Consider the following 42,828-nt stretch of genomic DNA (forward strand, 5'->3'; position numbering starts at 1 on the left):
GCGTCAGCGTGGGCATGGCACCGATCAGCCGGCGGGTGTAGTCGTGGCGCGGGCGGTCGAGCAGTTCGGCGACCGGTCCGCTCTCGACCGCGAGGCCGTGCTGCATCACCACCACCTCGTCGGCGATCTGACCGACCACGCCCAAGTCGTGGGTGATGAACAGCACGGCAGTGCCCAGCCGCCGCTGCAGCCCGGCGATCAACTCGAGCACCTGGCGCTGGTTGCCGACATCCAGTGCGGTGGTAGGTTCGTCCGCGATCAGCACTGCCGGTTCCAGCGCGATCGCCATGGCGATGGCCACCCTCTGGCACTGACCGCCCGACAACTGGTGCGGATAGGCGCGCGCCAGCCGCTCGGGGTCGGGCAGGCCGACGTCGTCGAGCAGCCGCAGCACCCGCACCCGCACCTCGGCCCGCGGCAGATCGGTGTGCAGTCGGAACACCTCGGCCACTTGCGTGCCGATCCGCTGCGCCGGATTGAGCGACGCCATCGGCTCCTGGAAGATCATGGCGATGCGCCGGCCCGACAGGCGGCGCCGCGCCCGCTCGGGCAGGGCCAGCAGATCCTGCTGTTCGAACAGGGCCTGGCCGGTCTCGACCCGCAGGGCCGGGTCCAGCAGGCCCATCAGGGCCAGCGCCGTCATCGACTTGCCGGAGCCGGACTCGCCCACCAGGCACAGTGTCTGGCCGCGCCACAATTCGAAGGACAGGTCGCGTACCGCGTGCGAACGGTCGGCGGCACCTGGCAGGGCGATGCCCAGGCCGCGCACGGACAGCACTGCTTCGGAGCAGGTCTGCACCGGGGTGATTTCCGGGATCTGGTTTTTTGTCATGTGTGCAGGTATCCGCCGTACAACCGCATTTCGAACTCGGGCACGGGGGTCCACCGGAAACGCCCCGCGTGGGCCCAGCTGGCGACGGAGCGCCACAGATAGAGGCCCGGCATTTCCTGCTCCCAGCGCCGTGCCAGCGCCTGGGCTTCGCGCTGCCGGTCCGCAAGGGCCACGGCCGCTGCATAGGCGCGACCTCGTTCGACGAAGTCGCGCGGCGGGTCCCAGAGCCGCCAGGCCGCGGTCGAATGCAGGCCTTCAGGGCCCCAGTCGAGCCAGAGCGGCTGATAGGGGTCGCCGGGAATGAAGCTGGTGCCGCCGGAAATCGACAGCAGATGAAAAGGGCGCTTGTAGCTGAGCTGGAAGTTGTCGAGGAACTGCACCTGGACATTCAGCCCGACGTCCTGCCACATGGCGGCCATGATCTCGGCCGCGGCGTCGTAGTTGGGCCAGAAATTGCGCGTCACGTGCCAGATCAGCGGCTCGCCGCGGTAGGCCGTCTGCGCAATCAGGCGGCGCGCGGCCTGCGGATCGTACGGGTTCATGCCCCGCGCCTTCGGGTCGTAGAAGTCGCCGTACTCGGGGAAGTTGAAAGGGGGATCGGGGAAAAACGTTTCGTCGTGGAACAATGATCGGGCGATGGCCGGCATGTCCACCGAACACGCCAGCGCGCGGCGCAGGCGCACGTCCACCAGCGGGTTGTCGGCCGGGTCCGGCCGGCAGTTGAAGGCCACCGCGGGATAGTTGTTGATCTGCCGCGCGAGCAGCGTGGTGCCGGCCAGTGCCCGCACCTGGTTCTCGGCATCCGTCGGGATCGAGGTGATGAAATCGAACTCGCCGGTCGCCAGTCCCGCCAGCCGCCCGGCGTATTCGGGCACCAGGCGAAAGTGCAGGCTTTTTGCCGGTGGCGGCCCGCTCCAGTGCCGGTCGAAAGCCTCCAGCACCGCGCCCTCGCTGCTCTTGTATGCGCGGACGCGGTAGCTGCCGGTACCGATGGGCGCCTGGCCGAACGCATCCACGCCGCGCCGCAGGTAGTCGGCCTTGGGCACCACATAGCCGATATAACCGGCCAGCTTGCCGGGCAGGTGAATGTCGGGTTCACGCGTGGTGACCTGCACCGCGTACCTGCCCACCGGCCGCACGTCCACGAAACCGGCGGCGTAGGTGCGGCCGCGCGGCTCGTGGGCATGCGCGCCCCAGAGCCGCTCGGCGGACAGGGTGAAGGCGACATCCTCGGCGGTCATGGGGCTGCCGTCATGGAAGAGCACGTCTTCGCGCAGCGTCAGGGTCCAGGTGCGGTCCTGGCGTGTCCAGGTGGTCGCCAGCCGCGGAGCCAGGGTGCGGCCGCTCGGGTCGCGGAGGTAGTCGACCTCGATCAGCCGGTCGTACACATTCGGAAAGATGCGGATGCTCGGGTTCGAGATGCCGCTGACCGGCGCGATGTTGCGCCACAGCGCCTCGACCGCGATGGTGATGCCGGGGCGGGCGCCTCTGGCCTCCGGAGCCGTGCCGCCTGTTGTGGCCGTGCCGGCCCTGGCGGCCCGGCAGTCCGCCGAGAGCCCGCCCAGGGCAGCGGCGGTCGCGGCGATCAGTGTGCGTCGTGTCAGGTTCATGTCGGTTCAGCCGCCTTGCGCGGGTCGCGGTGTGGCGGCCTGGGAAGAACGCAGCGTCGGGTCGAGCCGGTCGCGCAGCCAGTCGCCGACGATGCTGATGGCCAGGGTCATCGCCAAAATCAGGGTGCCGGGCACCACGCAGATCCACCAGGCGGTCGACAGGGAATCGCGGCCGTCACCCATGATCTGGCCGAGGCTCACCAGCGGCGGCTGGATGCCCAGTCCCAGGAAACTCAGGGCGGATTCCAGCAGGATGATCTGCGGGAAAGTGAGCGTCAGCTGCACGATGAGCGCACTGGCAATGTTCGGGAACACATGGCGACGGTACAGCCACCAGGGCGAGGCGCCCAACGTGACCACCGCCTCGGCATAGGGCTGCGCCCGTGCCGACAGCACGATGCCGCGGGTGATCCGCGCATAGTGTTCCCAGCCATAGAGCGACATCAGGCCGACGGCGAGCAGCATCGAATTGCCGAAGAAGGCCAGCAGCGTCAGCGCGATCAGGATGAAAGGCAGGGACGACTGGATGTCGACCAGCATCATCAGCAGTTGGTCGACCCATCCGCGCAGGTGTGCCGCCGCCAGGCCGACCAGGATGCCGGCGATGGCGCCGACCAGTGTGCCGGCCAGCGCGACCAGCAGGGACACCCTCACGCCCGATGCCAGGCGGGCGACCAGGTCGCGCCCCAGCACGTCGGTGCCGAGGAAATGCCCGGTTTCGCCGCCGAACCCGACCGGTGGCAGCAGGCGGGCCTCCAGGTTGAAATGCCCTCCGCCGGCGGGCGCCAGGGCGGCGCCGAACAGCGCGAACAGCAGCAGGGCGGCAAGCAGGGCCAGGGCCGCCGCCACCGGCAGGGGAAACGCGCTCGACCGTTTCATCGCTGCACCCGCACGCGGGGGTCGAGCACCGCATACAGCAGATCGACCAGCAGGTTGGCGCCGACCATGATGCAGGCCAGCATCAGCACCAGCAGTTGAACCAGCGACAGGTCGCGGGCCGACACGGCGGCCACCAGCAGCCGGCCGATGCCGGGCCAGCCGAAGACCGTCTCGACGACCACCGCACCGCCGACGATGGCGCCGACGTTCAGGCCGATGACGGTGACTATCGGAATCGCCGCGTTGGGCAGGGCGTGCACGAAGATGCAGCGCAGTGGGCTGGCACCCTTGGCGCGCGCCGTGCGCACGTAAGGCCTCCCCAGCACTTCGAGCATCGCGGATCGGGTGAAGCGCGCCAGCGTGCCGGCGATGTACAGGCCGAGGGTGGCGGCCGGCATCAGCAGGTGCTGCCAGCCGCCGGCGCCCGAACTGGGCAGCCAGCGCAGGGTGAAGGAAAACAGCAGGATCAGCAGCACGCCGAGGAAGAAGCTCGGCATGGCGAACCCGAGGACCGACAGAGACATCACGATGCGGTCGATCCAGCCGTTACGGTGGACCGCGGCCACGATGCCGGCCGGAATGCCGACCAGGATGGCGATGAGGTATGAGGCGCCCGCGAGCGTCACGCTGTTGGGCAGCTTTTCGCGGACGCTGGCCCAGGCGGGCCGGCCGTCCTGGTAGGAAATGCCGAAATCACCCTGCGCCAGGTGCGACAGGTAACTCATGTATTGCTCACCGAGCGGGTCGTCGAGATGCCAGGTCTTGCGGAACTGTGCGATCTCGTCGGCCCGCGCATCCGGGCTGAGCATGGCCACCGCCGGGTCGCCTGACAGGCGCAGCACGACGAAGGTCAGCGTGACCACGCACCAGAAGGTCAGCAGCGCGCGGGCAAGGCGCACCATCCATTGTCGGCGGCTCACGGCAGTGCTCCCGGTGCGACGGCCGGCACCTGGATATGGCGGATTTCGCCCAGGGTCCGGCCGCGCGCCAGGCTGGGCAGGCGCACGCGGGTCTGCCGTACCCGCTCGGGGTCGATGTCGGCATAGATGATGGCCGGTGTGTCGCCGGCCGCGGCGATGACCTCGCCAAAGGGCGAGATGACGCGGCTGTGGCCGTACACCCGCACGCCGTCGCGTTCGCCGCACTGTGCCGCCGCCACGACGTAGCTGCCGGTCTCGATGGCGCGCGCCTTGAGCAGGATTTCCCAGTGCAGCGGGCCGGTGACCACCGAGAAGGAAGAGGGCGCCATCAGCACGCTGGCGCCCGCCTGTGCCAGGGCGCGGTAGAGATGGGGAAACCGCAGGTCGTAGCAGATGCTCATGCCCAGCGTCAGCCCGAGTGCGTCGATGCTCGCCAGCGTCGGGCCGTTTTCGCCCGGACGCACCGCGGCCGACTCCTGGAAGGTACCGACGCCGCCCAGTTCGACGTCGAAGGTGTGCAGCTTGTCGTAGCGCGCGACGACCTCTCCTTCCGGCGAGACGAGGTGGCTGCGGTTCCACACGCGCTGGCCGTCCTCGGTGCGCACCAGCAAAGAGCCGGTGTGCACCCAGACCTTCGCCCGGCGTGCGGCCGAGCGGCACAGCGCCAGTGTGGTGTCATCCGCTTCCGGCACGCAGATCGCGGGATACCGCAGGTTATCGCGCAGCAGCAGGTTGGCGGCCTCTGGAAAACACACCAGCCGCGCGCCGTTCGCGGCGCCTTCGGCGATCGCCTCGGCGATGGCGGCATTGTTCGCGGAAACATCGGCGGTGCTGCAAAGCTGCACCACGGCGAAACAGGTGGAAATCATCGCGGTTGTCCCGTTCAGGATTCGTGCTGCGCCAGAAAGCTCGCCACCGCGTGCATGGTGGGACCGCGTTCTTCCAGGTGGCACATATGGGATGAATCGGGCATGACGACGGCACGTGCGCCGGGAATCAGCGCCGCATAAGGCGCTATGCAGGCCTGAGTGGCTTCGTCGTAATGGCCCGAGATAATCAGGGTGGGCGCCAAGACATTATTCAGCCGATCGTCGATCTGCCAGTCCTTCAGGCTGCCGATGACGTGGAATTCGGTGGGGCCGTTCATGGTGTGATAGACGGTCGGGTCGGATTCGATGGCGGCAAAGGTATGTTTTACCTCATCGGGCCACTCGGGCAGGCGGCAGACGTGGCGCCGATAAAAAGCCTCGGTGGCCTTCAGATAATCGGGGTGGTCGAATCTCCCGGATATTTCGTGTTGTTCCAGGGCGAGGCGCTCCGGCGCCGGCAGGTGGGCGCGCAGCCGCAGCGCCTCGGCCACCCAGACCGGGAAGGAGGAGGGCGAGGACACGATGACCAGCGCCCGCAGGCCGGCCGGCTGCCGCACTGCGTGTTCTGCCGCCAGCATGCCTCCCCACGAGTGACCGAGCAGGTGGTAGGAATCGGATATTCCGAGGTGCGACAACAGGTTGTCGAGCTCTTCGAGAAACAGCTCGACCGTCCAGAAATCGGCGGGCGCCTTGGGAAGGTGGCTGGACCGGCCGTTGCCCAGCTGGTCGTAATGGACGACGAGGCGCCCGTCGTCCGCCAGGTCCTGGAATGCCAGCAGGTAGTCGTGGGTGCAACCGGGGCCGCCGTGTGCGATCACCAACGGTGTTTTATCCGAAGCGGGATTCCCGGTAATTCGATACCAGGTGCGATGTTCCCCGTAGGGCGCATAACCCTCCCGACTGCTGTGGCTCGCCGACATTCATTTCCTCCTGATGCACGAGGCTTCCAATGATTGCGGAATTCTGTTCGGCCCGGCGGCGGGACACAACTATAAGAACTGACAGTTTTTTATGGCACCCGCATGGCTTCAAATCCGATGACCTTTGGTTCGAGCCACTTTTGGAGAATCGACGTGAAAAAGTCTTTCATGGTCCTGGCGGTCATTTCGGCATCGGGCGGCGCCGCGGCGCAGTCCTCGGTCTCGATTTACGGCACTATCGATGCCGGCGCAGGCTATATCAAGTCCACCGGCGCCGGCCATATGACCGGCCTGGTGACCGGCGGCAATACTACCAGCCGCCTTGGTTTTCGAGGCACCGAAGACCTGGGGGGCGGATGGACGGCAAGCTTCCGGTTGGAAGGCGCGGTGCAGAACGATACCGGCGGCGGCGCCAGTGCGGCCACGGGGTTCGATTTCCAGCGCCGCTCGACCATCAGCCTGAGCGGCCGGTTCGGTGAATTGCGCATGGGCCGCGACTTCGCCGCGCACTTCGTCAACCAGTACACCTTCGACGTCACCGGCTCGCGCGGTGTCGGCCAGATGGAAACCCCAGGCGTCTCGACCGCCGGTGCCAACCAGAATGCTTTCCGCGTCAATAACGCGGTGGCGTATTTCCTGCCAGGCACCCTGGGCGGCTTCTACGGCCATGTGCAATATGCTTTCGGCGAACGCCCGTCGAGCACCGCGCCGACAGCCAATGCCAGCGGCATCAGCAACAGCGCGGCCAATGCGGCTACCAGCAAGAGCGGCAATTACCTGGGCCTGCGCGGCGGGTTTGCCGGCGGTCCCCTGAACGTCTCGGTTTCCTACGGCCAGCAGATGGACGCTATCCGTACCGTAGGCACTTCCTTCTATGCTGCCAATTACAGGACCGCCAATATCGGTGCAGCCTACGACCTCGGTTTCATCAGGCCTTTGGCATTCTTCCAGCGCGAGCAGATGGCCGGGCGCGGCGCGATTCCAGGTTTCCGTTTCGACACCTTCAATATCGGGGCGACCGCGCCGTTCGGCCCGCATACGGTGCGGGTCCAGGCTTCGTACTACGAGGTGAAGAACACCAGCCGCGAGGCCAGCAAGATTTCTGCGGGCTATATGTACAACCTGTCGAAACGTACGTTCCTCTATGGCGAGGTCGGCCGCATCAACAACAAGGGCGGCAACACCATGACCTTCGCGGGCATCGGCGGGCTGTCGTCGCCGGTGCCGACGCCGGGAGGAAGCTCGACCGCGTTCACCGTCGGCCTGACCCACTCCTTCTGAGGCGGCAGGCCGGCATGCGCTGGTCTCGGCGGGGCAGCGATTGAGCTACATCGTGGTGCTGCTCGCGCCGGGCACCAGCGCCCCTTGCGACACGAAGTCGCAGTATGAACTGTATGTCAGCTGCGGAGAGACCAGGAGCCCTGGCGAATCATGCTGGAGCCTTGGTGCGCCGGTAGCGGCATCGTCGTTCTGCAGGATCTGCTGGTTACCACAGGTCCTGCCGCCACTGGCCGGATGGGGCCGGTCACCAGCCGATTACATCCGCTGGCACGCAGCGGGCTGTCCCCCTTGCGCCGCCGCATGCCAGCTCTTGCCCTTGGACTTGTCCTTGCAGTTGTGGGCATCGCGATTGCTGAGCACTTTCCCCTGGCATTTGGCGGCAGAGCAGCACTGCTGGACGGTCGCATTGACGTCGCATTCCGCATTGGCCGCCTGTTCCGTGTCTTTGCGCGAGGCCCCATCCTGCTTGCCCGCGACGGCTGCGGGAGCATCGCCGGATGACGGTGCCTGGGCGAACACATTCGCACCGGAAATGGAGACGAGCAACGAGGCGATGAGCAACAGCTTTTTCATGAAAAACTCCTCCTTGAATGCCGGATTGGCATGGGCATGATAGGGAATGCCAGTGGTTTTCCATGCGTCAGGTAATAACGTGTAATCCCTTTGCGATCCTTGAGCGGATGGCCTGAAGTGGAAGAGGGCGGACGCGCCCGCTGGATATTTTTTATATTAAGTCTTATAAATAAAAATTATGCGAAAAATGCCGCGCACGACGACCCATTGGCAGCATTTATCGAATGCGCAGTCCGGTAGAGAAACTGCAGGCCTCCACGGGTATTGAGTGCAGTGGCCAATGCCAGAATTCGCCCGCCCCGGTCGAATCGGGCCCCGCGACTTCCACAATCATTCCAACAAGGGAATCCATGTTTCAAAAAAACCGCACCGCTGCCGTGTCCGTCGTGCTGTGCTCATTCCTGCTCGCGGGGTGTGGCGGAGGGCAGGGCGGCTCCGGTTCGGCCAGCGCTGAAGCCGCCATTGCCGGAGTTCCCGCCATCACGGAGGGCACGGCGAAGAATGTCCAGGCCAGCCAGGCCGTCCAGGCCCGCGTCTTCGCCCACCCCGGTGCGCCGCTCACCCGCTCGGACCTCGAAACGCTCAAGTCATACGTCGATCAGGGCCGGCAACCCTGGAAATCCGCCTTCGACCTCTTGTCGAAAGACGGCAAGGCCCAGCTGACCTACCGCATGCAAGGCCCGTTCGCCAAGGTGAGCCGCGCCCCGGACGAGAATCTCTGGCCCTGGCGCAACGACATGGTCGCGATCTGGAACCTGTCGCGGATGTGGTATTTCACCCGCAACGAAGACTATGCGAGGAAGGCCCGCGAGATCCTGCTGGCCTGGGCCACCCAGCACACCGAGTTCTCGGGCCGCGAGTCGATGCTCGACCTGGGCGACTATGCCTACATGTTCGTGGGGGGTGCAGACATCCTGCGCGGCACCTGGTCGGGATGGAAGGAAGCCGATACCGCCACGGTGAAGAAATACTTCAAGGATGTCCTGATACCGGCCTCCAACCCCTATGGCGAGAACCAGTTCGGGGCGGCCAACAAGGGCGCGCTGGCCCTCGTTTCCCTGGGGCTGCTGTCCATCTTCAACGACGACGCGGAAACCCTGGACAAGGTGGTCCAACTGGTCCGCACGCTCGCACATATCGGCCTGCGCAATTCCAACGACATCGGGATGCTCGGCGACTCGCTCCGTGACCAGGGCCACGCCTACGGGCAGCTGCGGTCGCTGGCCATGCTCGCCGAGGCGCTGTGGAAGCAGGGCATCGACATCTATTCCGACCTGGATGACCGCCTCCTGGCCGCGGGGGAATATTTCGCACGGGTGAACGAGCTCGTCCCGACGGCGGCGCTGCCCTTCGGCACCACGGACCGCTACTACGCCTCCGACGTCACGGGCCATGGCTGGCGCGGCGCCAACGGGGGCAACATCGCGCTCGAGCAGATCCATGCCGCCTACGTGCTGCGCAAGGGACTGCAGGCGCCGTTCATCGCCCGCAGGCGCCTGTGGATGCCGGTGGACGGCAGCAGCTTCATGTTCCTCAAGGACACCGACACCTCCAGGGCGGCGCCTGCACCGGCGCTTGCCCTGCCTGCCACGGCATCCATCACGTCAGGATTCAGCAACATCGACATCGGTGGCGCCACGCCCCCGGGCTCGGCCACCTACGCCAGCGGGACATGGACCATCCAGGGGGCGGGCTCCGACATCTGGGCAACGGGTGACAGCGCCCACTTCACCTACAAGGCCATCGACGGCGACGGCGCCATCATCGCGAAGGTCGAGTCGGTCCAGAACACCAGCGCTGCCGCCAAGGCGGGCGTGATGATGCGCACCAGCCTCGAGTCCGGCGCGCCGCGTGCCTGGATGGCGCTCACCAGCCGCAGGCAGGTTGAACAGAACATGGCGAAGCTCGCCGTCTATGGCGGGCTGAACTATGCGAACAAGGCCCACGACCTTCCCGAAGGGGCGTCGTCGTACTGGGTGAAGCTCGAGCGCATCGGCAACATGATCACCGGCTATGTCTCGCCCGACGGCACCAACTGGGCTGCCACTGATGTCGGCCGCATGGATGCGCCGGTACCCGGCACGATCTATGTCGGCCTGGTGGTGTCCTCGAATGCCAACGGCACGCTGAACCGTTCCACCTTCAGCCACGTCGAGGTCACCGGCGGCGACGGCGGCGCAGCCGCGACCGTCCCAGAGGCTCCCGCCATGCTGCTCGCCTCGCCGGGCGACGGCGCCGTGCCGCTGCGCTGGCAGGCATCCTTCGGGGCCACACGCTATGCGGTCCAGCGCGCCACCTCCAGCAGCGGCCCCTACCAGGTCATCGCGCCGAGCGTCGCGAGTACCCGCTACACGGACACCTCCGTGAGCAATGGCGTGACCTACTACTACACCGTCACCGCAACCAACTCCGCCGGCACGAGCGGCAACTCGTCCCAGGACAGTGCCACTCCGGTAAATCTTCAGTCCGTGGTGAACATCGCCGTGGGCGGCACCGCATCGGACAGCGCGGGCAATGCGGCCAACGCCGGAAGCGCGTTCGACCAGAACTCCGCGACGCAGTGGTTCCACCCGGGCACCACCGGCTGGCTGCGGTACGACCTCGGCAGCGCTCGCACCGTGGAGCGCTACACGGTGACCAGCTCCTTCGACAAGGTGCCCCGCGATCCGAAGGACTGGCAGTTCCAGGGCTCGAACGACGGAGCGGCCTGGACGACGCTGGACGTGCAGGGCGCCCAGCAGTTCGCCGAACGCTATGAGATCAAGACCTATGCGGTCGCGCAGCCGGCGGCCTATCGGTACTACCGGCTCAACATCACGGCCAACAATGGGGACGCCACCTTCACGGATCTTGCGGAGCTGGGGTTGATGGCATCTGGCAAGCAGTGACGGGAAGAGGGCAGAGGGCAGGGGGGCCGGCAACTGCGAAGAACAAGCGCGAGAACGCGGCGATGTCCTGCTCTTCGCGAAAGCAGGCATGGCTTCGCATGTGCGACGGCGTCTCGACTGCCTGTGGAGGAGAGTATCGGCTTCCATTCAAGGAGTCGGACATGGGGGGCTGCATTTCAGGGCTGGGCGGAAGCTCAGGTAGGCCACGGCACGCTACGGAAGCGGCGGGGTCACAAGCAACCCGGCCTGGTCATGCAGGGCCGGTCTATGGGGCAGGCACCGCCGGCGGGCACCTCGAAGAACTTGGGGGCCTGAATCCCGGTCGTTCAGCACGGCCCAATGCAGAGACCGGTTCGCTCGCACCGAGGCGGCCATTGGCGGACGATCTCGACAATATCAAATCCATCCTGGGCGATTTCCGGTCCATGGGCGCCATGCTCGACCACGTCGACATCCTCCAGTTGGACGCGGCCGTGCTGCCGATCGCTGTCAGGGCTGAAAATGCACGCTCGGCGCGGAAGGCTGCGATGGCGGGCAATCCGCACTTGCCATTGCACCATTTTCCCGACCTGCATGCGTTCTGCGACGCCATCCGTCGCGGCGAATTGACCGATGGACGCGCCATATTCCGGCTACGGCCGGACCGAGACCATGTGGTGGCGGCAGATATCAAAACACTCGGGCCGACGATTTCGATACTTATCCCTGAGCCCGTGGACCATTCTTCAACGAGGGAGCTGTTGCGGACGAGCCTCGCAGAAATGGCAAGGCACCTGCCGCTCCATGCATCGATCAAGGTGCTCGTTCACGATTCCCAGAAGAACAAGGTCGACTGCCCCATATTCGCGTTGCATGCGGCTTCCAAGATGATTGGCGAGCGTGGGTTTCTCGACGCGCACCATTGGGACAACGCAAGCGCCCCGGGGTCCCAACGCATCGTCGATGCCCATGCCATCATGCCTCCCGGTTTCTTCAAGCATGCCCAGTCGATAAGCGCTGTCAAGCAAGCTTTCGCGGGCAGGCCTGCGGAACTGCACCAGTCGATCGGCAAGCGCAGTGATGAAAGTCTGCTTCAACGATTGGAAAGGAACCGCGCATACCGAATGGACATCAAGCGGGAGATCAATACCTCCAGCGAAGAAAAGCGGATGACTTACCTGGACCGCGCGCGCCAATATGTCGAGGACGCACCGGACCACGAAGTGGATACGCTGACAGCGGCATGCGCCGAAGCCGCCCCGGACTGGTTCCAATCATCGCGGGCGGCAGCCGCAGGCGAGTGAACAGTCTCGGCGACGTCCGGGAGTACCGGAGACGCGCTGGGCGCTGGTGTCCGGGTCGAACCGCCGGTGCCGACCACGCTATCTTACAAGATACGATGTATATTATCTGACGATTACGTCAACTTGCGGCCATATGCGATCTGATGGCCGCAGTTGTCGAATTTTGCAGCATTGGGATCCCTGGAGCTTCGTTGTTTGGTTAACCAAGCAACGAGGATCAAATGCTCACCATCACCGTCGTGTCCACCAAGGGTGGAGTAGGTAAGACAACTCTCGCCGCCAACCTCGGCGGCCTTCTCCGCGATATCGGCCTCCGCGTCCTTCTCGTCGATGCGGACATCCAGCCCTCCCTGACGAAGTATTTCCACCTGGCCGAAGAGGCACCCAAGGGCTTGACCAGCCTGGTGCAAACGGGTGTGCTGACACCGGACTGCATCTCCAAAGTCCAGCTGCCCCCGCCCGGGTACGGCATGGCTGCCGACAAGATCCCGCAGACCGAGGAGGGGTCATTGCACCTGGTCAAATCGGATACGAGAGATGGACGACTCCAAGATTGGATCGCGCAGCGTCTCGACCGGTTGGTGCGTCTGTCAATGCCGCTTCGTCAGGCGGCCGTGGCAAACGCCTATGACGTGGTTCTTATCGACACCCAGGGCGCGGTAGGGCACCTGCAGGACGCGGCCGTGAACGCTGCTGATCTGCTGCTCGTTCCGACGTCTCCCGACATTGTCTCGGCCCGCGAGTTTCTTGACGGCACGCGCGAACTGCTCGATCGCCACGAATCCACCGCAAATCTCGGCTTCAAAGTACCGCAGATGAAGGCTGTGATCAACCGCACCGAGAACACGCGGAACAGCCGGCTGATGGCGGATCTCATCCGCGAGAACTTCATTGCGATGCGCGGACGCGTGGATGTGCTGCAGACAGTCATTCCATCCGCGGTGGCCTACCGCAACGCGGCTACGGCCCAAGTGCCGGTGCATTGGGCTGACCCAGCGAAAGCGGCGTTGTACATGCACGAATTGATGTGGGAACTTATTCCCAACGTCGCAGGCTTCCGGGCCTCTACTTTCAAGACCTCCGCCGACCAAGCCACTGCCGCCTGAAATGGAGGCAGTAATGCGAACGCCCGAAACGCTCACGGCGGTGGAGCGTGCTGCGCAACTGCGCCAGCGAGGATCCACCAGCGCCACGGGGGAGTCGACGGGCTCCCCCGCTTCTGCACCAATCCAAGGTGCCAAACCTATGACAGCCCAAGAGAAAATGCGCGAATCTGCGCGCGCAGCGCTTAATAAAGGTTCCGCGAATGCGACTGCGAACCTAGATCCATTGGAAGAGGTTGACGGATCGCTGACGATATTGAGCATTAACGAGATTGATCCTTACAAGTACAACCCCCGGACCAAGCCGAACCCTGCCAGGGCGAATCTCAAGGCCAGCATCAAGGCCGAGGGAATTACGAATGTAATCACGGTGACGCGCCGCTCCCCGAAAGAGAAGTATTTCCCTTATGGCGGGGGGAACACGCGGATCGAGCTCGCCAAAGAGCTTTACGCTGAAGGCGAGGATCGCTTCGCAACCCTCGCCGTCGTAACGAAGAAGTGGCCCGGAGAGGCGGCAGTCATTACGGCCCATCTCAGCGAAAACGACAATCGTGGCGACATCTCTTTTTGGGAGCGTGCACAGGGTGTCGCAGCGTTTAAGCGAGAGTTCGAGCGAGAATCTGGCCGCATTCTGACTGCTGCCGAAATTAATAAGGAACTGAAAGAGCGCGGTCTCAATTACGGGCTCAAGACCATTCAGAACTTCGCATTTGCCACGGAGCATCTATATCCAGTAGGACCGTGGTTGCAGACGAAGGAAGTCAACGAAATAATTCGACCACTGATCGGTGCTATACAGGAGCTTTCGCGCAAGGGAGACGCTGCGGGACAAGTGAAGGCCGCGATCGACGAAATTCTGCTGATGCACGGCCAGGATCTTGAATCGCTGGAACTTAGCAACAAGGACACCGAGCCAGGTTCTCGAACCGATGTGCGTCTCGACGTGCAAAGTCTTATTACGGACTTGCAGAGTGTCTCGGCGAAAGTTTTGAAGCTGGATGCGGAACGGATGCCTCAGATTCTGAAGGAGGTTATCGGGAATCCGAAGGCTTCGTTCGCTGATCTGACGAGCACTCGGAAGGAACCACCAGATAAGTCGTTAGAGGCAGACGGAAAGGGTCGCCAGATGCCGCTTGGACCAATGCTCGGCAGCGTTCCAACCGGAAAGACACCCGCGCCGTCAACGGAGCGCGAGCGAAGCGCTAACGCGCCGGGGAGCCAGACGCAGGAAGAGCGTCTGGCGGTGTTCAGCCAACAACTCACCAACGATTTTCTCGCGCTGAACGATGTGGTGCCGATTTCGGATTTCATACGTGTCGAGCCCGCTCTGCCGTTCGGATTCCTTGTGGACTTCCCTCAGGCCAGCGATGCCATCGCGGGCCAGTCGCTCACCGAGGAGCAGGCGGGAATGCGAGAAGCCATCTGGCCCATCCTGGCTGCTCTTTCGGGCCAATGCAGCCAACCTCTGATCGAACGATGCAACCCTGAAAGTGGCTGGGCCGAGGCGGTAGCTCGGGGGCCTGCAGAACTCGAAGCGCGATGCGCTGCGATACGAGCGCCGTTTCGCAACGGCCTCATGTACGTCACCTCTTTTCACTTCCTCTTTGCTTTAAGCACGCCTCGTGTGGGCCCAGTGCTGTCGGCCGTCCTAAAAACCATCTTTGAATTTAGCAAAGATCATCCTGAACTGACCAAAGCGCCATTTAAACACATTTTTGCAAATTGATTTTTCGGTGTTCATATGATTAATCGCAGATTGCCTATTGAGTTTCGGGCGAACGACCAGCTCAATTATCTACTGCTGACTGAGTTGGTCCGCCTGATCGAGACAGAAGATGGCTTGGTGCAACTCCTCGAGCACGGTTGCGATGCTGAACTCATTGATGGACTAAGGCGTCGTTCCTCTCGCGATCTTCTTGATTTGGCGGCTCGCATGCGGGAGTGGCGAGTCAGCTTCTCGCCCATTGAGATGCGTCAGCATCTCAACGGAATCGATCGTCAGCGCCGTGATAGCGAACTCTGCGAATATTTCATTAAAAATGGTGCTTCGCAGCCTTTGGTAGCGCGACTCTTTAGCAAATCCGCGACAGAGATTCGGAAGCTTCGAGACATATTGGTCGGCGGAGGTGCCGGTGGACGGACTAGGCTCCCACGGGATCTGAGTGTCCGGGATGAGATCCACCGCGAGTGGTACGAGATATCGCGCGCCGGCTCTGGCATGACATCTCTCCGCGATCGACTATACAAGCTTCATTTGAAATTTTCGGAATACTCGATTGATACGCTGTACTCGACAATCCGCGAATTTGAACGAGGCGACGTAGTTTCGTGCCGAGCCAGGCGCCAAGGCGAGTCCCAAACCGCGGCGTAACCGATTTATGGCAGTCGATTATTTCCTCATTGATGCACCTGAAAGCGTACCGGATGAATTTAACGCTTGGGTGGTGGCAAAAAATCGCCATTTCTCGCTATTCGATGAGTATATGAGTGCAGGCAGCGATCGAAGGTGCGAAGTTTTGGTGATTGTCTGCGCGGCGAAGGTCGAGGCCGACCGCCTGGAGGGCATTGCCCGCCGCGCTTGGTTTGCGCTCCATAGACAGAATCTTGATGAGCTCAGCCGCGAACTTGCTGAAAGGCAGCGCAATGAAAATCGGGAATAGCAATAATGCGCGGTGGCCCGCGGAAGCACTGGGTGCCTTTGTCATCGCGGCGACGATGTCTATTGGGCTATGCGTGGCTTACTTCGCTTCCATTTATGTGGAGCGGGGTGAGTTGCCCGCAGATAGTTTGCCTGCCATCAGGTTCGTTGCCCTCGCAATATTTATTCTCGGAACGACTGCGCTGCTCGCATGTCTGGTCTACGTTTGTAAGAAATATCGCAAGTAGGTTCGGCGGATAAATCTCTGACAGTCCCCGCCCAAATTCGATCCTTTGAAAAGAATCGCCATGCACACGAACCATAATCTGGCCAGGCCACACAATGAAATGCTTTCCGCAATGCTACTCGAATGGGTTGGGCAAGCGCCGGTGACCATACATCGGGCATTTATCGATTTAACCGGAAATGTTCTGTGTGCGCTTTGGCTGACCTATGCCTTGGAAAAAGCCAAGGCATGGGAACAGGGCGCTTCCAAGAATGGCCTGGTGGCCATCGACATGACGTCGGCCGAATGCGAGCGCGACACAGGCATCACCCGCGCGCAGCAGCAGACCTGTCGCAAGGTGCTGGTGCAGATGGAGATCCTTTCAGAGGTGGGGGGCCAGGGCAGGGCGATCCAGTACACGCTGAATACGGGCCGCTTGCTCGATCTGCTCATGCGACAAGCGCAGCCGCTCGCGGACGCATTGCGTGTGAGCCGAAGCGATGCTTCCGCGAGCGATGCCGAGGCAGCGACAACGGCAAATCGGCCGTGACGGGCGAGGTGCGACCTGGTGCGAGCTACTCCATCACTTCAACCGCCCGCGGCAACGAGCCCTCCGCGCGAGGACGCCGGGCCCTCTGTCCAGGAGCAAATCCTTCTTCACCTGGACGAGCGCGGCTACGTCCCGTTCCATCCGACGCTGGCCGAAAAGTTCGGCCATAAGGCCGCTGTCTTCGTCGGGATGGCGCTGTACTGGACACGGCACAGCCTACGCAATCACCCGCAGCGTAGTGGCTGGTTCAACATGTCGATCCAGCAGTGGCAGGCTGCCATCGGCATCAGCAGAACAGAGCAGACCACGGTTCGACAGTCGCTGACCGAGTCGGGCGTGCTGGAAGAAATGCTGGTTGGCCGGCCCGCGGTCATGCACTTCCGCCTCAACGTCTCAGCCCTGGCCAAGGCGCTGGCGCGCTCTGGAGACGACGGCGTTCCAACATGGGACACCGTCGCAAGCTGGTTTCGCGGATACCACAACTACTACAAGCCGCTTGCTGACATCGCTGGCAGTGTCGGGGCAGGGCTGTACCTGTCTCTTCTGCTGCAATGGCATCGCGCGGCAGTCCTCCGTGGCCAACTGAGCAACGGATGCGTCGAAGCGGGTCAGGACGACATCAGCCGCGCATTGTGCCTCGGTCCAAAGGTCCAGCGGAACGCGCGACTGCGGCTAAAAAAGGCCGGGTTCATCCAGGAAACAGGTCCAGCCGGCGGCCTTGTCCGCGTCAATCTCGACGCGGTGCTCATGTGTCTTCGCGGCCAGAGCATCAAGCCTCTCAAAGGACTAGCGCGACCGGCCGAGCCTCCAAGCCCGGGCGCGGACGTTACGCAGCCTTTGGCCAAGGACAGAGGTGTTCGGGCCACACAGGAGCCACACGCGCGAATCGACCTGTCCGGGTTGGCTGCGACTTTTAGGCAGCTTCCCCTTGGCCTACAAGAATGCAATCGGCCCGTTCCGGCCGCGCGTCCCCGAGATTTGCTGATGTCGATCATGGCGGCCGGCGATCTGCCCGAGGTTGTCGGATTTCGACAAGTTGCGCCGCCTGTTGCAGGTGGAGTCCCCGCGATCAACGCTAGCGAAAAACCCAAAAGCGACAAGCACTTACGGCGGGAATTCTGGCCGGCACTGGAGGTACCGCCGGTACGGGCAAGGAATGCCGTTTCCTGCAAACTTGAGGCTCGCGAGAGTGCCGAAACCTGCATCCAAGTTTTGCCCTTTCCTGCAACCTATATACAAGGGGATTCATTACAAACTACTACTACCGGTAGTAGTAGTGGACCGGAAAGCACTGCAGCCGAAGGAACGAACCCGGACGGCCTGGTTTTCCCGGAAGCGCTCTCCCTTGCGCAGGTGGAGGGCATCCAGCAACTGCTCGCCCGTGTGGAAGTCGAACATCGCCAGTTGGTGCTGGATGAGCTCGCCGGCCGGATGAGCGGCCATACGCCGATCAAGAGCCCCGTTGGATGGGTCAGCGGCCTGGTGCAACGCATGGCCGAAGGGCCTGTTGTCTTCGCCCACGCCGACCAGGTCGCGACAGACCGCCGCATGCGTGTCAAGCTGAGGGAAAGGGCCGAGAGGCCGGCCCCCGGTCCTGCGTCCTTGGCATCCCGCCAAGTGACCGTTGACCCCGGCGCCGCGGCGCGCGCTGCCGCCGAGCGCGAAAAGATTCGACTGCTGACCGAAGAAATGCGCGGCGGCCGGTTCAGGAGAGCCAAGTGACGCGCTCATCCGCAGATATCACCCGTTGTAGGGCTGCTGGAGCTTTGCGCCGATACCAGGAGGGTCAAGTCGCGCCGGTTGGCGACCGTCGCAGCGCATCCCAAGCCGCATCGCGCGTTGTCGGGCACAAAGGATGTCAGAACGTCACGCACGGTACTCGTCATCACGCAAGCCAAAAAGACTCACGTCGTAACCGTGACCCCGTGACCCAAAACGGGTTACACGGTAAGGCTTACCGCGTGACCCAAAACGGGTTACCTGGTACCCGTTACCACGTGACCCAAAACGGGTTACACGGTGCCCTGCACCACGTATGTCGGAAAGACACACATGCCATTCGAGGCTATGTGTTCTTGAGGCAATCAATGACTGCCCGCCCACAGTCCAATTTAAAAGATCCCCCGAGCGGAGGATCGCGACCGGTTTGCCAAGCCGGATTTTCATTGCAATAGAACTGATCAGGAAACCCTATGACAGGTACTCAACTCTTCGCACAGCTCGTCCAGCGATTCCAAAACTACACGGATGCAGCCGTGTTATGGGTTTTACTGAAGGAGGAAGCGGATGTTCGTGAGCACAGCACGACAGCCGGTTCAATGGCGCACGAGCAACTGTGCGGCACCGCTCGCCCTACTACCGTTCAGCGGTCATTTCAGCGGCTTGAACTGATGCGGTTCATTTCCGTACGTACTCATAAAAATACGAAGACGCTCATCACTGTTGACCGGGAGGCCGTTCTCGAATTTCTTAGGCAGCCATTGGCAGAGCGCTTGCCTGCGCTCAGTGATAAACAGTTTTCTTTCCTTGAGGCTTGGAATGGTGAAGCCGTTTCACCCAACAGCCAGAACGAAGCCATTCCTACGGTGGCCAGTGATAACGCATTGATCTCACATTCGGCGCCGTCCTCGTCCGAGCCAATCACACACTGAACGCCAAACCAAAGGAGAACCTGCATGGCAACTACAAAAAAAAGCGTCGAGGCTGTAGCCCCGAACTTTGCGCCGGAAGGCTTGGCCGCGTTACTGAAACCCACGCTGGCATTTGAAAAAGAGCCCGACTCACCATTTTCTGACGGCTATTCGATCCGCCGCGAAGAGCAGGTGCTGGCCGAGTACATCGCGGCTGGGGCATCGCCAGACGACCCTCTGTTCGATCGATACGCCGAACTGGAGGACCGTCGGGAGCGGCTGCAGCAGATGCAGAGCGAGCGAGATGCCCAGCGCGGTGCAGACGTCGTGGCCACCCGATCGGAGGCTGCGGGACTTGATGCCATCGGTGGCCTGGTAGATGACGGGCTGGACCAGATGACGATCCACACGATTGAGGCGTACCGGATGTTCCTCGGTCGTAGCAGGGATGCCGCCAATCGGATCAACCCCATCATCGGCGGCAAGCGGGTCGCCTCGTGCCTTCGCAACCTGTGGATGCTGACGGGCAACGACAACCCCTACGCGGAGTGGGCGCTGCTGCGGCATGAGCACGGGATCAACGAGGTCCACAAGCATCTCCAGGCCGCGATAGTCAAGGCCGAGGACATGCTGGATCAGCAGCGCAAGCGTGGCCTGGTGCTTGCCGTCCTTTCGTCGTCCAGCCCGATGACTGTGAACCTGGGTTTTCGCAGTCCTTATGGCTACGCCATTTCGATGCTGATGGTGGACTACGACCACTACGTACGGCTGCAGAAGACGCTGCAGCGCAAGAACCTGCTCTCCGACGACGAGGTCCGCGAAATCCTCCGGAAAGCCCAGCGGGCGATCCTGAACGTCTTCTACGGAACCGCGCGCTTCGATCGCTGGCTCAGCCGCCCGGAGATTCGTGCGCTGAACCGCAGCGACTGGGTCAGCAGTGACGAGGATGCGGCAAAGCGACTGCAGTTCGCGGTGTCCACCTTCGGCCCCGTCCCCGCGGCGGTCTACAAGGCCACCATCTCCCCGTCGCATTCCCGTCGTCGCTACTCGCTGAGCGAAGCAGAGCAGGCGGTGCTGAAGCAAGTCGGCGAGCAACTTGAAGCTGCTGAACAGGCCGAGCTCGAAGCTGGGGCAACGTCTGCTCCGGCCGAGGATGCCGCAGTCACCTCTTGAAGCATCGCGCATGAGCATGGTGCAGCGGTCATGAAAGGGGAGCGAATGAAAGGATCGGTTGGGAAAGGGCAGACGGATCTCATCGGATCCGAGCATGCCGTCAACCACGTGCTGTGGGCAAGACGAGCCGCAGAGGACCAGACCTGTCAAAACCCGATTGACGCAAAGGCCCTTACGGGTAGGGGCACCCTTGCCCACCTGCGCCAGCAAGTTGCCACCCTCGACGCTGCCGTGCTGGACATGCGCGAACTGGCCGCGAAGTCCAAGAGTGTCATCGGCCTGCGCGCATACCTGGTCGTCCACCAACGGTCGCACAGCGGCTACATGTTCCTGCGGTGGCGCGAACGATCGTCCAGTCGCCACCTGCCGTGGGAGGAGGCCGAGCGTCTGGACCATGGCTCACGCCAACTCAACGAGTGGTGCCGGACCGCGTCTCGGCTCGCACAGGAAATCAACGCGCGTCACCTCAGCGCACGCGAGGCGATCAAGCGCATCCGTGACCAGGTGGAACAGTCCGAACCGTTCATGTTTCCGAGATCACCAATCTCGGTGTAAGTCTCATCGCGAGTACGGACCTGGTGCAGCCGTGCCCGCGAATCTCAACGCACCGTGGAGCAACGCAATGCAGAACCTTTTCATCGGCAAGGGCAACCTGGCCAACTCGCCCGAACTTCGACAGCTCACGGGCAGGAACGGCGACTTCGAGGTGGCATCAATGCGCGTCTACTTCGGTCGGTATGGGCAGACGGAGGACGGCGAGGTGGAGCAGGTCGGCGGCTTCTGGCGCGAAGTCGAGATCTACGGCCAGAAGGCTCGCGACGTCGCTCGCCACCTGCGGAGGGGAGCCCGCGTCCTGGTCATCGGCGAGGAACGGGAATTCACTGCCCGTGGCGACAACGGCGAGGTAGAGGTCATCAAGGTGGTGGCCGAGGACGTGGCACTCCAGCTCACGCGCATCGAGCAGATCGTGTTCAAGGCACGGCGCGATGCAACGGAGCCGGAAGGTGAAGTTCCTGCCTGAGGGGCGTCCTGCGCCAGAACACCGAGCCCCAACGCATCAGCGTTGGGCATCCGAACATCCACTGGAGCAAGTGATGAGTGAGCAAGATTTCCAACAGCGGGTTGATGCATGTCTGCGCGACCCGCTTGCCAGTACCGATCGCCTCACCGCCATTGCCGCGCTCGCGAATGCGAGGCCATCTCTCCGGCAGGACGCGGAACATGCAGCAAGGCCGATCGTGATTGGCGAGTCCACCCCTCTCACGCGCACCTTTCTCGCTCGGGTTTGGAGCGCAATGCAGTCGCTGCTGCAAAAGCGCGCCGCTGCCCGCGCGATCAAATGCTGAGGCATCTCATGAAATTTCATCGAACGCTGTTGCAGGCACTCGCCTGCGTCGCCGCCGCCACGACATCCACCTGGGCCGGCCCAATCGTGGTCACACCAGGCTCGCTCTCCAGCTACGTGTACTACCCGCCAGTTGCCGGGGCCGGAGGTTCAGCGACAGGAGGAACAGGGGAGGACGTGTCTACGCTCCAGAGGTGCGTCTGGACGCCTTCCCAGGGCGATCAGACCGTCACGGTCAATCCCGGGTATGACTACAAGAAGGACATCACCGTGTACTACCGGCTCGCCGGGGGTGACGGTGGCGCAGGCTACACCGGGGGTGGGGGCGGCTCGTCCGCGATCATCTTGAACGGCGCGAAGGTAGCTGTCGGCCCAGGCGGGGCGGGCGGATCGCGCGCCCCTGAGGTGACCGGCGTGTTCAAGGTGAAGGTTGGCGACACCCTGCGCTTCGTCACTGGGGGCGGGGGAGGCGCAGGGCTGACGAAGTCTGGCTTCGCGATCGGTGGTGGGGGAGGAGCGGGCTACACAGGGGGCGGCGGTGGCGGATCACTCGGTTCGCGGTCCGTGTCTGCCTCGGACTACCCGGCGATCGCAGGGAAGGGCGGCGGCGATGGCCCAGGTGCTGGTGGTTACGCGTCTGGCGCCATGGCGGGCACGCCTGGCCTCAACATGCAAGGCGGCGTAGGGACCTATCCGGACGGCAGTTCTGCACCCTACGGCTCGCAGGCAGATAACTACAGCGGAAGCCTCTCCTATTACAGCGACTTCTACAAATACTTCTCCGGACTCAAGTTTCCCGCTACGCCCGCCACGATGGGAGCGCCCGTAGGGAGTGCAGATTCGAATTTCACTACATTTGGCGGGGGAGGCGGCCGGCTGGCATCCGGCGGATCTGTTGCTATTCAATTCAATTTTGTCTACTGCCAGAATGCTGCCAGTAGCTTTCAAGCGACTCGCGATTCGGTTGAAATAAGCGACAACGGGCAATGCTATTCAAATTTCAATCGCTATAGCTACGTATTGGCGAAAACGGAGCAGTTTCCGCAACCCACCTCATCCCTTGCGCTCACAAGGAAATATCCGGATGTAAACAATAATAGTAATCAACCGATTATTGTTGCATCTGGATCTCTGCCAGGCCAAATCGTCACCATGTACCAAGCACCCGTATGCGGTGTCTTCAATTAAAGTGAGGTGAGCCGGATGGATCAAAAATTTACCATCAACCTGCTGATTCGGCAGGTCGAAGAATACGCCGCAGGCAAAATCGGCGACGTGGCGCGCGGTTCAGAGACCCCACGTCTTGCCGCACTGCTGATGCAGAAATATGGGCGTGGCATCGTGGACGCGGTGGCCGTGGTCTTCGACGATCCGCGCATTGCTGACCCTATCTCGACGGCCGTGGACGAAGCCACATCGGAGATCGACCCGGCATGGCGCGAACATGATCGCGAGCGTTGGGCAGGTTTCCGATCCGACGTCACCTGCATCGGACGGACTGCAGGGTGAGCGCGCAGTGGACCGCTATGGCGCGCTCGCAGGGGGCCAAGTGACGAGCAAACCAAGCTCGGCCAGCCTCCCGGCGCCCGTCAACCTGTCGCCGCCCGACCTGGTCGTAAAGGCATGCTTCGACGGAATGCGTTTCGGCCTGCAACTCGCCCATGTGCCCGGGCTGAGCAAACCTCTGGAGCGGCATGGGGCATGGTGGAGCGCTGCGCGGCGCATGTGGCTGGTGCGGGCTACCGGGGCGGCCGACGTCGAGAGCATGCTCCTCGATGCCTACAGCGGGCAGCACGTTTCCTTCGACGCTCTTGCGGCTGCGCTGCGGGCCTCGGCCGCGGCGCCCGAGCCCGACTTCTACACCCAACTGCTCGACGTCCAAGTTTTCCCGCTCGCCAAGGGCGACGGAGGCCGCGGAAAGTGGGCTGTGAGCTTCGTCTATGACCCGCCGTGCGTGGCGGCGATGCGAGCGATGCGTGGCCTGTTTCACAAGCACGCCGCCGCTTGGCAAGTGCATTGCGATCCCGCTGAAATCCAGGAGCATCTGGTGCGGCATGCCGGCGTCAAGGCGGAGTTCGTGTTTGTTCATGAACAGGCCGTCGTGCTCGAGGAGCTCGCCACCGCAAGTGCTTCGTCTTCGCCCATCGTCGTCCCTGCGGCACCACCTCCCCAGCGAGGTGGCGGCGGGGGAGACGATTCTGCGGGCACGGGGTTCTTCTCAACGGATGTGCAGCGATCCGGAGACCTGCCATTCGATGCGTCCGCCGTTGCTTCGCTAGTGGCCACAGGTGTTCTTAGGGACTACCAGGCGATCGGCGTTCAACACATGCTGCGATCCGCCGGCGCGTGCATGGGTGACGACATGGGCCTTGGGAAGAGCCGCCAGACGGTCGTGGCCAGCCGGCTTGCCGCCGGCAAGGGGAGGGTGCTGATCGTGTGCCCGGCGTCCCTGCGCCTCAACTGGGAGCGGGAGATCCGGATGGTCTACCCGGAGGCGACTGTGGGCATGGTGGGCGAAGATCGCATCGCGACGCTGCAGGCGTGCGATTGGGTGATCGGCAACTACGAGCGCATGGGCGGCCTGGTGCGTGCGACCGAGCTCGCGTTCGAAGTGATGGCCGTGGATGAGGCCCACTACCTGAAGGAGTACCAGAGCGGCCGCACGCGCAATGTGTTTCTGCTGGCCGCGCGGATCCCTCGCTGCTACGTCGTCACTGGGACGCCGCTCTTGAACCGCGAGGTCGAGATGCACACGCTGCTGCGAATTACCGGGCATGCCCTGGGCCAGCTGCCGCTCGGCGATTTCCGGAAAGGTTTTGCTGGAACGGCTGAGAAGCGCGCCAAGCTCGCGGATGCCATCAAGGGGTGGATGATTCGGCGCAGCAAGGCGGTGCTCTCCGATCTGGGCAAGAAAGACCGCCAGCTCCGATATCTCTCGCCAGAAGGACTCGGCACTTACCGCGAGATCTATCGCGACATGAGCCTTCAGGCCATGCCGAAGATCGTGCAGCTGCGAAGGACGCTCGAATCGCTGAAGGTGCCCTTCCTGCTGGACACCGTGCAGTCGATGGGCGACGACGACAAGATCATCATATTCTGCGAGTACATGTCCACCGTGGACGCCCTCAAGCAGGCGCTCGCTGGGCTCGGGATCGGATGTGTCTCGCTCGTCGGCGCTGATTCCGCGAAGAAGCGCCAGGCCGCCGTAGACGCTTTCCAGCAGGTTCCGTCGAACAAGGTCTTCATCGGCACTACGAGTGCTGCAGGCGTCGGCATCACGCTCACCGCGGCCAACCTGGTCGCGTTCGCCTCGATGCCATGGACTCCGGCCTTGATGCGCCAGGCCGAGGACCGGGCCTATCGGCTCGGGCAGTTGCGCGACGTCCTGGTCATCGTCCCGATCGTGCCCGGCACGATCGACGAGGGCGTACTGAAGCTCCAAGACGCGAAGCGAACCACGGAGGTGGAAGTGGTCGAAGCCGCGAAAGCGGCCCTACCAGACGCGCAGCAGCTGGAGCTTGTGGAACTGCCTGCCGCGGCGCGAGAAGAGCGTGCGGTGTTGGAGTTCGCGTGATGCCTGCCTACAATGGACTCGTGACCGCTCGTTAGAGCACCACCACGCGACTGAGCCTTTGAAAGTCGTCGCCTCATGCCAATGGGGTAGGGCATTTTTTCATCCACCCAGCGGGACCAACGCAGTCCCGGTGGGGATGTCGTTGCCCGCGCCACAGAGGAGCAGCGACATGATCCAACGAACCATCGATGAGAAGAAGGCCCGTTTCTTCGCGATCGCGAAGGAACTGGGCTATCGACCTCACGACATCGCCGGAGCAATGGTCCGGCGTTACGAGCAGACCTCTTATGGCCGGCATCACACCTGCTTTACCGCGAGCGTGGTGACCGGGGTGCCAGAAACGCGCATCCAGGAGGTCGATTACGCCGTGGAAAATCGCATTGAGCGATTACACGGTGCCGCTGCAGTCCACGGGCATGTCTAGGTCTGCAGCATAAAAAGAAGGATGGCCACCGGTTCAGGCATTGCCGGTCGGTGGACCATTTCAGGTGCGCCAAGCAGGTGCGAGCTGTACTTGGAAACTCCAACCGGGGTCAATAGAATCGCTGCGTGACCGCTCATCATGAGCAACCTCGAAGCGACTGAGCCTTTGAAAGTCGTGCCCCTCGTACACACGAGGGCAAGGTAGTTCTTTTCCATCAACCCTACGGGACCAACGCAGTCCCGGGAGGGCCGTCGTTGCCCGTTTTTACACAGGAGCAACGTCATGTCCCAAACCACCAAGGCCGGTTCAAACGGTCCATCGTTCGCAAGCGCACGCCAGGTCGAAGCCAAGCATTTGGCGGACATGCTGACCAGGCTGGACGACCCCGTCGTAGCAGAGCTCTTCATCGCAGTCGTGGACGACAGTCCCGAACTGCGCCAAGAGTACCTGGGAGCGTGCCTGAAGGCCGCTGAAACCGTACGTCGGCAGCAGATGCGCTTCGAGCGAGCTCGCGCCGCGGGGCGGGCGTATGCCCGGGCCCGCGGGCAAATCTCGTTCGTAGCGCGTGCTCTCCTGATCGCAGCGCGGTACGTCGCGGCAGCGATTCGCCGTGCCCGCGTCGAGCGCCATCACACCGCGAGCCCGGCCCGTGCCGAGGCCGCCAACGTGGTAGCGCTTTCCTCTGTGCGTCGCACTGCTGCAGGCAAGTAGCAGCTGCATCCGCATCGTCCGAACCCATCTCCAGGCAGTGCCCGGAGGTGGGTTTTTTCTTTATGAGAGAGGAGAGAACCATGTTCAACGAGAAGGAACTCGCTGCGCGGTCACTGGGTACGAGTCGCGACATGGCAGCGCATGTCGCCCGGTTCAGGCGGCTCGCCACGGGGATCCGCAACATCCAACCAGGCCTGCTCGATCTCACCGGCGACGACAGGACGGCACTGGCCGAAGCTGTGGCAGTGCTGGACCGGGCAGCGAGCGTCTGCGGTAAGGCAGCAAAGCTCAAGGCGTTGGGCGAGAAGCAGCATGAAAAGCGCGTGGCCGATGCGCGGGAGTTGGTGCTGGCCAGCAACTTCGCGAAGCTGCGGGCCGTGGACGACGTCGTAGCCTTCGTAGCCACGCAAGCGTCCTACCAGATCACGCAGAGTCCTCGCATCGACAACGTGTACGCCGCTCGCTACTTCGTCAGGGACCTGTTCGGGATCTGCCTGACCACGAGCCTCGCTTCGGAGATCGCGCGCCAGCCTGCTCCGCTGCACGTCACACTGGAGCTCCGCTGGGCGGAGTTTCTATGTGAAGCGCCAGCGCTCAAGGATCGGTACGCCGTCACCATCAGCGATCTGCTCCGCTTCCTGGCGAGCGATCCAGGGGCATCTGTCAACCGCGTTTGACGGCACGAGGATCAAAGCGCTAGTCTTGCAACCGTGAACCGCCCAACAGGGCACCACGCAGCGGCTGAGCTCTTGGAAGCCGCACACATGACGCCCTCCCGGGCACCATGCAGAGCACCTGTCTTTCGTAACCCGGATGGGGACACAGCCGCCCCATCCGAGCCTTACGGCCCGGTTGTGTGCGTCTGCGCTCCTCGTCCATTCTTTTGGAACTTTGGAGCAACACCATGCAAACTGCACAACAGCAACCCCGTGAGTTTTTCAACCTGCACACCAGCGGTATCGGTTACCTCAACCGTATTCGCTGGGTGGAAACCAAAGGTCGTGGACGTAAGGCGGAATCGTTCCTCGCGTGCAGTATTTCTGCATTGCGTGGCTCTTCGGATGCTGCCGACTACACGTATTTCGATCTTCGGGTCAGCGGTGAGGAAGCGATTGGATTGATCGACGGTCTCCAGCAAGAAGTGCACGATCGCTGCAAGGTGCTCGTGAGCTTCAAGATCGGCGACATCTATCCGCATCTTTACGAGCGTGACGTGCGTGACCAGCAGTCCGGCCGCCCTACCGGGCGGAAGGAAATGGCCACGCTGATCAAGGGCCGGCTCATCCTGATCAACTCCATTTCGGTGGACGGCGAGAAGGTGTACAGCAGGCCTTCTGAAGAAAGCGCGGGACATGAAGGTGAACAGTCGCAGGGCGGCGATCACCCCATGGACAGCGACGCTCCCGACTCCACGCAATTCGTGCGCTCCGCGCGCGAAGAGATGGACCAGGAAGCGCCTCCCCCGCGTCGTTCGGTCGCACCGCAACCGCGGGCGATCGTGACGCCGATGCCGCAGCGCCGCGCAGCAGCACCGCAACCGCGGGCTGAAGCACCGGCGCCGCAACGTCGGCAGCCTCTTCGCTCCATCGCGGGCAGGCAACCACGTGCTGAGCACCGCGAACCCGCGGAAGCCTGAGCACTGATGTGAGAACCCCGGACCGCTTGCGGTCCCGGGGGTATCATCAAATCCAAAGGAGAGATTTCATGTCGCTAGATTCAACCCTGGCGGGCTGGGTCGATGGTGCGCCTCCTACTCGGGACGACGGTGGCCTGGCCATCGTGGTGCTGAAGTCAGGCGTACGCATCGACGGCCAGGATCCTGGTGGTCTGCCCGTCATCGTCTCGCGCTGGAGCGAGAAGCTGAAGACCACGGCCGGCGCTCACCGCCTGTCGTACGACGACGTCTTCCGACACATCGACATCGCAGCCGGGGAAAGTCCGGCGTGATTGAGACGACGCGAGCAGAGCAAGTTGTCACGGCTGCCTTCTCGCTTCGTTCCACTGCCGAGAGGCGTTTCCCCCGACCTTTTGCGCTATGCTCACGGCTCCAAGTGTTTGCCGGTGTCACACAAGCCGGCGGCCAGTTTTCTGGCGCGGCACGTGAGCCTCTGAGACGCGCACGCCCTTCGGGCTGAGGCATATTTTGTAGACCAATCCCCTCCCTCGTTGACGCACACCTCGATAGGGTAGGTCGGATTTCCGGCGGCCTGGAAAACCTCCGGCGACTTCAAACCAACACCCCTTGCGCGTTCGCGTGCACGGGGTGTTTTTCATTCATCACCTGCGGGGCCGCGCCTCGCACGGCGAGTGCCCCCGTTGCGAGGAGCACTACCCATGATCAAGTTGTCCGGCGTGACCTTGAGAGTCAAAAAAATGACCGGCCGCAACGGCGACTTTTGTGTCGCCGACCTGCAATCGGACATCGGCGAATTCAAGGTCAAGGACGCGCTGCTCGATCAGTTTGACGACGGCGAATACACCGGCACGGCGTGGATCAACGAGATCTACCTGGCCCAGTACATATCCTTCGGCAAGGGCGTGACGGAGATCCGCGCCAGGTTGCACGATCTGCAACTGGACGGAGCACGGGAACGCCCACGCGACACTGAACCACAAGAACCGGATCCTGCGGACGAGTTGGTGGCCCAGGCAGCGCCAGCTGCGGCGCACGTCGCATCGCCTTCACCCGCACCGGCCTCGAGTCGGCTGAGCAAGCTCCGCGACCGTCTCTCGGCAGTGGGGAAGAAAGCCTCTACACCGGCACCCGAGCCCACCGAGGGTCGCGACGACGGCCGCGAACGCGAGATGGAGGCCTTGTTCGGCGAGTTGTGGGCAAGCATCAAAGCGCGAGAGCCGGTCAAGCTCGACCCCACCGTTGAACGCTCGGTCATACGCGCCCAATCCGCGGCCATTCGCCAACTGGGCTACTACATGGATCCCATCAAGCAGATGTTCGTGCCGGACACGGTGTGACGACGAGAACCAGCCCGCCAGCAGCGGGCTGTCCATTGCGCCCGCGCGGGCGCACCGGACAGCGCGCAGCGCGCAGCGATGCGTACGGCGGCATGAGAACTAGGGTGGCTGCGACCCGGTGCGCAGCGGCTTTGCGATGAGGCGGAACACGGCAAGAGCGAAGCCGACCCGACCCACGCGCCTTTCCTTGGCCATCTGAGCTCCTTGCGATGGCTGGCCTGCTCAATGCGGCCGGGAGCACGGTGAAAAGGGAGCCCGATGGGTTCCCAGAGAGACTGCCGACGGCAGCGGTTTCTCTGGGAAACCATCTGACCATTTAGGAATGGTTTCGAGCACATTGAGCCCTGCAAATGTGCATAGCGGTCTTCCGCTAGGGCATGACCTTTTCAACCGTGTACGTCGTGCAGCGCCTTGCGTGCAGCGCGCTTTTGTAACCCTCGGGGACCTCGTTCCTCAGGGGACGGTGGCCTCCGAAACCTTGGAGACCACCATGAGCTCACCGCACCCGTCGACGGACTGGAGCACAGAGCAGCGAGCCAGCGTGCACGCTGCATTCAACGACTGGATCCTCATCTGCACGGAAGAGGACTACCAGAAGGTCAGCGACCTTTATGAGCGAGTCGCTTCGGGCGAGATCGGATCGATGGTCAAGCTGATTCAGGCGTGCTATGCGCGCTCGGATCTGCTGGCGGATCTGCCGGACAGCCTGTTGCAACAACTGATAGCGCGGAATTTGCCGCCGCCTTCCTTCGACGCGAAAGCTGCCGAAGGATAGGCAGCGCATCCCGCGCGTCGAGCTCTTCGAGGAGATGGACCATGTCCGGATCCTCTTGGGGCATGCCTTCAATCACCCTGAATGTGCTTCGCTGATCGGTCATCCGAAAAGTGTCGCACGAATCCTTACCTCAACCCGGATGGGCCGTGTCCCATCAGGGGCGCGCTTGTCCACTTTTTTCACCTTTGGAGAAATCTCATGCGCGCACAAGCAATGGAATCGATGGAAGTGGCACAGCAGCAATCCGCCTTCCTCTGGAACGATCTGATGACTCAATCTCAAGCACTGGCAACGACGGAAGTGACGCAGCAGCAATTCGGCCTGATGGCTGAGCAGTACGGCGAGCGCTTTCCGCTCGAAGTCTGCCGTTCGCAGGCAGGTTTCTACCTGGGCACGTATTCCGACAGCGGCCCGTTCACGCGGGAGTCGGTTGAATACTGGCGCAAGAGGGAACAAGCCGAGAAGGCCCTGGCGACCGGCAACTGGACGCAACGCTACGACATGTGAAACCCTCGCGACGCTTCGGCGTCGCCCCTTTCAAACAAGCCAGTCCCGAGTTCTCTCGGGCTGGCTTTTCTCTTTCATGGACAAGACATGGCTCTGATGTTCGCGCGCCTGGCGCACAACTTCGTGAAGGCGGGGTATTTCCCCACCGATGAGGCAACGATCGAGCGCGTGGCCAACCTCCTCCGATTGCCGGAGCAGGACGTGCGCATGCTGGATCCATGCTGCGGCGAGGGCACGGCTTTGGCCGACCTCCGCCAGCTGCTGCAGGAGCGCTCCGGTGCAGACAACCAGGTCGCAGAGACCTATGGCATCGAGCTTGATCCCGAGCGTGCGCGGCACGCGAAGGGCATCCTCGATCGTGTGGTCCAGGCGGACATGCACGATGTGATCGTGCGCCCCCGGAGCATGGGCCTGCTGTTTCTCAACCCTCCGTACGGTTATGGCGTCACGGACGCCGCCTCGCAGCGACAGCTGCTGGCCGAACCCGAGAAGGCCGAGAGGCTCGAGCGGACCTTCCTTCGGAAGACTGTCCCATACCTCGCATACGGTGGCGTGCTGGTCTACATCGTGCCGCACTACGCCTTGGATGACGAGATCCGAGCCTACCTGGCCAGGAATTTCACCCACCTGCGCGTGTTCTCTGCGCCTGAGCGGAGGTTCAAGCAATGCGTGGTCATCGGAAGCCGATGCCGGCCAGGCTACGCCAGCAAGGCGGCCCTGCAGATGCTCGTCGACGCGCAGGCCTCGGAGGAGGGCGCGCCCATGCTTCCCGATGGCTGGGAGCTCGAACCCTATGCCGTTCCGCCGGCGCCGCCAGAGCAGGACCAGGTCTTTCACGCGGTGCGAATTGACGAAGAGCAGCTGCAAGACGAGCTTGCGCGCTACCGGTCAAGCCTGCTTTGGGAAGGGCTCAACCAGCACTTCACCCAGCGCTACGGCGCATGTCGACCACCCCTGCGCGACCTGACGCCTTGGCATCTCGCGCTGGCCCTTGCGGCCGGCCAGGTCGTCGGGCGAATTGAAGCTGCAGATGGCCGCGTGTTCCTGATCAAGGGCGACACCTTCAAGCGCAAAGAGCGCACGAGCACCGTGGAGTTCGACAGCGACGGGAACGCATCGCAGACCGTGGTGCTTCTCGACCGCTTCGTGCCCGTCATCACCGCGATCGAGTTCACGCCCGATTCGCGTCTCGGCCAGGTGGTGAAGATCGCCTGAGACATCGTTTTTTCAACCCCCGGGGGCAGCACGCCCTGGGGGGTGGCTGTCCCGCCAACCCAAGGAGATAGCCATGAACCTACAAAGCAATATCGAGTTCGTAACCGACCTCATGCAGTTCAGCCCGAAGGGGCCGCTCGTGCAGGTCTTCATCGTCAATGCCATCCATTCCGCCGCGAAGCAAGTCGCGGAGGAGCCCGATCCCATGGTGTTCGATTCGCCAGCCATCGACGGAAAGGTCTGGCAGGACGTTGCCAAGGAGATCCTGCAGCGCATGGATGAAAAGTACGGCCCGCTGCCACCCGATGTGGTGCTGCCGGACTGACGACGGCCTCACCAGGCACCTCTGCTGCCACCCTGCAGCCCAAAGAACCCATCCAGATGGGTTCCCTTGTCCGCCCGGCGCGCCAGGCCGACAAGGGAAGCCATTTGAACCTAGACCATTGGTTTCAGCACGTTGAGCTCTGGAAACGTGCGGCGCGGCGCGAGCTGCAGGAGCAATCTTCAACCACTACTTCATCAACCCAGCAGGGCTACTCCCGCTGGGGTGGCGCTGCACCCTTTGAAAGGCACTGCCACCATGAATACTCGTTTGACCAAAGACCGCGGCGGCTGGACCGCCTTCACCGAGCTCGAACTCGGGAACGCGCAGATGCTGCATTTGCGTACCTGCCGGAACAGCATCTCCGGTCGGCTGACCACCAACGCCACGGTGCACGAGATCACGGGCGATCGCTCGCTCGTACACCGGATGGGCCTCGGCACCGGCGGCGGAGACTTCTCCGCCCTGGTTTTCGCATCGAAACCGGCGCGCTGCACGGAGTCGATCGTGCGGATCCAGCATGAGCAGGCTTTGCTGCGGCTCGATGCCATCAAGCGCGACGTGCGCGAGCACTACGCGCGCCTCGAGGCCTCCGCCGCCAAGTCGGACGCTCCTCAGCCAGGGCAGCAGCCGGCCTAACCGACAGGCCGAATGCACGCCATTTACTAACCCTGTGGGGACACGCCCCACAGGGGGCATGCCCTTCGTACTGGAGCAATCTATGAATCTCATCGAAGCAGCGCCGTCCGCCGGCGGCGCACCCTCGGCCTCGGCGCCAACGACCGAGCTCTTCCCTCTCGGCGAGCTCACGGTGACGCAGGGCGCCGCGCCGTACCTGTTCAGTGGAGTCATCAGCGCACTCAGAATCGTTTCGCGCCACCAAAGTGGCGACTGGGGTGATCTTTGCGACGAGGACAAGCGCTGCAACGATAAGGCCGTGCGCTCGGGCGGACGGATTCTTTCGACATATCGCGTCGATGCTGCAACCCGTCTATGGGTCATCACCGAAAGCGATAGGAGCGTGACCACGATCTTGTTGCCGAGCGAATACTAAAGAACACCTGGCGCGGCTCCGCGCCTCGATCACCATCCAGACGGGCCGCCGCGCGCGGCCCATCCTGGCCAACCACAAGAAGAACTATGGAACCTACCCCATCTGAACCCTCACCGAACGCGACCATTGCTCCCGCGGTGGGCGATCCATACGTCAACGTCAACGCGGAGCTCGATCTCGACCATTGCAGCCGGGAGCGGACCACAGCGCCGGGTCACGAATGGCGCGTCGCGGATGTCCAGAGCGACTACGTGACCATCGTTTGCGATGCCACGGGCGCGGCAATCAATCCGACCTATGCCGAGCTCTCCGCCGGCGTCGAGTTCGTAAAGCTGCGGCCGTCTTCGGTAGTTTCGATTTCACCTCCGCCAACTTCCACTCCGACGGTCTGAACGTCAGCGGCCTCGTCGATTTCTTCGCTCCGCCACACGTGCACCGCTCACGGCGGACCTTCCGCGCAATGAGCGACGTCTTTAAACCGGCACCAGCCGGTTTTCCATAGCGACGGCTACCCCGCTATGGAAAACCGCTTGAACCCATCTCCAAGCCGGTTTTGGAGCGCACTGAAGCCATTCAAGTGCGCGGACCTTCCGAGGTCCTGGCTTTCTCACTTTTATCCACCCCTGCGGGCACGTCCCGTAGGGGGCATGTCTCGCGCCCATCCACAAGGAGCGAACCATGACGAACGACACCATCTACTTTCCGGCCGAAGACGGCCCACGCGCGCTCACGATCGTCCAGCTGGATGATGCGATGGAAGTGCATCTTTCAACCGGCAGGCAATCCCTCGGTTGCCTGGCCACGCGTGCCCTGACGTACCGCAAGCACGGCATGACGCTCGTGCATTCCTCCAGCAACGGCGGTGGTTGCGGCGACTTCCGGGAGACGATCGCGGCCCTGCCAGTCACCGACGTCACCGAGGCGGCCGTGAGGGATTTCCACGAGCGGGCGCTGATCCAGCTTCCGCTCGTGCGAATAGCCATCGATCTGCACTATGCCAAGCAGCGCTCCATCGACCTCGCTTTGGCGAACGAGGAGAGCGGCCATGCATGAATTGGAAGCTCGCACCCGGGCGGTCGTATGCAACTGGGAGCTCGGAAATCGCGCCAACGCGTTGAACGAGTTGGACCAATGCATACGACGGCTCGATCACGACCGCGAGTGCGCAGCGCCCGAGATCGCCCGTGCCCACGAGGTGTACGCATCTGACACTTGCGAGATCTGCGATGCGCCTCTGGTCTGCCGAGGCGAGGGCGGCGTCTGGATCTCGGCTTGGGTGTTCGTTCCCTCCGGGGAATGAAGCTCTTCTTTCTCCAACCCTCTGCGGGGCACGCCCCGCAGGGCGGCTCCGCATCTTTCCGGAGCCATCCATGAACGACACCACCCTGTACCGCATCGAGGGCTTCGCCGATCTCTGGGTCGATGCTTGCCTTCGCGACGATGACGGAGACCTGATGTTTCTCTCGTTCTACGGCCGTGACGCATCTGCCATGCAGTTCGTTGCGGCCGTGGAACTGGGGAGCAGAGCCGAGGCAGGTATCACCAGCTTCAATCTCGTGAACGGAGCCGGCCGTCGCCACCAGGTCGGAATCGGCCCGACAGAACGACTGGCCAAGCACAGCGGGCGATTGCCGCGGCAGAACCTGTTCGGACCGCTGTCGCAAACCTGGATCTACGACAAGCGGATGCGAGAGGTCGACAAGGCCAACCGCATCGGTTGGATCGTGAGCCACGCGGATCAGCCGATCGATGCTGCGGCCTGGGAGCTGCTCAAGGAGCTTTCACCAGTCGCATTGCTCGACACCTGGCAGCGGCCGCTGATGGCGTGGGCCCGGGAGAAGGGCGCCATGGCGGCGCTCGGCACCGGGCTCTACGAGCCCATCGGTCGGGCGACTGCCGTGCGCGTCAGCGTGACCGACCATTTCGTACGGCACGTCAGTGCGTGTGTGCGGTCAGGCGTTCTCACCGCCTGACCACCTACCGTACAGGCCCTGCAGCAGCAGGGCCACCATTTCTTCAACCGCATGAGCGATCTCCCGATCTCGGGCGATCGCTCTTTTTATTTCTGGAGCAGTACATGAATGACGTCACTTTTTTCGACACCTCGGAAGCGATCGCAGCGCCGGCGGAGAACATCGCCGCGCCGGCGGCTGCTGACGCGCCGTCCGAGCCGCGGCGCGCTGGCGTGGCCACGGATCCGCACAGTGGCACCGTAGCCGACGTCTTCGATGAAACCATCGCCCTGGGCGACTTCATTCGGAGCTTCGGCCAAGGCCTGCTACAGCAGGTGCGATCGCAACACCCACCCGTGTACGTACCCGACCGGGACCAGGCCACGGAGGCCTGGCAGGCACGCAAGAGCATCCTCGGAACGCTCAAGCGCAAGCCCTTCGAGCCACAGGCAGAGGCAGTGCAGGCCATCGTGAAACTGCTCGTCGACCAAGACGAACCCGCCGCCGTGCTCAACGCGGAGATGGGGACAGGCAAGACGATGATGGCGATCTGCGCAGCTGCGCTCATGCAGGAGAGCCATCCCCGCACCCTCGTTATCTCTCCGCCCCACCTGGTCTACAAGTGGCGGCGCGAGATCATGGAAACCGTGCCGAACGCGCGTGTATGGGTGCTCAACGGTCCGGACACCCTTCGCAAGCTGCTCACCCTGCGTGCCCGTCTCGGTCTGGAGAGCTCGCAACCCGAGTTTTTCGTGCTGGGCCGTGTACGCATGCGGATGGGTTTTCACTGGCGTCCGTCGCTGATTGAACGGCGCATCGTGGTCGACGGCGACCGCATGTCGGTGGCATGTTGCCCCGACTGCATGCGGCCCATCGAATCGAAGGCGGGCGATGGCGAGAGGATGCCGATGTCCATGGAGCTCGCCAAGGCGGTCTTCGGGGATAGGCGCATGCACTGCGAGCACTGTGGATCCACGCTGTGGACGCTGATCCGGGCAGGACGCCCCATCGAATCGATGCACGACCTGGTTCATGGCGCGCTGCAGCAACTGCCAACCATCGGGCCCGCGTCGGCGACGAGGCTCCTGAAGGCCTTCGGCGATCAAACGCTGGCCTCGATGCTCGAAGACAACGTGTACGAGTTCGTGAACCTGATGGACGAGAACGGAGATCTCGTCTTCAGCGATCGCCAGGCCAAGCGCATGGAACGCTCGCTCGCGAACTTCGAGTTTTCGATCGGGCAGGGCGGCTACCAGCCGACCGAGTTCATCAAGCGCTATTTGCCGCGGGACTATTTCGGGCTCCTGGTGGTCGACGAGGGGCACGAGTACAAGAACGAAGGCTCGGCCCAGGGTCAGGCCATGGGCGTGTTGGCCAGCCAGTGCCGTAAGGTGCTGCTGCTGACCGGCACGCTGATGGGTGGCTATGCGGACGACCTGTTTCACCTGCTCTGGCGCGTGAACCCACGGGCCCTGCTCGCGGACGGGTTCCGGCCTTCCAAGTCCGGATCCATGGCTTCCGCCACGATGGGCTTCATGAGGGCGCACGGCGTGCTCAAGGACGTCTACAAGGAGTCGGCGGCATCGTCGCATCGCACCGCGAAGGCGAGAAGCCTCACGGTCCGCACCAGCAAGGCGCCAGGCTTCGGCCCCGTCGGCCTGATGCGCTACGTGCTGCCGATGACCGTGTTCCTCAAGCTGCGCGACATCGGCCAGAAGGTGCTCCCGGACTACACCGAGAGCTTCATCGACGTCGACATGTCACCGGAGCAGGCAGAAGCCTACGCGGTAATGAGTGCCAAGCTGGTCGCGATCCTGCGGCAGGCCCTGGCTGTTGGAGACAGCACGCTGCTGGGCGTGGTGATGAACGTGCTGCTCGCGTGGCCCGAATGCGCCTTCCGAACGGAGACCGTGCGCCATCCGAGAACGAAGAGCTTGCTGCACCTGCAGCCAGCCGTGTTCGAGGAGACGGCCTGCATGCCGAAGGAGGCGAAGCTCATCGAGCTCTGTGCGCAAGCGAAGGCACGCGGCCGCAAAGTGCTCGTGTACTCGATCTACTCGGGTACGCGGGACACCACGGCCAGGCTGAGGTTGCTCCTGGAAGCCCGAGGGTTCAAGGTCGGCGTTCTGCGCGCCAGCGTGGATGCGTCGAAGCGGGAAGACTGGGTCGCTGACCAGGTCGAGCGTGGCATCGATGTGCTGATCACCAATCCCGAGCTCGTCAAGACCGGTCTGGACCTGCTCGACTTTCCGACGATCGTTTTCCTGCAGTCGGGCTTCAACGTCTACACGGTACAGCAGGCTGCCAGGCGCTCATGGCGGATTGGACAGCAGCACGACGTCAGCGTCTTCTTCCTCGGATACGCCGGCACCACGCAAATGGACTGCTTGCGACTCATGGGCAAGAAGATCGCTGTGTCGCAGTCGACGTCCGGAGAGATGCCCGAAAGCGGCCTCGACGTGCTCAACGAATCGGAAGGCGAAAGCATCGAGGTGGCCCTGGCCAGAGAGCTTCTTTCCGCCTGACGCACCCCGGGGGATTCGTCCCCAACTTCCGCCGCTCCGCCGGCGGTTTCCTGCGCCTCCCCCCTGTTTCACGCGACTCATTCGGCTTCGGCCGAGGGGGAGGGGCGCGCTTTATTCACCTGTAAGTAGAGGACCATGATGAAAGAAGTTGACGCATCCGAGGCCAGGTACGGTTATCTGCTGCAACTGAACGCTGCGAGAGGCTCAGGAGACGTTGCCGCGGCTCGGCTCGCAGAGCTTGCGCTGCAGGCGCTTTGTCCGGAGCTTGTTGGGCTCGACCTCTGGAGCTGCTCGGGGTGGACCGAAGGCGCGAAGGCGTTGCTGAGCCAATCTCCGCCAGGCACCGCACTGGTGGACGAGGCTTGCGACGGGCTCGTCGTTCTCGTTCAGGGACAGGTCGTCGGTTTGCCGCGGCTTACTCGTGCGGGTGGGTGCTATCTCACCGAAGGAGGGCTCCCGTTGTTGGGCCGCGAGGCCGGCCCGGAACATTGGGACTATGAAAGAAGTTGCTGGGAGGCTCATGAGCCCATGCACGCGAGGGACGTTCTTCTGTTCCCGCACCGGACCACGGTGCGATTTGTCGAGGTCGCATGACTTTCGCCCAGGGATGCCGCAAGGCGCCCCTGGGCTTTTTTTCGTCGATCGACGCGCGAGGCCGCACCTCAAATAGGCGCTTGCGTTCTGTATTGTTATGTAATACACTACATACAACAAACAACCGCACCCCCGGAGATTTATATGTCCAGTGAAGCAACTATCACCGAGAAACTCATCATCGAAGCGTGTGAGGCTCTTGCAGCTGAGGGGACTCGGTCAACGAATGAGTCTGTGAGAACCCGTCTCGCACTGATGACCGGAACCAAGGGCGGCTCTTACGCGACGATCGGCCCGGTCGTGAGGGCGTGGAACGAGGCCCGCAAATCAGCTGCGACGGCGGGCAGCGCACGCGAGCCGGCTCCACAAATCGTGATGGACAAGCTTCAGGCGTGGTCGGCGGACCTATGGGCGGCCGCGCTCAAGCTTGCGGACGACCGGCTCGCGGCGGAGCGCGCGGGACTCGAACGCGCCCGGGCCGAGCTCGAGAGCGAAGCGGCCGAAGCCCTGGACTTGGCAGAGCGACGCGAAGCCGAGCGCGATGAGGCGCGCCGGGCTGCTGCCACCGAATCGGAGCAACTGCGCGGCGCCCTGGCGGAGGCGCAAGCAGAGGCGGGCGCTCAGGCCGCACGCGCAGCCGCCGCCGAGGCGAGGGCAACGGAAATCGCAGTCCGTGCGGAGGATCTGCAGGAGCGCTTGCAGAATGAGGAGGGGCGCCACAAGACGGCGAGCGAGGAGCTCACCCGTATGCGATCCGTGGTCGCCCGGCTGGAGCAGCAAGCCAGCGATCAAGCGCGGCAGTTAGCTGCTGCCCTCGAAGAGATCAAGCAGGCGCGCAACGCGCTGGAGGCCGAGCGAGATCGAGCCCGAGCAGAGCTTGCGGAGGAGCGCCGCCGACTCGAGGGAAGCGTGGACGAAGTGAAGCGCGAACTGGCGTCGGCACGAAAGGAAGCCCTGGACGCGACCACCCAGCTGGCTCGTGCCGGAGGCCGCATCGAGGCCCTTGAAGCGCAGTTGGCCAAGGTGCAGCCGGCGAAGCAGAAATAGTGGGGGCAGGCGGCATCCGCCAGTTCCGAAATCCATCACTTCAACCCCGGAGGGAATATGAATCAAACACGCTCCAGACGGATACCGTCCGCAGAGAAGGACGCGGCGGTCATGGCGGTCCTTCGCTCGGCCGAGGCGCCCCTAACGACGGCGGACATCGCTCGGCGCGTCAACGACGCCTGGTGCTACCCCGACCTGGTGCCAAAGACCTCGCCCGTGTCCCACGCACTGGCGCGCATCGGGGCGATGCGAGACGATCGCAACCGCTATTGGCTGGGCGATACCAAGTGTTCGCCCGGGCCGAAGCCGCCGGCGGCGACGGAGCGGATGCTGTACAGGACCACGCTGGTCTGCCGCGCCCCTGCCAACGGGCGATGGTTGGCGCGCGTGTTGGCGGGTGCGGGAGGGCAATTGCTGTGAGCCCATCAGACGCAGTTGCGAAACTCGAGCAGGACGCCGTGACCGGGCAGGCGCTCGATCTTCTGCGCAGGGCGGCCAGCTACCTCGAACGTTTACCCGCTGTGCCGGCAACTCGCGAACTGGCCAAGGAGCTCTCCGACTTCGTGGAATCCCCGAAGACACGGGCCAGCGCGCGAGCGACACGTGCGCGCGCTGATGCCGCATCGGCGAAGTACGCCCATGTCGCGGCACCCACCGGGCTGACGCTATTCCAAGCCGTGGTGGAGGGCGACGTGCTCTATGTCAAAGCTCCGCCGATCGGCGGGTATCTCGATGATCTTGGGCGCATGCGAAAGCTTCACGGGGGCGTCCGCTTCCACCTGGAAACACCTCCCAGCGACTTCGTTCCGTGGCACCTCGACCTGCGAACGCGATGATAAATTCAATGCAGCCTGGTCTTCGGCCATACGCACCCAGCGGTGGTGAGAGCGGCACTGCGAGAGCGATGTCTATCGAGCAGAGCCAATGTCAATGATGCAAATTGAAGGACAGTTGGTCAGAGGTCGCACTTCATCAAGAACATATTAACATGTTCAATCTTCGTGGCGATTAGGGTGAAATTATCGTCAGCAGTACTCCCGCCCCAGAGTAAAGCACAAGCCCTTGCCATCGATGGGTGCCAGGGAATTTGTTTATCGACGCATGCGATGAATTTTGTATCCCATATGATTGATCCACTCATTCCTTTGGGACAGGGGTGAGGGACAGAAGATCCGAACTTATTAATTCCTGACTTCGGGTAAGATATGACTGCGTGATATTCTGGATCGAAACCGACAAAATCATTCGAATGCCGTGGTGGCGAGGCTTCCTGGGTGAGTAGTGGCTTTCCTAATAGAGTCAAGTGTTTCGAGTCGGCAACTTTTAAATGTTCAACGGAAAAGTTACCTTTTCGAATTAACTCATATCCAGGATAGCCCACAAGAAAAAGAAATTCTTCCTTCACCGGTTGAAATCGATCATCGAAGTAAAATGGATCGAGAAGCCGATTTGCCGGCAATCTTAAGTCTTGAGGGAGAGATTCATTCTCCATCACTAAGATGGCCACATCGTGTGGTTTACCCAAAGCCCTTGAATGAGCGAAATTCGCTGCGTATTGCCCAGAATCTATGGGTAGATGTGCGCAAGTGCCATTTGCAGGAATATTCTTGACGACATGCTCATTCGTAAGAATGAAGTTGTTATTCTTGCCTTTGATATAAGTTCCTGAGCCGCCAGCGGTCAGCTTTTCCAGTCTACCGGGATCGTAATATGGGAGCGCTGTAGTATACTTAAAAAAATAATCAGTCATTTCTCTGAGAACCTTGCGAATCTCTTCTTGGATTATCTTTTCGGTATTGCTGGTTTTCTTTGGCATATCAATTAAAAAATAAGTATGATGATTCGATATGGTGATAATTCCGTCAATCAGCCCTGCAAACCGCGATGCTAAAATATTGCTATATATCGCCTTGGCCGCTATGGTTCAAGACCGGAGTTAACTGCTTTCCGACGTCGACTTGCCTCACAGGCGTAAAAGTCTGTGTTTTTAATAAATTCTGCAGGCTCACCTGTTTTTAGGCCGGTAGGGAGCTTTTCATCAGCCACTTGTGCAATATGCAACATGTCTCGTAATAAAACATATCGGAAGTGAGCATAAAGCGATGTCGATGCAATTCCGTCGTAGACAGCTGTTTGTTCCATGCGGGCATTGATAGGTAGGCGCCATGGCAAAGTCGACTGTTGACGCCTAATCTCTGCGAGAAACTCCCTCTTCATGTAGACGAGCCAAATCTTGTCATTTCTTTTTCCGTTAGCCCAAGTATTGGGACTTGGATTTCCCGCCCATGCTTGGTATATTAGAGCTCCTGTTTTTTCATCTTTCGCGACATGAATGGCTAGAGCACCGCCTAAAGAGATGCCGGTCACAATAATTTTTTTTCCGACGGCATAGGGCTCCTCGCTAACGGAAATTACCAAGTCTTTGGCTCTCATTAATTGAGATTGACTTGCTAAAATGTTGGCGAATAGCCAATCCCAAAGATCATCGCTGCCCCTAAAAGCAATTATGATCTGCTTTTCGCCTTGTGGGGAGATATATTCATAGATGTCAGCGGCAAAGCCGCTGAAGTCATGCATTTCAATTCTTTCGATTAACGTCATCGATCTTGGAGTACCAATCCAATGATCTAAGCTCTCTACATCCTGTTTTTGTAGTGTTAGCGCGGCTGCCGTTATATACGGGTAGCCAGCGAGTGATATCTCGGCGCGACGTTTGTCGGCACGGGTGCGATCTTCCGATTCTTTATAAATGTTGTTACACCAGAACAGGCCCTTTTCTCGCTCTCTATAGATGTGAGGCAGCACTGAGCAGCCGCTTACCATCACCCCGATGAGCAATGTCAAAAACAATCGCATGTGCCCTCCCACTCTTTTATCTTCACTGTCCCACGTGCACTGTTTAGAGTCAAGTGCTGTATGTAAAATCAGAGTCTGATCGAGCGAAAAATCTGCACTCGGTGAGTACATGCGGACAGGATGTACGCTATCCGCTAAAGGCGGCAAATACCCAAGACGCTGGGCGTCATGGCCGCGAGGTAGCGCAAGGCGGGGCCGGGCACATTACTGAGCGAGTGCCAGCAGCGGCGCAGCCAGCCCATCGCAAGGAAGCGTGCCAAGGCGGACACGTGTCCGCCGGCATCCGGCACCTGGGGGACAAGTTACTACGCACCATCGGGTAGGCCCGCGCCACCGTGGGCATGTCGATAACGACCGACTACTACAACATGAGGCGGCGCACGCTTCCTGGACCCGGGAGTGAATGCGTTCTTCAAGCTATCGGCTGCCAAGGCTAGGGTGCGCGTGCGACCGGCAAAGCGTGAGCCTAGCGGGAAGAAATGGCCGGAGCATGTCAAGATAGTTGTCGCGTCGATCAAGCAGCCCGAGGCTGCGTATTCGATGCGGTCGCCGCGGCATCGGCGATGCCGTCGCGCTCAG

The 42,828-nt window shown here is 62.2% G+C and carries 46 protein-coding genes (1 of these 46 cut by a window edge); 37 read left to right on the plus strand and 9 right to left on the minus strand.

Annotated features, from left to right (window positions below; all coding sequences use genetic code 11):
- The 6 genes in view from T336_RS0105980 to T336_RS0106005 are tightly spaced (at most 14 nt apart) and all read right to left on the minus strand, a layout consistent with a single transcriptional unit that may run on beyond the window.
- A protein-coding gene (locus T336_RS0105980) for a dipeptide ABC transporter ATP-binding protein (protein WP_051647061.1) crosses the window boundary here: on the minus strand, positions 1-832 show its 5' portion. It extends 791 nt beyond the left edge of the window; only the first 832 of its 1,623 coding nucleotides appear in the window; it begins with the start codon at positions 830-832; the stop codon falls past the left edge of the window.
- A complete protein-coding gene (locus T336_RS0105985) occupies positions 829-2,442 on the minus strand; it encodes an ABC transporter substrate-binding protein (RefSeq protein WP_026431847.1) in 1,614 nt (537 codons plus the stop codon). The genes T336_RS0105980 and T336_RS0105985 overlap by 4 nt, the downstream gene beginning before the upstream one ends.
- A gap of 6 nt (positions 2,443-2,448) precedes the next feature.
- Entirely contained in the window at positions 2,449-3,321 is an 873-nt protein-coding gene (locus T336_RS0105990) for an ABC transporter permease (protein WP_026431848.1), read from the minus strand.
- Positions 3,318-4,241: an ABC transporter permease gene (locus tag T336_RS0105995; RefSeq protein WP_026431849.1), complete on the minus strand. Its 924-nt coding sequence runs from the start codon at positions 4,239-4,241 to the stop codon at positions 3,318-3,320. The genes T336_RS0105990 and T336_RS0105995 overlap by 4 nt, the downstream gene beginning before the upstream one ends.
- On the minus strand, positions 4,238-5,110 hold the full coding sequence (locus T336_RS0106000) for a nitrilase-related carbon-nitrogen hydrolase (protein WP_026431850.1): 873 nt from the start codon (positions 5,108-5,110) through the stop codon (positions 4,238-4,240). Before T336_RS0106000 ends, T336_RS0105995 begins: the two co-directional genes overlap by 4 nt.
- A 14-nt stretch (positions 5,111-5,124) precedes the next feature.
- Positions 5,125-6,030, minus strand: coding sequence for a proline iminopeptidase-family hydrolase (locus tag T336_RS0106005; RefSeq protein WP_026431851.1), 906 nt, complete (start codon positions 6,028-6,030; stop codon positions 5,125-5,127).
- Between the two features lie 153 nt (positions 6,031-6,183).
- On the opposite strand from T336_RS0106005, the gene T336_RS0106010 reads away from it, so the two are divergent.
- Positions 6,184-7,311, plus strand: coding sequence for a porin (locus tag T336_RS0106010; protein ID WP_244883874.1), 1,128 nt, complete (start codon positions 6,184-6,186; stop codon positions 7,309-7,311).
- Positions 7,312-7,566: 255 nt separating this feature from the next.
- On the opposite strand, the gene T336_RS0106015 is transcribed toward T336_RS0106010, so the two are convergent.
- Positions 7,567-7,884, minus strand: coding sequence for a hypothetical protein (locus T336_RS0106015; RefSeq protein WP_026431853.1), 318 nt, complete (start codon positions 7,882-7,884; stop codon positions 7,567-7,569).
- A gap of 350 nt (positions 7,885-8,234) precedes the next feature.
- Here T336_RS0106015 and T336_RS0106020 point away from each other — a divergent pair, with 350 nt between their 5' ends.
- The 36 genes from T336_RS0106020 to T336_RS26520 all read left to right on the plus strand — a co-directional run bounded on the left by T336_RS0106020 (position 8,235) and on the right by T336_RS26520 (position 40,229).
- Positions 8,235-10,772, plus strand: coding sequence for a discoidin domain-containing protein (locus T336_RS0106020; protein ID WP_026431854.1), 2,538 nt, complete (start codon positions 8,235-8,237; stop codon positions 10,770-10,772).
- Positions 10,773-11,146: 374 nt separating this feature from the next.
- Positions 11,147-12,055: a YopJ family acetyltransferase gene (locus tag T336_RS0106025; RefSeq protein WP_026431855.1), complete on the plus strand. Its 909-nt coding sequence runs from the start codon at positions 11,147-11,149 to the stop codon at positions 12,053-12,055.
- Between the two features lie 221 nt (positions 12,056-12,276).
- On the plus strand, positions 12,277-13,161 hold the full coding sequence (locus T336_RS0106030; protein ID WP_026431856.1) for a ParA family protein: 885 nt from the start codon (positions 12,277-12,279) through the stop codon (positions 13,159-13,161).
- A 13-nt stretch (positions 13,162-13,174) separates the two neighbouring features.
- Positions 13,175-14,884, plus strand: coding sequence for a hypothetical protein (locus T336_RS26490; RefSeq protein ID WP_156957795.1), 1,710 nt, complete (start codon positions 13,175-13,177; stop codon positions 14,882-14,884).
- Between the two features lie 15 nt (positions 14,885-14,899).
- Positions 14,900-15,529: an STY4526/YPO1902 family pathogenicity island replication protein gene (locus T336_RS25970; RefSeq protein ID WP_084151376.1), complete on the plus strand. Its 630-nt coding sequence runs from the start codon at positions 14,900-14,902 to the stop codon at positions 15,527-15,529.
- 7 nt (positions 15,530-15,536) lie between these two features.
- Positions 15,537-15,818, plus strand: coding sequence for a hypothetical protein (locus T336_RS26495; RefSeq protein WP_156957796.1), 282 nt, complete (start codon positions 15,537-15,539; stop codon positions 15,816-15,818).
- Positions 15,819-16,104: 286 nt separating this feature from the next.
- Positions 16,105-16,572 carry a hypothetical protein gene (locus tag T336_RS0106045; RefSeq protein ID WP_035225355.1) on the plus strand — a complete coding sequence of 156 codons (468 nt, stop codon included), beginning with the start codon at positions 16,105-16,107 and terminating at the stop codon, positions 16,570-16,572.
- Between the two features lie 18 nt (positions 16,573-16,590).
- Positions 16,591-18,294: a hypothetical protein gene (locus T336_RS26500; RefSeq protein ID WP_209435944.1), complete on the plus strand. Its 1,704-nt coding sequence runs from the start codon at positions 16,591-16,593 to the stop codon at positions 18,292-18,294.
- 470 nt (positions 18,295-18,764) lie between these two features.
- Positions 18,765-19,223: a hypothetical protein gene (locus T336_RS25975; protein ID WP_084151377.1), complete on the plus strand. Its 459-nt coding sequence runs from the start codon at positions 18,765-18,767 to the stop codon at positions 19,221-19,223.
- 24 nt (positions 19,224-19,247) lie between these two features.
- Entirely contained in the window at positions 19,248-20,375 is a 1,128-nt protein-coding gene (locus T336_RS0106060; protein ID WP_026431861.1) for a PFL_4669 family integrating conjugative element protein, read from the plus strand.
- Positions 20,376-20,420: 45 nt separating this feature from the next.
- Entirely contained in the window at positions 20,421-20,930 is a 510-nt protein-coding gene (locus T336_RS24795) for a hypothetical protein (protein ID WP_244883875.1), read from the plus strand.
- A gap of 67 nt (positions 20,931-20,997) precedes the next feature.
- The gene (locus T336_RS0106070) at positions 20,998-21,396 is read left to right on the plus strand and encodes a single-stranded DNA-binding protein (RefSeq protein ID WP_026431862.1); all 399 of its coding nucleotides are present in this window, start codon (positions 20,998-21,000) and stop codon (positions 21,394-21,396) included.
- Positions 21,397-21,469: 73 nt separating this feature from the next.
- Positions 21,470-21,721: a hypothetical protein gene (locus tag T336_RS26505; RefSeq protein WP_156957798.1), complete on the plus strand. Its 252-nt coding sequence runs from the start codon at positions 21,470-21,472 to the stop codon at positions 21,719-21,721.
- Positions 21,715-22,908, plus strand: coding sequence for a hypothetical protein (locus T336_RS27480; protein ID WP_156957799.1), 1,194 nt, complete (start codon positions 21,715-21,717; stop codon positions 22,906-22,908). The genes T336_RS26505 and T336_RS27480 overlap by 7 nt, the downstream gene beginning before the upstream one ends.
- 15 nt (positions 22,909-22,923) lie before the next feature.
- A complete protein-coding gene (locus T336_RS0106075) occupies positions 22,924-23,229 on the plus strand; it encodes a hypothetical protein (protein WP_026431863.1) in 306 nt (101 codons plus the stop codon).
- Positions 23,165-25,294 carry a DEAD/DEAH box helicase gene (locus T336_RS0106080; RefSeq protein ID WP_244883877.1) on the plus strand — a complete coding sequence of 710 codons (2,130 nt, stop codon included), beginning with the start codon at positions 23,165-23,167 and terminating at the stop codon, positions 25,292-25,294. The genes T336_RS0106075 and T336_RS0106080 overlap by 65 nt, the downstream gene beginning before the upstream one ends.
- 169 nt (positions 25,295-25,463) lie before the next feature.
- Entirely contained in the window at positions 25,464-25,718 is a 255-nt protein-coding gene (locus T336_RS0106085; protein ID WP_020425057.1) for a hypothetical protein, read from the plus strand.
- Between the two features lie 282 nt (positions 25,719-26,000).
- Complete coding sequence (locus T336_RS24800) at positions 26,001-26,429, plus strand: hypothetical protein (protein ID WP_035225356.1); 429 nt, start codon at positions 26,001-26,003, stop codon at positions 26,427-26,429.
- Positions 26,430-26,509: 80 nt separating this feature from the next.
- The gene (locus T336_RS0106095) at positions 26,510-27,106 is read left to right on the plus strand and encodes a hypothetical protein (protein ID WP_026431866.1); all 597 of its coding nucleotides are present in this window, start codon (positions 26,510-26,512) and stop codon (positions 27,104-27,106) included.
- Positions 27,107-27,333: 227 nt separating this feature from the next.
- Positions 27,334-28,065, plus strand: coding sequence for a DUF3577 domain-containing protein (locus T336_RS0106100; protein WP_026431867.1), 732 nt, complete (start codon positions 27,334-27,336; stop codon positions 28,063-28,065).
- A 68-nt stretch (positions 28,066-28,133) separates the two neighbouring features.
- Positions 28,134-28,376 (plus strand): hypothetical protein, encoded by a 243-nt coding sequence (locus T336_RS0106105; RefSeq protein ID WP_026431868.1) that lies wholly within the window; start codon positions 28,134-28,136, stop codon positions 28,374-28,376.
- 387 nt (positions 28,377-28,763) lie between these two features.
- Positions 28,764-29,402, plus strand: coding sequence for a DUF3275 family protein (locus tag T336_RS0106110; protein ID WP_026431869.1), 639 nt, complete (start codon positions 28,764-28,766; stop codon positions 29,400-29,402).
- A gap of 490 nt (positions 29,403-29,892) precedes the next feature.
- Entirely contained in the window at positions 29,893-30,177 is a 285-nt protein-coding gene (locus T336_RS0106115) for a hypothetical protein (protein ID WP_011795787.1), read from the plus strand.
- 198 nt (positions 30,178-30,375) lie between these two features.
- The gene (locus tag T336_RS0106120; RefSeq protein ID WP_237711523.1) at positions 30,376-30,684 is read left to right on the plus strand and encodes a hypothetical protein; all 309 of its coding nucleotides are present in this window, start codon (positions 30,376-30,378) and stop codon (positions 30,682-30,684) included.
- Positions 30,685-30,771: 87 nt separating this feature from the next.
- Complete coding sequence (locus T336_RS0106125) at positions 30,772-31,899, plus strand: DUF6094 domain-containing protein (RefSeq protein ID WP_026431871.1); 1,128 nt, start codon at positions 30,772-30,774, stop codon at positions 31,897-31,899.
- 73 nt (positions 31,900-31,972) lie between these two features.
- On the plus strand, positions 31,973-32,224 hold the full coding sequence (locus T336_RS24805; RefSeq protein WP_020425054.1) for a hypothetical protein: 252 nt from the start codon (positions 31,973-31,975) through the stop codon (positions 32,222-32,224).
- Positions 32,225-32,479: 255 nt separating this feature from the next.
- Positions 32,480-32,860, plus strand: a complete 381-nt coding sequence (locus T336_RS0106135; RefSeq protein ID WP_244883878.1) for a hypothetical protein — start codon at positions 32,480-32,482, stop codon at positions 32,858-32,860.
- Positions 32,861-32,942: 82 nt separating this feature from the next.
- Positions 32,943-33,275, plus strand: a complete 333-nt coding sequence (locus tag T336_RS0106140; RefSeq protein ID WP_026431873.1) for a hypothetical protein — start codon at positions 32,943-32,945, stop codon at positions 33,273-33,275.
- A gap of 86 nt (positions 33,276-33,361) precedes the next feature.
- The gene (locus tag T336_RS26515; protein WP_156957800.1) at positions 33,362-33,667 is read left to right on the plus strand and encodes a hypothetical protein; all 306 of its coding nucleotides are present in this window, start codon (positions 33,362-33,364) and stop codon (positions 33,665-33,667) included.
- 286 nt (positions 33,668-33,953) lie between these two features.
- Positions 33,954-34,328, plus strand: a complete 375-nt coding sequence (locus tag T336_RS0106145) for a hypothetical protein (protein WP_026431874.1) — start codon at positions 33,954-33,956, stop codon at positions 34,326-34,328.
- 317 nt (positions 34,329-34,645) lie between these two features.
- Positions 34,646-35,248 (plus strand): hypothetical protein, encoded by a 603-nt coding sequence (locus T336_RS0106150; protein ID WP_026431875.1) that lies wholly within the window; start codon positions 34,646-34,648, stop codon positions 35,246-35,248.
- A 104-nt stretch (positions 35,249-35,352) separates the two neighbouring features.
- On the plus strand, positions 35,353-37,752 hold the full coding sequence (locus T336_RS0106155) for a DEAD/DEAH box helicase (RefSeq protein WP_026431876.1): 2,400 nt from the start codon (positions 35,353-35,355) through the stop codon (positions 37,750-37,752).
- Positions 37,753-37,887: 135 nt separating this feature from the next.
- Positions 37,888-38,346: a hypothetical protein gene (locus T336_RS24810; protein ID WP_019702966.1), complete on the plus strand. Its 459-nt coding sequence runs from the start codon at positions 37,888-37,890 to the stop codon at positions 38,344-38,346.
- A 144-nt stretch (positions 38,347-38,490) separates the two neighbouring features.
- Positions 38,491-39,393 carry a DNA-binding protein gene (locus T336_RS0106160; protein ID WP_026431877.1) on the plus strand — a complete coding sequence of 301 codons (903 nt, stop codon included), beginning with the start codon at positions 38,491-38,493 and terminating at the stop codon, positions 39,391-39,393.
- 111 nt (positions 39,394-39,504) lie between these two features.
- Positions 39,505-39,813, plus strand: a complete 309-nt coding sequence (locus T336_RS0106165) for a hypothetical protein (protein WP_026431878.1) — start codon at positions 39,505-39,507, stop codon at positions 39,811-39,813.
- Positions 39,810-40,229 (plus strand): hypothetical protein, encoded by a 420-nt coding sequence (locus tag T336_RS26520; protein WP_167333638.1) that lies wholly within the window; start codon positions 39,810-39,812, stop codon positions 40,227-40,229. The genes T336_RS0106165 and T336_RS26520 overlap by 4 nt, the downstream gene beginning before the upstream one ends.
- Positions 40,230-40,348: 119 nt before the next feature.
- Here T336_RS26520 and T336_RS26525 read toward each other — a convergent pair whose 3' ends face one another.
- On the minus strand, positions 40,349-41,209 hold the full coding sequence (locus T336_RS26525) for a S1 family serine peptidase (RefSeq protein WP_156957803.1): 861 nt from the start codon (positions 41,207-41,209) through the stop codon (positions 40,349-40,351).
- 101 nt (positions 41,210-41,310) lie between these two features.
- Positions 41,311-42,249, minus strand: a complete 939-nt coding sequence (locus T336_RS26530) for a Tle-like phospholipase domain-containing protein (RefSeq protein WP_209435945.1) — start codon at positions 42,247-42,249, stop codon at positions 41,311-41,313.
- Positions 42,250-42,828 lie beyond the last annotated feature (579 nt).

It is taken from the genome of Paracidovorax oryzae ATCC 19882, from assembly GCF_000687165.1.
In the GTDB taxonomy this organism is placed as follows: domain Bacteria; phylum Pseudomonadota; class Gammaproteobacteria; order Burkholderiales; family Burkholderiaceae_C; genus Paracidovorax; species Paracidovorax oryzae.

Excerpts from the sequence above, each read along its gene's own strand:
- T336_RS0106125 (WP_026431871.1), top strand. The coding sequence starts at position 30,772 with ATGGCTCTGATGTTCGCGCGCCTGGCGCACAACTTCGTGAAGGCGGGG.
- T336_RS26495 (WP_156957796.1), top strand. The coding sequence starts at position 15,537 with ATGGCAGTCGATTATTTCCTCATTGATGCACCTGAAAGCGTACCGGAT.
- T336_RS0106160 (WP_026431877.1), top strand. The coding sequence starts at position 38,491 with ATGTCCAGTGAAGCAACTATCACCGAGAAACTCATCATCGAAGCGTGT.
- T336_RS24810 (WP_019702966.1), top strand. The coding sequence starts at position 37,888 with ATGATGAAAGAAGTTGACGCATCCGAGGCCAGGTACGGTTATCTGCTG.
- T336_RS0106045 (WP_035225355.1), top strand. The coding sequence starts at position 16,105 with ATGCACACGAACCATAATCTGGCCAGGCCACACAATGAAATGCTTTCC.
- T336_RS0106140 (WP_026431873.1), top strand. The coding sequence starts at position 32,943 with ATGAATCTCATCGAAGCAGCGCCGTCCGCCGGCGGCGCACCCTCGGCC.
- T336_RS0106100 (WP_026431867.1), top strand. The coding sequence starts at position 27,334 with ATGCAAACTGCACAACAGCAACCCCGTGAGTTTTTCAACCTGCACACC.
- T336_RS24805 (WP_020425054.1), top strand. The coding sequence starts at position 31,973 with ATGAACCTACAAAGCAATATCGAGTTCGTAACCGACCTCATGCAGTTC.
- T336_RS0106115 (WP_011795787.1), top strand. The coding sequence starts at position 29,893 with ATGAGCTCACCGCACCCGTCGACGGACTGGAGCACAGAGCAGCGAGCC.
- T336_RS0106070 (WP_026431862.1), top strand. The coding sequence starts at position 20,998 with ATGCAGAACCTTTTCATCGGCAAGGGCAACCTGGCCAACTCGCCCGAA.
- T336_RS0106080 (WP_244883877.1), top strand. The coding sequence starts at position 23,165 with ATGATCGCGAGCGTTGGGCAGGTTTCCGATCCGACGTCACCTGCATCG.
- T336_RS0105990 (WP_026431848.1), bottom strand. The coding sequence starts at position 3,321 with ATGAAACGGTCGAGCGCGTTTCCCCTGCCGGTGGCGGCGGCCCTGGCC.
- T336_RS0106000 (WP_026431850.1), bottom strand. The coding sequence starts at position 5,110 with ATGATTTCCACCTGTTTCGCCGTGGTGCAGCTTTGCAGCACCGCCGAT.
- T336_RS0106060 (WP_026431861.1), top strand. The coding sequence starts at position 19,248 with ATGGCAACTACAAAAAAAAGCGTCGAGGCTGTAGCCCCGAACTTTGCG.
- T336_RS24800 (WP_035225356.1), top strand. The coding sequence starts at position 26,001 with ATGTCCCAAACCACCAAGGCCGGTTCAAACGGTCCATCGTTCGCAAGC.
- T336_RS0106095 (WP_026431866.1), top strand. The coding sequence starts at position 26,510 with ATGTTCAACGAGAAGGAACTCGCTGCGCGGTCACTGGGTACGAGTCGC.
- T336_RS0106135 (WP_244883878.1), top strand. The coding sequence starts at position 32,480 with ATGAATACTCGTTTGACCAAAGACCGCGGCGGCTGGACCGCCTTCACC.
- T336_RS0106165 (WP_026431878.1), top strand. The coding sequence starts at position 39,505 with ATGGCGGTCCTTCGCTCGGCCGAGGCGCCCCTAACGACGGCGGACATC.
- T336_RS25975 (WP_084151377.1), top strand. The coding sequence starts at position 18,765 with ATGACAGGTACTCAACTCTTCGCACAGCTCGTCCAGCGATTCCAAAAC.
- T336_RS0106075 (WP_026431863.1), top strand. The coding sequence starts at position 22,924 with ATGGATCAAAAATTTACCATCAACCTGCTGATTCGGCAGGTCGAAGAA.
- T336_RS0106085 (WP_020425057.1), top strand. The coding sequence starts at position 25,464 with ATGATCCAACGAACCATCGATGAGAAGAAGGCCCGTTTCTTCGCGATC.
- T336_RS0106155 (WP_026431876.1), top strand. The coding sequence starts at position 35,353 with ATGAATGACGTCACTTTTTTCGACACCTCGGAAGCGATCGCAGCGCCG.
- T336_RS24795 (WP_244883875.1), top strand. The coding sequence starts at position 20,421 with ATGAAAGGATCGGTTGGGAAAGGGCAGACGGATCTCATCGGATCCGAG.
- T336_RS0106110 (WP_026431869.1), top strand. The coding sequence starts at position 28,764 with ATGATCAAGTTGTCCGGCGTGACCTTGAGAGTCAAAAAAATGACCGGC.
- T336_RS27480 (WP_156957799.1), top strand. The coding sequence starts at position 21,715 with ATGCTGAGGCATCTCATGAAATTTCATCGAACGCTGTTGCAGGCACTC.
- T336_RS0105985 (WP_026431847.1), bottom strand. The coding sequence starts at position 2,442 with ATGAACCTGACACGACGCACACTGATCGCCGCGACCGCCGCTGCCCTG.
- T336_RS26515 (WP_156957800.1), top strand. The coding sequence starts at position 33,362 with ATGGAACCTACCCCATCTGAACCCTCACCGAACGCGACCATTGCTCCC.
- T336_RS0106020 (WP_026431854.1), top strand. The coding sequence starts at position 8,235 with ATGTTTCAAAAAAACCGCACCGCTGCCGTGTCCGTCGTGCTGTGCTCA.
- T336_RS0106015 (WP_026431853.1), bottom strand. The coding sequence starts at position 7,884 with ATGAAAAAGCTGTTGCTCATCGCCTCGTTGCTCGTCTCCATTTCCGGT.
- T336_RS0106120 (WP_237711523.1), top strand. The coding sequence starts at position 30,376 with ATGCGCGCACAAGCAATGGAATCGATGGAAGTGGCACAGCAGCAATCC.
- T336_RS26530 (WP_209435945.1), bottom strand. The coding sequence starts at position 42,249 with ATGCGATTGTTTTTGACATTGCTCATCGGGGTGATGGTAAGCGGCTGC.
- T336_RS0106030 (WP_026431856.1), top strand. The coding sequence starts at position 12,277 with ATGCTCACCATCACCGTCGTGTCCACCAAGGGTGGAGTAGGTAAGACA.
- T336_RS0106145 (WP_026431874.1), top strand. The coding sequence starts at position 33,954 with ATGACGAACGACACCATCTACTTTCCGGCCGAAGACGGCCCACGCGCG.
- T336_RS26525 (WP_156957803.1), bottom strand. The coding sequence starts at position 41,209 with ATGCCAAAGAAAACCAGCAATACCGAAAAGATAATCCAAGAAGAGATT.
- T336_RS26490 (WP_156957795.1), top strand. The coding sequence starts at position 13,175 with ATGCGAACGCCCGAAACGCTCACGGCGGTGGAGCGTGCTGCGCAACTG.
- T336_RS0106150 (WP_026431875.1), top strand. The coding sequence starts at position 34,646 with ATGAACGACACCACCCTGTACCGCATCGAGGGCTTCGCCGATCTCTGG.
- T336_RS26505 (WP_156957798.1), top strand. The coding sequence starts at position 21,470 with ATGAGTGAGCAAGATTTCCAACAGCGGGTTGATGCATGTCTGCGCGAC.
- T336_RS0106105 (WP_026431868.1), top strand. The coding sequence starts at position 28,134 with ATGTCGCTAGATTCAACCCTGGCGGGCTGGGTCGATGGTGCGCCTCCT.
- T336_RS0106005 (WP_026431851.1), bottom strand. The coding sequence starts at position 6,030 with ATGTCGGCGAGCCACAGCAGTCGGGAGGGTTATGCGCCCTACGGGGAA.
- T336_RS25970 (WP_084151376.1), top strand. The coding sequence starts at position 14,900 with ATGATTAATCGCAGATTGCCTATTGAGTTTCGGGCGAACGACCAGCTC.